Source organism: Massiliimalia massiliensis (assembly GCF_900155615.1).
GTDB classification, from domain to species: domain Bacteria; phylum Bacillota; class Clostridia; order Oscillospirales; family Ruminococcaceae; genus Massiliimalia; species Massiliimalia massiliensis.
This window is the reverse complement of the sequence record NZ_FUHT01000004.1, coordinates 1037760-1084460: the sequence shown is the minus strand read 5'-3', so window position 1 is coordinate 1084460 and position 46701 is coordinate 1037760. Positions and strand designations below refer to the sequence as shown.

Below are 46701 nucleotides of genomic sequence, written 5' to 3'. Positions count from 1 at the left end.
AAGTGTAAGCATGGTGACATGTTCAGCTAGCGAGTACTAATCGGTCGAGGGCTTGACCTCAAAGAATGTTTGAGTCTCGAGCTTTACTATGTTTCTCCTTCATAATTATTCGGTTTTGAGGATACCAAGAGAAATGACATTTTGATGTTTGCTCTTTGCCTCAAATAGTACCTGCCATGGTAGGCAGCCTGTGCACCACTAGCTCAATTGGTTAGAGCAACTGACTCTTAATCAGTAGGTTCAGGGTTCGATTCCCTGGTGGTGTACCATACATAGACAGTGTTGATGGCGGTGAGGATCCACCTGTTCCCATACCGAACACAGAAGTTAAGCTCACTTGCGTCGAAAATACTTGGCTGGCGACGGCCTGGGAAGATAGATAGACGCTGTCATGAATACCCATCAAAAAACTAGCATTTTGCTAGTTTTTTGCAATGGGCCTTTAGCTCAGTTGGTCAGAGCAACCGGCTCATAACCGGTCGGTCCCGGGTTCGAATCCCTGAAGGCCCACCAAATTTGAAGCGGCGGTTCGTTATAGGGGTATAGCTCAGTTGGTAGAGCAGCGGTCTCCAAAACCGCGTGCCGAGGGTTCGAATCCTTCTGCCCCTGCCATTTGGCCCGTTAGCTCAGCTGGTTAGAGCGCTAGCCTGTCACGCTAGAGGTCGTCGGTTCGATCCCGATACGGGTCGCCAAATTTGTTATAGAATCTATTGTTCTGTAACAAATTTTGCTGCTATGGCTCAGTAGGCAGAGCACGTCCTTGGTAAGGACGAGGTCACCAGTTCGAATCTGGTTAGCAGCTCCAAGAAAAGCGCCTTAAATCCCGATATAATGGGATTTAAGGCGCTTTTTTATTTCCTAGTACTTTTTGTTATTCCAGTTTATTTTGATTATTAATGCCCTTTTTGTTGTCGAAATTCGTGTTCTTTCTCATTGCTTCCAGATTATACTGACATGCTTGTAACTATGAACATCCCCGCAGACTCAAAATCAGAGCGTGAAAAGCTGGATTTTATCCAATCTGTCCTATTAAACGGCGGAAATTTGTCAAATATCCAGGCTTGAGTTTCAATCCTGGATCGGGTATACTGAAATTATAAATATTTGACAGAAGGGGATAGCTGGCTATGAAAAGAATGATATCCTGTTTAAGCGCTGTTTTGATTTCTATGATGTTTTTAATAAGCTGTGGAGAGCCAAAAGTAACGGTTGAATCGGTGATTGAACAGTTAAAGGAATCTGGGCTTCCAATCGAATACAGTATTGTTTATACCTCTGAAAATGATCCTAATGGAAGCGGAAAAAAGGCGTATCTTCAAAAGGGGAATTTTGCAGATTCTACCATCGAGTCGGAGTATTCAAAAGATCAGCCCTTAAGTGGGAGCGTGGAAGTTTTTCCATCCAATAAGGAAGCTATTGAGAGAGCAGATTATATTGCGGGCTTCGGCGGACTGAGTGATTTCGGATACCAAATTATTGCGGATACGGTTTTGTTAAGGTTGAATACTGGTTTTGACCGCTCGGCAGTGGAAAAATATGCACAAGCAATCGGCGGGGAAATCTACAGTGAGACGGAAAGCAATAGCGAAAATGAAAAGAGTGATTCAGATGATTATTTTTTAGATATAGAAAATCCAGAAATATATGAAGCTTTTCTTAACCCGGATAAATATACCGGCAGAATAATTGTGTTTGAAGCTAAGGTGATATCTGATGTAATTAGAAAAGATAAATTTTATATGTTCCAGATGACACCAACTGATCCATCCTTGGATATTTTCACGGTCATAGTTGGATGTTTAGAAGATCGTGGGTGGAGCAATGGCGAAATTCATGGAGTGACTGGAGAGATTATGGGAAGTTTGGACGGTGATAAATTAACAATGGTAATCAGACAGCCATCTGAATCGGATACAAAAGGAGATTAATAGCTAAAACTAAATACCCAAACCACTATTGATTTCATTCAGTAGTGGTTTTCTTTTGGGAAAATTTGAAAAACCTCTTGACAACATGCCAAAAACATGTAATGAGGCGTTTTGCCAAAGACAGGATATGTTGATGGCACTGATTGTAGCAGTACAGGATAAGCTGCTTTCGGTTTCGTCCAAAAATAAAATGTTCAAAATAGTAGAAGTGAGGTGGCTTAATATGAATGAATTAATTAAAGTAAATTATGATAATGATAACCCGACCATAAGCGCAAGAGAGCTTTATGAATTTATTGAAGTGACTGAAAGGTTTTCAAGCTGGTTTGAACGGATGTCACAATATGGATTTGAAGAATCAGTTGACTATTTAGGGTGTAAATTTTTTAACACCCAAGCAAGTCAGGAGTTACAAGACTATCAGTTTCAACTAATTTATCAAGATTCGGTATAAAGAGATTTGTATAGTCCTTATTAAAGGCGTAGATCGGGTAACCGGAGTGGGAGTTCGAGTCTCTCTTTTTATCAAATTAAAAGCTATATTTTGAGCATTCGAGATGCAGCATTTTTCATTTAGCAAAAGGGATCTGACGGTTAGAATTTTTGGGGTAGAAAAATTTGTCAAGATGTAATACAATGAGCTTAATGATCAATTTTTCAATGCTTGTGATGGAGGTATCGTGATGAAGAACGATTTTGAAGAACTATATAATAGGGCAAGCTCGGTATTAAATTACAGACAGCTTTCCGACTGTGCCGATGCAGGAGATGTTGGGGCTGCGATCTTAACAGAAAATGGAAACATTTATGTTGGAACCTGTATTGATGCTACTTGCGGCTTGGGGTTTTGTGCTGAGCAAGCGGCAGCGGCAGCTATGATAACTGCAGGTGAAAATACGATTCAAAAAATAATTGCTGTAGACAAAGACGGAAAGATACTGCCTCCATGTGGCAGATGTAGAGAATTTTTAAGTCAAATTGGTGACAATAATCTTCAGGCGGAGGTTATGGTGGGGGAAGATACTATCGTAAAGCTGATCGATCTTCTTCCATACGATTGGAGAAAAATTTAAACTATTACAAATCCTGCACTTTGTCAGGAGATAGGCTGTACGAAACGATTGCACTAATCAATAGATCAAGAAGAATGGCCTGCTATTCACATAGTGGATAGCAGGCCATAGCAGCTTTTTAAATTCGTTTGCTATATGGCAGTCCTAATAGCCTGACATTAGGAAGTTAATTTAGGAATCGTTGAGATTGTCTGTTCTCCGACTAGATAGAACAAAATTTCTATTATCCAATACATTTTTTGCATGGAGTTAAGCCTCTTGCTTTCGCATCGCTTAAAGTGGATTCATAATATGTGCCACCGTTACAATGATTATCATAGTGATATCTTTTTCCAGATTTAGTCACATATACTGTTCGAGATTTTGGCTTACTATTATCTTTACTGCTATTATCGCTACTAACCGAATTGTTACTGCCTGAAGAAGACTTGGAACTTGTCTTTTTGGTCTCTTCGTTTTGTTTTAAAGTCTGGTATGTAGATTCAGCATTGGTTAAATCCTCATAATTATCCACAAATTCTTTGATCTCATCTGGAGCAGAATCATATTTTGAACGTGCAGCGACGATAGCATCTTTACTATTTAAACTTACGGATCCAATGTCTGTAATTAATTCCTCGATTTCTTTGGCTTTTGATTTATTGTATTCTACGGTTAATTCATCATATTTTTTTTCCGCGCTAATTAATAAATCGACATTAGTAACAAAATGCTGCACTCGTTCGGAAGAATTGTCATATTGATTTTTAGCTATCTCTATTGCCTCTTTGCTATCTAGTGAAACTGTCCCAATACTATTTATTAGATCGATTATTTCTTCAGCTTCTCTTATATTTTCCTTATCACCTAGTGGAATAATAACGATATGAATTTTATTACTTTGAACTTTGCCGTCTGTATCAGAAACATAAATATCTGTTTCACCCTCGGAAATTCCCATTACAATGCCACTGACATAGCTGGCAACTGAGTCATTATCCGAGATGTACTTTACCAGATGGCTTTCCGCGTCTTTTGGTAAAATAGAAGGTTTGAGATTTTGTGTTTCACTTACTTCCAAAACAATCGGATCATCCGCAGTAAGCGTTAAGTCGGTTATCTGCGTGGGTTGTGGAAGTAAAAATGATATCCATCCGATAGCCATAATAGCAGAGACAACAGTAAGAACAATTTTAGTATTCTTTTTCCACCTTCCTTGTTCTTTCCATAATAAAAATATTCCAATGGGAGGTATAATAAAAAGGAATAATATAATCATAGGGGGCGTTGATACCATTTAGAAGTTATTGAAGATAGATTTCCTATGTTAAACTTGTCCATAAAATTCACCTATTTCTGTTAAAATAAAAATGTTTATTTATATCTTTGTTTTTCAAAATAGAATTATTCTTTCAAATTAACCACCTCATTTTATCTAGTTAAAAACATGTTGCAGATATTTTGTTTTTTTCTGCCTCCTTTCTGCTGGACTGTTTTCGGCTGTTCTCTTTTCTAAAGAAAAACATAAATATGTCCTGTTCCTATTGCTGGCATAACCAGTCGTAATAGTGTATCCCTTTTAATTAATTATAGCATAATAAAATAATATTTCCAATAATTTTACCCTCCGCCAATTGGCAGAGGGCAGTTTGCTATGTATTGACCGGAGTCAGAACAGTATTCGGGTAATAGTGCGTCAGGATTTCCCTGTAGGTTTTCCCCTGGCGGGCCATATAGTCCGCACCGTATTGGCTTAATCCGACGCCGTGACCATAACCTTTTGTGGTAAAGGTGAATTTTTCATCCTGATACTCAATGCTGACATCGCTGCTTTTCAGTCCGAACAGACTGCGCAGCTCCTGTCCTGTAAGCGTTTGGCCGAGTACCTTAACCTCTGAAACATAACCGCTTGGGGTGGTTTGTATAATTTCGAACCATTTGGCGGGATCGTCTGTGAAGGTAATATCCTGGTATTTTTCTTCCAGAATTTTTTTCACCTCTGCGGTGGTCAGCGTCAGGCTGTTTTCAAAAGAAGGGGAGAGGGTATCTCCCTCGCTTTCACATTTGACCAGATACGGTACCTCCTGGCCCCAGACGTTTTTAGCGTCCTCAGTGTTCCCGGATGACATTGCGTGGAACGCCGCAATGATGGGCTCGTCATTATAGGTCAGGATTTCTCCTAACACACTTTCTATACAGTTTTGTATTTTTTTCGAATAGTCTTCATATTTACCCCCATACTGTTCTTTCGCTTCTTCATCGGAAAGATAAGCCTGATGGCGGGATGGGTCGGTGGAGATGACGGCGCCCTTTAAATCGTCGCTGGGGGAAGCAGTTTCATTTGCGATCACTCGCAGCGCGTAGGTATGTGCAATGACTGCCTGCGCTTTTAAGGCTTCCTCTTCAAAGGAAGCGGGCATTTCCGCCATAACGACTCCGCGAATATAATCGGCCATCGGGAGAGTCTGGGTTTCTTTTTTATCCGCAAGAAAGATGGTGATTTCCTCTTTTCCAGCCGCCGCCTGTACAGGTTGGGATGCGGCTTGGCTTTGCGTTTGACTAGGGATCAGATTTGTGTGAACAGTTTCCTGACCGCCTGTCCGGAATAATGCTGTGAAAGGGATGGCAACCACAGCGGCCAAAAAGAATAAAAATGAACGAATATGATTTCTCATGACTATCACCATTCAGTTTTCTTGCTGAAATCAAGAAAACTTGATCCTTTCTTTTGTGATTTTGAATTTTATTAATAAAAATCCTGCAAAAAGAATTGACGAATACAGATTCCTGTGATAAGATATTACTATTACAGCATAAATGCGCGAAATTGGAAAAGCGGCCTTGTCCCGCGGAGAGGAGCCATGGAATGGACGAAAGAGAGATTACAACTTCTGTGGATATGAAATCCATTAAAAGTCTATGTGAAGAGTACAAGAAATATAACTATATCCCACCGGAACTCTATGAGCGTTTTGATATCAAGCGTGGATTAAGAAATCAGGATGGAACGGGAGTTATTGCCGGGCTGACCCATATCTGTAATGTTCATGGCTATGTATTAAATGAAGGGGAAAAAGATCCGATCGACGGGCAGCTGATTTACCGCGGTATCAATATCAATGATATTGTTGAGAATTGTGTGGCAGAACAGCGCTTCGGGTTTGAAGAAGTGGTTTATCTTTTGATTTTTGGAACCCTTCCCAACCAAAAACAGTTGGAACGTTTTTCGGAGCTGATGAGCGAGTCCCGGGAACTGCCGCAGTATTTCTTTGACGATATGGTGCTGAAAGCACCCTCCAAAAATGTTATGAATAAGCTGGCGCGCTCTGTACTGGCGCTTTATTCCTATGACGATGAGGCGGAAAACGCTTCCCTGGAACATGAGATGCGCAAATCCCTGCAGTTGATTGCACGACTGCCGAATATCATGGTCAAAGCATACCAGGTTAAGGTCAGCCACTATGACGGCGGCTCAATGATTCTGCATCCTCTTCTGCCGGGGCAGAGCACAGCAGAAACGATTCTTTCCCTGCTTCGCCCGGACCGGCAGTTTACCAGGGAGGAGGCGCTGCTGTTGGATATCTGTATGATGCTGCAGGCAGAGCATGGCGGCGGAAACAACTCGACCTTTGCCTGCCGGGTGCTGACTTCCTCGGGAACGGACGCCTATTCGGCTTATGCAGGTGCAATTGGTTCCCTGAAGGGGCATCGTCACGGCGGGGCGAATATCAATGCTTCCAAGATGCTGGGTTACATGAAAGCCGGCATCCATAACTGGGAGGACGAGGATGAGGTTGCGCGCTTCCTGAAACGGATCATGCTCAAAAAGGAAGGCGATGGCACCGGGCTGATCTATGGGATGGGGCACGCGGTCTATACGAAATCCGACCCCAGGGCATTGATTCTGCGTCAGAATGCGATGAAGCTGGCTCAGGGAACAGAGTTTGAAGCGGAATTTAAGCTCTTAAACCTGGTAGAAAAGCTGACGCCGCTGGTCTTTGCCGAGCTCAAGGGCGATACAAAAACCATGTGCGCAAATGTCGATCTCTATTCCGGCCTGGTTTACCGGATGCTCGGAATACCGGAGGACTTGTTCACGCCGCTTTTCGCCTGCTCCAGGATGGCGGGCTGGAGCGCCCATCGGATCGAGGAGATGTACAATAATAACCGGATTATCCGTCCGGCCTACAAGGCGATTGCCAAGCACAGGAAGTACATACCAATCAGCGAACGGTAAAAAGTGCAGTACAGCATATGCTGTACTGCACTTTTTGTGCCGCAGAAAGTTTCATAAAAAATCTATACAAAATGGGTCAGGGTATGCTATAATTAATTCTATATGAGCTGAACAAATAGAAGCAGGGAGGGATCTGGTTGAAACGGTTAATCGCGGTGTCGTTATGCGTTATGCTATGCTTTTTCACGGGTTGTGATCTGACCCTGTCGACCATTGATAACCTGATCAAGCCTCCAAAGCTTTCAGAAGAACAAAACCGGATTGATACCGCCCTAAAGGCGAGCGTCGGGGATAATATCAGCCTGGTCTATCCCAAAACCGGGGATTATAAGTCTGCGTTTATTGTTGAGAATATCGATGAGGAAGAAACCAGCGAGGCAATTGTCTTTTATAAGGAGAACAGCGGTTCTGGAACTGTGCGGATGAATATCCTGGATCAGCAGGATGAAAAGTGGGTTTCAGTCTGGGACAATACGACGGTGAACGGCAGTGAAATTGAAAAAATTTCCTTTATTAAAAAGGATGGACGGGTCTATATCGTGATGGGGGTCAATGTTACCAGTGCGAATGAAAAGACTTTGATCATCTATGAATATACCGAACGGGTGTTAAAGCAGGTGTTTACTGCTACCTGTATGAATTTTGAGGTTTATGATCTGAATGATGACGGAGATGAGGAGATCATCACCATTTCGCACACGATTATTTCTGAAACAAAGAAAGAAAATGCCGCGTATATGTATTCGCTCAAAAACGGTGAGTGTACTCTGTTAAGTCAGACGGCTATGGACAGCGAAGCCGCTTCCTATGCCGGAATTTATAAGGGCAGACTCGCCGAGGATGTCCCGGCGCTTTATTTTGATACCCAGCGCGGCACAGACCAGTATGGAACAGAGATCTTGATTTCAGTGGACAACCAGCTTGAAAATCCGATCCAGGAAAACAAGCTGGGGCGCAAGACGCTGCGTTATTCCGGACTTTCCTGTATGGAGGATGAGGATGGCGTCTATTCGATTCCTCAGACCGTTATCTTGCCGGGATATTCGGATCAGGCGGTATCCGAGCAGCCATACCTGATCGCCTGGTACCAGTATGATATGGAGAAGAGAGAACTGGTGGAGCAGGCGACTACCTACACAAATTATTCCCTGGGATACAGCATCAGGATTCCTGAGGAATGGCTGAGCGGGGACGCGGGACAGATTACAGCCAAACGGGATACCACCAACAATGAGCTGGTCTTTTATGTCTATCACGGAGACCTGAAAAACGAATCGGAAACGCTGCTGAAAATCCGTGTCTTTCCGCGTTCCAGCCTGGCACAGGGGACAGACCTGCCCTATGGCTATACCCTGCTGGGTACAAATGGACAGATGGTATATGCCTATAATCTTAAACGGACGCACACTGATTTTGACTTGACCCATCAAGAGGTCACTCAGCTATTTACTATTATGCAGTAACCGGCTTTCCAACCGCAGGGAAGCAGTGCCTTTTTATAGAAACGATAAAATTTCTCTCTGGGAAGAAAGGAATGGTCAAAAAGATGAAAAAGATTCTGGTTTGCGAGGATGAAGACGTAATCCGCGACTTTGTGGTGATTAACCTGCAGCGATCAGGCTATATCGTGACTGACGTTAATTGCGGCGAGGATGCGCTCAAGGTGTTTGAGGAACAGAACGGTGATTTTGATATTGCGCTTCTGGATATTATGATGCCCGGCATCGACGGGTTTACCGTTTGCAAAAAGCTGCGGGAAAAGAGCGCTACGATGGGGATTATTATGCTCAGTGCGAAAACGCAGGAAATGGATAAGGTGGGCGCCCTGATGATCGGCGCGGATGACTATGTCACCAAGCCATTCAGCCCATCCGAGCTGGTGGCGCGGGTGGACGCGATCTATCGGCGCGTCACGATGGTCAACAGCCGGAAAAAGGAGATTTCGCCGGTAAAGTCCGGGCCGTTTGTCCTGTCTCCCAAAAGCCGCACCCTAACAAAAAACGGGCTGCTGGTTGACCTGACGCAGGTGGAATATCAGATCATGGATCTGTTCCTGAAAAATAAAAATGTCGCCCTGGAGCGCAGCAGGATTCTGGAAGAAATCTGGGGAGACAATTATTATGGGGACATTAAAATTGTGGATGTCAATATTCGGCGTCTTCGGATGAAGATTGAGGATGAACCCTCCAACCCGAAATATATCCAGACGATCTGGGGCTTTGGGTACAAATGGCAGGAGACGGAGTAAGAAACGATAAAACGTGAAGGAAAGGGGCAGATATGCGGTGGCATACCGGAGTATTACAAAGCGCTGGATGGTCAACAGCCTGGGTGTCATTTTGTTTGTACTGGTTGTTGTAACCCTGACTGCTGCCCTGATGGTTCATAACTACTATTATACCAGCGTGGAACGTGAATTGAAGCTTCGGGCGGATTATGGGGATAACCTTTTGCAGGATATCGCCTCTACCGGGAAGTCAAACCTCAACGCGGAAATTCGGAATATGGTGGAAACCTTTGAGGACAAGGACAAGATGGAGATGATGGCGGTTGACCATAACGGCAGCATTTTGATCACCTCCAGTGGGTTTTCCTATTTTTCGGCCTATGATATGCCGGATTATGCGGCGGCCAAAAGTGATGCCGCAGGCCGGGGTACCGAAGTTTACAAGCTGGAGAGCACCCACGAAAAGGTGATGGCGATGACAGTTTTGTCGCCGGTGCTCAGCGGGGATATTTCCGCGGTGCGGTATGTCATTTCCCTGGAAATGGTAGACCGGACGATTCTGACTCTGGTGCTGGTACTCTGCGGAGTGATGGTCGTGATCCTTGCCCTGATTCTGGTGACGAGCGCTTACTTTATCCGTTCGATTGTTGTCCCGGTGCAGGAGGTTGGTACGGTTGCACGCGCCTTTGCTACGGGGGATATGAGCGCCCGTATTCTGAAACGCTCGGATGATGAAATCGGGGAGCTCTGTGATATCATCAACTATATGGCAGATGAAATCCAGACCTCGGAAAAGATGAAAAATGAGTTTATTTCATCTGTATCTCATGAGCTGCGAACCCCGTTGACCGCGATCAAGGGCTGGGGGGAGACGCTTTTAACCATGGGCCCGGAGGACAGGCAGATGATGGCCAAGGGGATGCATGTGATCCTCAATGAAACCGAACGCCTTTCCAATATGGTGGAGGAGCTGCTGGATTTTTCGCGGATTCAGAACGGCCGATTTACCTTGGTAAAAACCAAAATGGATATCCTTGCCGAGCTGGGCGACGCGGTGCTGATGTACACAGAACGGGCCAGGAGGGACGATATTTCTATTGTCTATAATGAGCCGGAAAATGTTTCGTATGTATTTGGTGATAAGAACCGGTTAAAACAGGTGTTTATCAATATTATTGACAACGCGCTGAAATATTCTGACCGCGGAGATACCGTTACGGTAGATGTTTCGGAGGTGGATGGCTTTGTGCAGATCAAGGTTTCTGATACCGGGATTGGAATTGCGGAAAAGGATCTGCCAAGAGTGACAGAAAAATTTTACAAAGCAAATACTGCCAGACGGGGCTCTGGGATTGGATTGGCTGTTGCCCATGAGATTGTGCAGCTCCATGACGGAACCCTGACGGTGGACAGCGAGTTGGACGTTGGGACGACGGTAACGATCCGGATTCCTGTCATGCAGAAGGATGAGCGGCCAACAGAAATTACAACCGGCGAATAAATTACTGCCGGAAAGAAAGGGGTACGAATGGTGCCGGAACAGGAACAGGCTTGCCCAAGAGCACGCCATAAATCAAAGATTGGCGGCCAGGCTCTGATCGAGGGCGTAATGATGCGGGGCGTGCATAAAACAGCGATGGCTGTCAGAAAGCCCGATCAGCAGATCGAGGTGGAGGTATGGGAGAATCACACTCCCAAAAGCTCGGCGGGAAGGGTGAAGCGATGGCCCTTTGTCCGCGGCGTCTTTAATATGATCGAAAGTTTAACGGTAGGATACCGATGTCTGATGAAATCTGCTGAGATTTCAGGGGCTGATCTGGAAGAGGAGCCGACCAAGTTTGACCTTTGGCTGGAAAAGCATTTTGGGGATAAGCTGATGAAATATGTCGGCTGGATCAGCGGGGTGCTTGGCGTGCTGCTCGCAATTGTGCTGTTTATGCTGGTTCCCTCGCTGATTGTCTGGGGGCTGGGCTTTTTGTTTGACGTTGGTATTTGGAGAGGTTTGATTGAAGGCGTGATCAAGATTGGGATTTTTGTCGGCTATATGGCGCTGGTGGGCAAGATACCCGATATGCGCCGGCTGTACCAGTATCACGGCGCGGAACATAAAACGATTGCCTGCTTTGAGGCGGGGGAAGAACTGAAGGTGGAAAACATCAGGAAATATCCGAGGTTTCACCCGCGCTGCGGTACGAGCTTTATCTTTCTCGTGCTGTTCTTAGGAATCCTGATCTTCTCTGTGGTGACCTGGAGCAATCCGGTGATCCGGACGCTGTTAAAGCTTGCGCTGCTTCCGGTTGTGGTGGGCATCGCATATGAGCTGATTAAGCTGGCGGGACGTTATGACAATTTGTTTACCAAAATCATCTCCTGGCCGGGTCTGAAGCTGCAGCATTTGACCACCAAGGAACCGGACGGAGAACAGATTGAGGTCGCGATTGAATCGGTCAAACCGGTGCTGCCTGACAATCTGGAAGAGGATCGCTGGTGAGCCTGCATGAAATTAAAGGAACATTACCTGTTGATGAAAGCTTCTCTCCTCAAAGCCGGGATAGAGGAAGCCGGATTTGAAGCGAAGCAGCTTATTAAAAGGGTGCTTGGAATTGACGACGCTGAGCTTCTCTTAAATCGTCTGGAGCTGTCCGGAGAGCAACAGGAAACGCTCAGTGAGCTTTGCCGGAAACGATGCGGCGGCTATCCGCTGCAATATCTGCTGGGAGAATGGGAGTTTTATGGACTGCCATTCCTGGTAGGTGAAGGAGTTCTGATTCCGCGGCAGGATACCGAGACGCTCTGTGAATGGGTCGTCAGCCGTTTTTCCGACCGGCAGGGGGTGAAAATACTGGATCTCTGTTCGGGGAGCGGCTGCATTGCCGTCACGCTGGAACATTATCTCCCCGGCAGTACTGTCTGGGCGCTGGAAAAATCAAAAACAGCAGCGCGGTACTGTGAAAAAAATATCGCTTTAAACCAGAGCAGTGTGAGGCTGGTGTTGGATGACGCACTGGATCCGGCCTTTGCGGAGACAGGCTTTGACCTGATTGTTTCCAATCCGCCCTATTTATCGGAAGAGGATATGGGAAGGCTGCAAAAGGAGGTTTCCTTTGAACCGAGGGAAGCATTGGAGGCTGGCAAAGACGGCCTTGCTTTTTACCGGGAGCTGACCAGAATCTGGACGCCGAGACTCAAGGCCGGCGGCATACTGGCGTATGAAGTGGGAATCCACCAGAAGGAAGATGTCTGTAGCCTGTTGGAGGCCGGCGGACTGGATGGAATAGGAACCCGCCGAGACCTTTGCGGGGTAGAGCGGGTAGTATATGGGATGAAACCGTGTGAAGAAAACAAGGAGGAAATAAAATGGCAGTAAAACCAAAATCAAAGCCGGAAGTGGAAGTTGTAACCGGCGCGGATAGAAAAAAAGCCCTTGATACCGCAATCAGTCAGATCGAAAAGCAGTTCGGGAAGGGCGCGGTCATGAAGCTGGGCGAGGCAAAGACCATGAATGTCGATCATATTTCCACCGGCTCCCTTGGGCTTGATATGGCGCTCGGGATCGGCGGTGTACCGCGTGGAAGGATCATTGAGGTATATGGGCCGGAATCCTCCGGGAAAACCACCGTTGCGCTCCAGATCGCCGCACAGGCGCAGAAAGAAGGCGGAGAGGCCGCGTTTATCGACGTTGAGCATGCGCTCGACCCTGTTTATGCAAAGGCGCTGGGCGTTGATATCGATTCCCTGCTGGTATCCCAGCCGGACACCGGGGAGCAGGCGCTGGAAATTATGGAAGCGCTGATCCGGTCGGGCGCGATCGACGTTATTGTTCTCGACTCGGTTGCCGCAATGGTAACCCGCGCGGAAATTGACGGAGAGATGGGCTCCAGCCATGTTGGACTGCAGGCAAGATTGATGTCTCAGGCGCTGAGAAAGCTGACCAGCGTCGTGTCGAAATCCAACTGTGTTGCAATTTTTATCAACCAGGTGCGTGAAAAGATCGGCGTGATGTACGGCAATCCGGAAACTACTCCGGGCGGACGCGCGCTGAAGTTCTATGCTTCCGTCAGGATTGAAGTCCGCAAAGGAGAAGCGATCAAGAACGGCTCTGAGATTGTCGGAAACAAAACCAAGTGTAAAATTGTGAAAAACAAGGTTGCACCGCCCTTTAAAGAAGTTGTCTTTGATATCATGTACGGCGAAGGGGTTTCCCAGGTTGGGGAAATCGTTGATTTTGCAACGGATTTGGATATTATCCATAAAAGCGGCGCTTGGTTCAGTTATAATGGCGAGCGTCTCGGCCAGGGCCGCGACAAGGTAAAAGCACTGCTCAAGGAAAACGACGCTCTCCGGGAAGAAATTGTACAAAAAATCCAGGAGCATCAGAAGGAAGCGCTGGAGGAAGCTGCCAAGACGGCTAAGGGAATCAGTACGCCGGCACCGGATGCCGCTTCAGCAGCAAAGACAGAAGCTTCGGCTGAAAAGCCGAAAGGCAGCGGTCTGTTTATGGATATTGACCCGGACGACGAGGATTTTGAATAATTTCGATGAAAATTACAGGAATTGAGAAAAAGAGCGGTACGCGGTATACGGTCTATGTGGATGAGGAGTACTTTTACATTTTTGACGCCGAAATCCTGACGGAATTCCATGTAAAAACCGGGATGGAAGTGGACGAAGCGTTTCTCGAAAAGCTGAAGCGGCAGTCAGACGTCCGCCGCGCGAGGGAACGGGCGTTTTACCTGCTCTCCTACCGCGACCACTCGGAAAAGGAACTATACGACAAGCTCCGGCGGAACGTGCCGGACGAGATTGCAGCGCAGACCGTCGCAAAGATGGTCGATTTAGGGCTGCTGGACGATGGGAGCTATGCCCGGAAGCTGGCGGAATATTATCTTACACAGAAGCGGTGGAGCTTCCGGAAAAGCCTTTTTGAACTGAAACGAAAAGGGATTGACGAGGAAGCCGCGGCGCAGGCGCTGTCTGACTGCGGGATTTCCGCGAAGGAGCAGATCCGCGAGCTGATCGAGCAGAAATATTACCGTTATCTGGGCGATCAGAAGGGCAGCCAAAAGGTATTAAACGCGTTGGCTCGGCTGGGCTTTTCTTACAGCGACAGCAGAGCGGCAATGAGCGAATATCTTGAAGAATTGGAATTGGGAGAAGAAGACGAATGGCAATACGAGTAGGGATGGTATCATTAGGATGTCCGAAAAACCAGGTGGACGCGGAGATGATGCTGGAAAGGCTGAAGCATAAAGGCTATAAGCTGGTTGCGGACACAGGAAACTGCGATGTTGTGGTGATCAACACCTGCGGCTTTATCCAGTCTGCAAAGGAAGAAGCAATTGAAAATATTATTGAATTTATCAACCTGAAAAACGAGGGAAAGATCAAGGCGATTATCGTCACCGGCTGCCTTGCGGAACGCTACCGGGAGGAAATCCTCACGGAAATGCCGGAGGTAGACGCTGTGGTCGGACTCGGTTCGAATGAAAAAATCTGCGATGTGATCCAGTCTGCGCTTGCCGGGAAAAAGGTTCAGCGCTACGGAGAAAAGGAGGCGCTTCCGCTCTGCGGCGGACGGGTGATCTCTACGCTGCCGTATTACGCTTATCTGAAAATCGCGGAAGGCTGTGACAACTGCTGCACCTACTGCGCGATTCCGTCGATTCGCGGGAGGTTCCGCTCCAAGCCGATGGAAGAGGTGCTTAAGGAAGCCCAGTGGCTGGCGGACGAGGGCGTAAAGGAGCTGATCCTGGTGGCACAGGACACTACCCGCTATGGGGAAGACCTCTACGGGAAATATTCCCTGGCAAAATTGTTGCGGGAGCTCTGTAAAATCGACGGATTCCGTTGGATTCGCATCTTATACTGTTATCCGGATAAGATTACCGATGAGCTGATCGACGTGATAGCAGAGGAGGAAAAGGTGGCGAAGTATATCGATCTGCCTCTTCAGCACTGCAACGACGATATTTTGCAGAAGATGAACCGGCCGATGGATAAAAAGGCGACGGTAGCCTTGATTCAAAAGCTGCGGGAGCGTATCCCCGGCCTAACCTTGCGTACCACCCTGATCGCGGGCTTCCCGACGGAAACGCAGGAACAGTTTGTGGAGCTGGTTGAGTTTGTCAAGGAGATGAAATTTGACAGGCTGGGCTGTTTTGCGTACTCTGAGGAGGAAGGCACTGCCGCGGCGGAAATGTCGCCGCAGGTGGATGAAAAAATTCGGGAACGCCGTGCAGAGATCATCATGGAAGAGCAGATGACCATTATGGAACGCGCAAATGAAAAAATGATCGGCAGGGTAGTGACAGTTGTACTTGAAGGCGCAGATAAGCTGGCGGACTGCTACTTTGGCAGAAGCGAGGCTGACGCACCGGATATTGACGGGAAAATTTTCTTTACATCCGGACAGAAACATACGATGGGTGATTTTATCCGGGTACGTATTGACGAAGTATGCGATTATGATTTAGTTGGTGAAGAAGTGTAAGAGACGGCAGCTTGAGAAATGCCGGTGTGTAGGAGGAACAGCATGAATCTACCGAATAAATTAACAGTACTGCGGGTGATCCTAGTTCCGTTTTTTGTGGCTTTCCTGTTGATCAGTGCAATCCCGTTTCATTATCTGCTGGCGCTGCTTGTATTTGCCGCCGCGTCGATTACAGATGCGCTGGACGGAAATATCGCAAGAAAGCAGAACCTGGTCACTACTTTTGGGAAATTTTTAGACCCGCTTGCCGACAAGGTTCTGGTATTGTCCGCATTGATTTGCTTTATTTCGCTTGGGGTGTGCAGCCCGGTTGTGGTGATTATTGTGGTAACCCGCGAGTTTTTGGTGACCTCGCTGCGGCTGGTTGCTGCTGCGGAAGGAACGGTTATTGCGGCGAGCATATATGGGAAGGTAAAAACAGTGGTGCAGATGGTATCGATTGTCGTGATCCTGCTGATGTTTGCCGTGGATCAGTTGATTGCCTATGATATGGAATCCGTGATCCTGTTAACCGGGAATACTCTGATGTGGTTAACTGCTGCGGTTACGGTGGTTTCCGGAATTGACTATCTGGTAAAAAACCGTGCGTGCATTAATGTTACAAAATAAGCTTGAAAAATTTGGCACATTGTGTTAGAGTAGAAACATATCATAAAAGAGTAAATATAAAATGCATGGAAGGGAAAGAGTAGTATTTCTCGACCCAAAAGAGAGCGGGTTTCACCGGCTGAAAGAACCCGCAGGCGAGTGGGAAATATGAAGTGCATCCCGGAGCAGGCAGAGGAACAGGAGAGACTCTCCCTAGTATTGCTGCACGCCCAGCCAGCGTTATCGGGCTGAAAAGTGACAAACAGAAGTGGAACCGCGGAATTTTTACCGCCTTCAAAAAGGGAGATTTTCTCTTTTTGAAGGTGTTTTTGTTTTTTAGGGGGGAACAATAGAGTGTTTAAAAACATTCGTTATGATTTAAAATCAATTAAAAGCCGTGACCCGGCCGCCAGAAATTCGCTGGAGATATTCCTGCTGTATTCAGGCTTTCACGCGCTGCTCTGGTACCGCCTGTCCCATTGGCTGTACCGCCATCACTTGTTTTTTCTTGCCCGTTTTATTTCCCAGACAGGGCGCTTTTGGACTGGCATTGAAATCCATCCCGGCGCTCAGATTGGCAGAGGGTTGTTAATCGACCATGGCGGCGGCGTGGTTATTGGAGAAACGGCAGTTGTCGGTGATGACTGTACGATCTACCAGGGGGTGACTCTGGGCGGAACGGGGAAGGAAACAGGAAAGCGCCATCCGACGCTGGGCAACCATGTGATGGTTGGAAGCGGTGCAAAGGTGCTGGGGCCGTTTAAGGTGGGGGACAACTCCAAAATTGCCTCCAATGCAGTGGTACTGTCCGAGATTCCGCCGGACTCAACGGCGGTTGGTGTTCCGGCAAGGGTTGTCCGCCGGAATGGGCAAAAAGTAGAGGCCGAGCTTGACCAGATCCATATCCCGGATCCGGTATCCCAGGAGCTGTGCAGGCTGCTGGTGAAAATTGAGAAGCTGGAAAAAAAGGTAGCCAAATTAGAAGGAGAGCAAACGGAAAAATAGGGGGATCAGTTTGAAGGCGGCTTTAGGTTATCTGCCATCTGGCCCAAAGCATAGCCTTCAAAAGTAAAATCTCTATTTTAGGATGGCGCAATTCCCAGAAAGGAAAGAGTAGGATGAAAGTTTATAACACATTAACCAGGGAAAAAGAGGAATTTAAAACCATTACACCGGGAAAGGTGAAAATGTATGCCTGCGGGCCGACCGTTTACAATTATATCCATATCGGGAATGCCCGGCCGATGATCGTGTTTGACGTGCTGAGGAACTATCTGGAATACCGGGGCTACGATGTTACCTTTGTACAGAATTTTACTGACGTAGATGATAAGATCATCAATAAGGCAAATGAAGAAGGCGTTTCCGCACATGAGATTTCAGAACGGTTCATTGCCGAATATGAGAAGGACGCGAGAGGCTTAAATGTGCGGCCGGCAACAGTTCATCCAAAGGTGACGGAAAATATGGACAGCATCCTGGATATTATCAAGACGCTGGTAGAAAAAGGATATGCCTACGCGGTAAACGGGGATGTATATTTTCGTACCCATGAGTTCGGCGATTACGGAAAGCTTTCCCATATGCCGCTGGAGGATTTGGAAGCCGGCGCGCGAATCGCGGTAGGGGAGCAGAAGGAAGACCCGATGGACTTTGCGCTCTGGAAGGCGGCAAAGCCCGGCGAGCCAAGCTGGGATTCTCCCTGGGGAAAAGGCCGTCCGGGCTGGCATATTGAATGCTCTGCGATGTCCAGAACCTTTTTGGGTTCTACCATCGACCTGCACTGCGGAGGACAGGATTTAATCTTCCCGCATCATGAAAACGAGATTGCACAGAGCGAATGCGCGTCCGGCCAGATTTTTGCGAACTACTGGATGCACAACGGATATCTTAACGTCGATAACCGGAAGATGTCAAAATCGCTTGGAAACTTTGTTACGACAAGGGAAGTGGCGGAAAAATCCGGCTATGAGCCGATCCGTTTCATGATGCTGCAGGCGCATTACCGCAGTCCGATCAACTATTCCCTGGAGATTATCGAGCAGTGCAAATCCGCCCTGGAACGGCTTTATAACTGCAAGGAGCTGCTCCAGCGCGCAAAGAATACGGCACCGGAAGGGGACGTCACTGAGGACGAAAAGGCGTCGCTCCTGCGCTATAAGGATCAGTTTATCGCCTCAATGGACGATGACCTTAATACGGCAGACGCGATTTCCGCAATTTTTGAATTGGTGCGGGAGGTCAACTCCCATGTATCTGCTGCGGCACCTGCTAAGAAAGGCTATGTAGAATTTTCGGAAAAGCTGTTCCTCGAACTGACCGGTGTGCTGGGGCTGCTTTATCAGGAAAGGGAAGAGAAAATCCCGCAGGAGGTTTTAGATCTGGTAGAACGCCGCGCTAAGGCGAGAAAAGACAAGGACTTTGCGGCCGCGGACGCATTGCGCGATGAAATTTCTGCATTGGGTTATGAGGTGAAAGAAACACGCCAGGGTGTTCAAATCACAAAAAAGGAAGCATAATTTACAAAATATTTATAGTTCTGATTTGGATTATCATTGTTTTGCCGATATAATAAAAACTGCCGCAGGTCTGTCCTGGGTGAAAATGTATTTTTGGTGAGAGGAACCAAGAATGTTTGGAGTCAAGCTTGAAAGAAAACTCTTTCACACGGTGTTTTGCTGCTGTCGTTGCTGGAAGAGCGGAGACTTTGCTGGCAAATAAGCTCCAATTCCAGGAGAAAGGAGCGCTTTCATAAGCGGAAGCCATAGGGAATAACAATGATAATCTGGGCAAAAGCAGTAGCCTGCCTGTCTATGAGCCTTGTTTTGCTGACAGGCTGTGGAGTTACTGATCAAGGAAGAAGGGTAGAAGCCGCATCCCGCTCAGGTGGTGAAACACTGGAATTAGTCCAGATGCACGCCCCTGCTGACGGGCAGGATATGGCCGTCGTTAAGACGTCCTTGGGCAACATCCGGATTGTATTATATGAACAGTTTGCGCCGCAGACAGTAAAACAGTTTAAGAGGCTGGTGGAGGAAAAATTTTATGATGGAAAAAGGATTTTTTCTGTAGATCCTGATTCTAAGCTGATGTTTGCCGGTGCGGAGGATGATGAGGGAACAAAGGGCAGAATCGCAACTGACGACGGTAAGGCGGTGGAGCCGGAGGTGACCCCGCGCGTATGGCACTTCAGTGGAGCTGTATCGGCCTTTGGTACGCAAACGGGAATTTTTAACCGCCGCTATGTGTCAGACAGCCGGTTTTTTATCGTAGGCGATCAGCCTGCACAGCTTGACCTGCTGGATCAGATGGAGGAAAACGACTTCCCGAACGAAGTGATCCAGGCATATAAAAAGTTGGGCGGATGTCCGCAGTATACGGGGTTTTATACTGTATTCGGCCAGGTGATCGACGGAATGGAAATTGTAAATGAAATCGTTGCGGGTGGTGTGAATGAGGAAACCGGAGCACCATTGGCAGAAACGGTGATCGAGTCGGTCTCGCTCACGACCTACAGCAGTGAGGAAGAGGATGTTTCGGCTGTAAGCCAGCTTCAAAAAGTTTCCTGAATTATAAATTATAAGCCACAAGCCATCAAAAAAGAGTCCTGCGGCAATTGCCGCAGGACTCTTTAACTCAATCCTCATTAGGTCATCCCTAAGTATTCTTCGAGACAGATATCCTTGTCCATAATTTCCGTAGCGGCTTCTACGCCGACATAACGGTAATGCCAGGGCTCATGGATAATTCCGGTAATATCGCTTTTATCGCTCGGATATCGGACAATAAACCCATATTTCTGGCAATTGGCATACAGCCATTTGATTTCCGGACGGGACATCATACCGTCATCCAGATTCTGATAGCTGGAGCAGACAATATCGACCGCCAGTCCGGTGTGATGCTCGCTGGCGCCTGGCAGCGCGACAGAGGTTTTCCCTTTTTCATATGCTTCCTCCTGGGTATAGCCGACATCACGATAGCGCTGCACCCGGTTGTTAAACAGCTCGACCTGTTTGTCATAGCTTCGGTAGCCCGAACAGACAATCAAATGATAGCCCTGTTTTTCTGCATCATCCAGCATCTTATTAAGCGGCTCATAAATCCGTTCATCAACTGAAAGCCCATTAGGAAGCTTCTTGGTCTGAATGCTGTCGATAAACTCCGCCTCCAGCGGATGCTTATCGTTGGCAAGGATCAGGTTCCAATCGCTGATATTTGGGCTATCGCCTGTTTGGGAGGCGCCGGAGGAATCTATTTCAGAGGTACTGCTGTCCTGCGGCGAAACGGAGGTTGTCCCCGAGGTGCTGTCAGAAGAAACGGACGCAGAATTATTCATTGGCAATTTGTCAATAGGTTCGTCGGTCAGCGTGTGCCCGATAGAAGGATTTAGAACTACTGCCGACAACATCACAAAAAAGACTACCATGATTAATTCACACAGCATAAACTGCACTTTATTTTTCATTGGTAAAACCTTTCGAATTTTAATCAATAACAATACTTAATTTTATTATATCTGTCTGACTGGGAAAAATCAAATATAAATTGTAAATTCCAGCTTTATATTAGGCGGGAAGATGACAAAATATGCAGAATATGATAGAATAAGCAAAAAGATTTCTGAAAGGTGGGAACGGGCGAGATGAGCAGTACGCCGATTTATGATTTTGTCAAGCAAATTTCTGACAGTACCATTTCCCGTTTCTTTATGCCCGGACATAAGGGAAGGCATCCGTTCGATCCGTTTTTTCAAGATGTAAGCCGCTATGACATCACCGAAATCGAGGGCGCCGATGTATTAGCTCAGGCTGAAGGGATCATCGGAGAATCGGAGGAGCTGGCTGCAACACTGTTTGGAAGCAGGGCGACCCTGTACAGCACGCAAGGCTCAACGCTGGGAATCCAGGCTATGGTATCGCTCATTTCGGGACGGGGAGATACAGTAATCGCCGGCAGAAACGCTCATATGGCTTTTTACAACGCCTGTCTGCTGCTGAGGATAAACGTCCGGTGGGTATTGCCCTCTCATACTGATCCGTATGGGATCTGCGGTGCGGTTACGCCGGATCAGGTTGAGCGGGCCCTGTGTGATTGTCCGAAGGCGGCTGCGGTCTATCTTACCTCGCCCGATTACCTGGGCAATACAGCAGATATTAACGCGATTGCAGGGGTATGTAAAAAGCACGGCGTTCCGCTTTGCTGTGACAATGCTCATGGCGCTTATTTGACGCTGGGAGAAACTCATCCGATTAAGCAGGGCGCTGCTGTATGCTGCGACAGCGCACATAAAACGCTGCCTGTGCTGACAGGCGGAGCATATCTCCATTTGGGGGAAAACTGCCCGTGGACAAAGCAGGATGCCAAGGAACGGATGGCGCTGTTTTCCTCCTCCAGTCCCTCTTATTTGATTCTTGCCTCCCTGGACCTGGCCAACCGCTATCTGGCGGAAGAAGCGCCGCGCGGCTATGAGAGGCTGCGCGGTGAGATGATGGAAATGCGCCGGCTGATGAAGCAGAAGGGGATCGCCTGCCTTGACAATCAAGCGGATTATGCGAAGCTGACTATCGACGCGGGGCGGACAGGCTGGGACGGGCTGGAGCTTGCCGCCAAGCTCCGGCAATCCGGAATAGAGCCGGAATATGCAAATCCGTATTATGTGGTTTTGATGGCGACGCCGTTTTTGACCCAGCGTGACTGGAACCGGCTGTCTGAAGCGCTGAAGAAGATTACGCCCGGCAGGCCGATCACATGGGAGGATACACCTTACTGCCTGCCTGAGGCAGTGATGCCTGCTTTTCAGGCAGCACGACTGCCCTGGGAGTCTGTGCCGGCTGACCTGGCTGTGGGAAGGGTCAGCGCGCAGACAGTTGCCGCCTGTCCGCCTGGTGTACCGGTCGTGACAGCCGGGGAGCGGATTCATGAACAAATAAAAAATATTTGTAAAAAGAGTGGAAATTTCACGCTAAAAGTGTTAAAATGATAATAGAAATTGAATCCATAGGGGGTAACGGTTATGAAATTAATTTATGCGATTGTTAGCGACGACGACAGTACAGTTGTTTCCAAACAACTGACCAAGAGCGGCTTTTTTGCCACCAAGCTGGCAAGTACAGGCGGTTTCCTCATGTCCGGGAACACGACCTTTATGATCTGTACCGATGACGACAAGGTGGAAGAAGCGATCGACGTTATCAAGGCGAACAGCAAAAAGAGAAAACAGATGGTACCGTCCTCAGCGACTTATGGGTTGGGCTCCTATACTCCGTTCCCGGTAGAAGTGACCGTTGGCGGCGCGACCATTTTTGTCACTAATGTCGAGAGATTTGAAAAAATCTAGATGAGCAGTTTATTTGCCGGCAATGAATCCGCTATGACGGTGCTGAAGCACGCGGTGAAAGGGGCTAATCATCATGCTTATCTCATTTACGGGGAAGAGGGCTTGGGAAAGCGGACTTTTGCCATGCTGTTTGCAAAAGCCTTCCTCTGCACAGCCCGGAGTGGACGGCCATGCGGCGTTTGCCGGTCTTGTAAAAAGGTAGAGAATCAGGTGCATCCTGATTTGAAAATCCTGATTGGGGAAAAGCGCGGCTCCATCCATGTGGAATCCATTCGGGAAATCCGGAAGGATTGTGTGGTTAAGCCCAATGACGGAGAGCTGAAAATCTATCTGATTGCAAATATTCAGCATATGACTGAGGAGGCCTTTAATGCGTTTCTCAAAACGCTGGAGGAGCCGTCCCTTCATACTATTTTTATATTGACAGCAGAGCATCTTGACCAATTGCCGGAAACGGTGGTGTCGAGGGTGTCTCCGGTAGAGCTGTATCCGGTACCGGAGGAATCTGCAGCTCTTTGGCTCAGGAAACGGTTTCCGGAAACGCCGTTGGAGGAGTGCCTGCGCGCTGCCCAAGCGAGCGGTGGAAATCTTGGCAAAGCGGAAAAACGGCTTTCGTTACCGGAGCTTTCTGAAATATCAGGGACGCTGGAGCTGCTTTGTTCTGCAGTTTCGGCAAAACGGGAATACGACCTGTTAAAGGCGCTGGCCGTTTATGAAAAGGATAAAGCAAAGCAGGTACAGCTTCTGGGAGAATTTCTCCAGGTGCTTCGGCAGGCTTTGCTGGGACGAAGCGGGAAGCAGGCCCGGGCTATTCAGGCCTGTCTGCAAAAACGACAGCTAATCGCCTTGATTGGCCTGACGGAGGAAATCCGGGAAAAGCTGTCGACCAATGCAAATGGAAGCTTGGTCAGCGCATATTGTTGTTCAGAGATGCGGAAAATTATAGCATAATACATGGAAACTGGGCGGCATAGGAAAATTCTGTGCCGCACTATTTTTGGAGGATAGAATGACCGAAGTTATTGGTGTAAGGTTTAAAAGCGTAGGAAAGGTATACTATTTTGCCCCGAACGGCAAAAAGGCACAGGTTGGGGAGCATGTTATTGTAGAAACCGCGCGTGGGTTGGAATGCGGAGAAGTGGCCATTGCTAACCGTATGGTGGAGGATAAAGAGATTATCTCCCCGCTCAAAGCAGTGGTTCGGCTTGCAACCAAGGAAGACCTCAAAACGGTAGAAAATAATAAAATTAAAGAGAAAAAAGCCTTCGATATCTGCGTCAGCAAGATTGAAAAGCACAAATTGAATATGAAGCTGGTTGAGGTAGAATATACCTTTGATAATAATAAAATCCTGTTTTACTTTACCGCCGACGGAAGGGTGGATTTCCGGGATTTGGTAAAGGATTTGGCCGGTGTATTCAAGACAAGAATTGAACTGCGCCAGATCGGTGTGCGGGATGAGTCTAAAATGCTTGGCGGACTCGGAATCTGCGGGCGGCCGTTCTGCTGTTCCTCCTTCCTGGGGGAATTTCAGCCGGTATCAATTAAAATGGCCAAGGAGCAGAGCCTGTCCCTGAGCCCGACGAAAATTTCCGGTACCTGCGGGAGATTGATGTGCTGCCTGAAATACGAGCAGAATGTTTACGACGAGCTGCTTTCTATTACGCCGAAGGCAGGCGCTGTGGTCAAAACGCCGGACGGCCGGGGACGCGTGATAGAGGTCAATGTATTAACCGGAGCGCTGAAGGTGCGGCTGGATGACAAACCGGACGCGGCGCCGAGATCGTTTCATCGGGATGACGTAGTTCTGGTGCGGGACGCCCACATCCGTGTGAACCGGGATGAAATTGCTGCGTTAAAAGAATTAGAAGATAAATAGAACTTTTCTGGGACAATTTGTTAAAATGGATAATTTCCATCATTTTAGTATTGAAAGATGGGAATGTTTGTGATACAATATGAGGTAGAAAATTAAGGAGGTGTATTGACCAATGGCATATGTTATTTCTGATGAATGCATCAGCTGTGGAGCTTGTGAAGCTGCATGTCCTGTAAGCGCAATTTCTGCTGGTGACGACAAATATGTTATTGATGCTGACACTTGTATCGAATGTGGAGCTTGCGAAGGCGAATGTCCGGTAGGTGCACCGCACGCAGAATAATTCCATATGTGGAAGATTAAGCATTAACATAACGTGGAAAGACACTCCGGTGTGAACCGGGGTGTCTTTTTTACTCCGGTGTGAACCGATAGAACCTTTTTTATCGAATGACCTTGAATTTCCGGATAGAAGCAGATATAATAGAAAAAAATGGCTCGATGATCAAGAACGGAGAACAGATATGAGTAGGACACGGATTGAAAGCCCTGTGTATCAGCAGATTGCCGTTGATCTGGCGGCAAAGATTGCTTCCGGAAAATACCAGGAAAAGGAACGGATCAGGGGACGCTCCACCTTGGCCAGCTACTATAATGTTTCACCTGAAACGATCCGCAAGGCGGTCTATATCCTCGAGGATGTCGGGATTGTAACGATCCACCAGGGAATTGGGATTGAGGTGGCTTCTGCAGAGAAGGCAAGGGGGTTCCAGGAGAAATACAGCAATATCTATAATTTGAATAGCTTGAAAAAGGAGCTGCTCGATCTGCTTCATCAGCATCAGGAGCAGGAAAGGCTGCTGAAGGAAAAGGTCAATGACCTGATTGACAGCACTGAACGTTTCCGGAATGTGAATCCATTCATCCCTTTTGAACTGGTGATTACCAGGGATATGAAATATCTGGGGAAAACAGCCAGTGAAATCAATTTTTGGCAGAATACTATGGCGACGATTATCGCAATCAAACGAAATGACCGATTGATCCTATCCCCTGGATCGTATGCAACGCTGAAGGAAGGAGATATCTGGTACCTGATTGCGACAGAGGAATCCTTTAACCGCGTAAAAAGCTTTCTTCACAAATAATTTTCAGAAAAGTGGTTTACATTCACGCTTTAATATGTTAAACTATATGATATAAAATTTCGTTACAGATAGGTGGATTGAGCACATTGAATCCTAAATTAAAAGAAATGAATGTGGAATTTTTATTCCAGGCGGTTTTAGCCTTGGAAACGATGGATGATTGCTATAAATTCTTTGAAGATTTATGTACCGTACCGGAACTCAAAGCAATGGCGCAGCGGATTCAGGTTGCAAAGATGCTAAGCGAGAATCGCGTGTACAGCGATATTGTATCAGAAACCGGTGCCAGCACAGCGACGATCAGCCGGGTGAACCGTTCGCTAAATTATGGTTCTGACGGATACAGCATTGTGTTTGACAGGATGAAAAAAGATGAGTGAGTTCGGCTATGGCCAGTTTGCGTATAGCTATGATTCTTTAACGCAGAATATCGATTATCAGAAACGTGGGGCCTATTTCCATGAGATCATGCTCCAGCAGGGGAAAACAAAGGGAATATTAGTTGATTTGGCGTGTGGGACAGGCTCTTTGAGCGAGTATTTCGCACGCCTTGACTATGAGGTAATCGGGGTAGACGCCTCCGAGGAAATGCTGCAGATGGCGCAGGAAAAAAAGCTGGAAAACGGCAGTGATGTGCTGTATCTCTGTCAGCCCATGCAGGAGCTGGATCTCTATGGGACAGTGGATATTGTATTATGCGCGTTGGACAGCCTGAACCATGTAACGGAGAGGGAAACTGTCCAGCAGATTTTTCAGCGCGTCTCCCTGTTTTTAAATGAGGACGGCTTATTTGTTTTTGACGTCAATACTGTTTATAAGCATCAACATGTATTGGCAAACCAGACCTTTGTTTATGATCTGGATGATATTTACTGTGTATGGCAAAACCAACTGGAGCAGGATAATCTGGTTCACATTACGCTGGATTTATTTGAATATGACCCGGATGGTGACTGCTATGACCGGTATCAGGAGGAGTTTAAGGAGCGGGCGTATTCCCATGAACAGCTCAAAGGGATGCTGGACGCCGCGGACATGGATATCGTCGCTGTTTACGGTGACGATACCTTTGAACTGCCGGCAGAAACAACCCAACGGGCAATTTATGTCTGTAAAAACCGGTTCTGTAAAAATCGGAAGGCTGAGTGAAAGGAAGAAACAAAAGGATGGCAAAAATCGTAAGAACGCTTTCGTCAGACGGTTCGGTGATGGCCTGTGCAGTTGACTCGACTGATATGATTGCGGAGATGGAGCAGATTCATAATACCTCTGCAGTGGTGACGGCTGCGCTTGGGAGGCTGACGACAGCCGCTTCCATGATGGGAGCGATGCTGAAAAACAGTACGGATTCCCTGACGCTGAGGATGGATGGGCACGGCGCGACCGGTGTGCTGATTGCTGTGGCAGACAGTAAGGGAAATGTGAAATCCTATGTGTCGAACCCCGTTGTAGAGATTCCACTGAACCAATATGGAAAACTTGACGTGAAGGGTGCTGTCGGAACAGACGGAACCCTGAGCGTAATCAAGGATATTGGATTAAAAGAACCGTATTCCGGGCAGATTCCAATTGTATCGGGCGAGATTGCGGAAGATATTACACAGTATTATGCAGTCAGCGAACAGACGCCGACCGTGTGCGGCCTGGGCGTTTTAGTAAATCCTGACCTGACAGTCAAGGCTGCGGGCGGTTATTTGGTACAGCTTCTGCCGTTTGCAGACGAAGCCTGTATTGATGTGATTGAAGCAAATCTCAAGACATTGCCGCCGGTTTCTTCCATGTATGCAGACGGAATCACACCGGAGGAAGTATGTGAGAAGCTGCTGCATGGACTTCAGCCGGAAGTTCTGGATCGCTTTGATGCTGCATATAAATGTGATTGTAGCCGCGAAAGGGTAGAAAGGGCGCTGTTAAGCCTGGGAGCTGCTGAGCTGGAGCAAATGGAAGCGGAGCAGGAGCGGGTGGAGGTTAGCTGCCATTTCTGCAATAAGAACTACTACTTCACCAGGCAGGATTTGAAAAAAATGATCCGGAACGCAAAGAAAAAATAAAAATTCTATTGACAAAGCTGTTGGTTTATAGTATAATATAAACCGTCGCTGAAAGAAATGAAAGCTTCGATTCGGCGGGCAGCTTTGATTACGCAGGTTTAGCTCATCTGGTAGAGCGCCACCTTGCCAAGGTGGAGGTAGCGAGTTCGAGCCTCGTAACCTGCTCCAATTTCATATGGCGCCATAGCCAAGTGGTAAGGCAGAGGACTGCAACTCCTTCACCCCCAGTTCAAATCTGGGTGGCGCCTCCAAAAAGAAGTCTTTAAATCCATTAAAGGGATTTAAAGACTTCTTTTTTCTGTAAAAGTATGAATTAAATAATCAGCCGGAGTCCCGCAGGATTAAGGAACAGGGGAGCAGGCGCTTTTTGTTTACGGGAAGCACTCCGGAGGATATCTGCAGCAATGTTTCAAACGCCGTATTGCCCAGTTCTTCGAATGGAGGAGCAATGGTAGTGATTGCGGGTGTAGTATAGGCTGAGAAAATATTGTCAATTCCGACCACTGAAAGCTGATCAGGAACCTTGATTCCTGCTTCCGTCGCCGCCCGTATTGCCCCTAAAGCAAGGTGGTCGTTATGCGCAAAAATTGCATCGGGAATCTTTCCGGAGCCAATAAGCTCCTTCATCGCCCGGTATCCGTCATCGATTCCCCAATCCTTGATACAGATCATGGTGGGATCTAATGTCAAACCATGGTCAATAATTGCTCGCTGATAACCGATGTACCGGTTGCTGGTCGGGATATTGTTAATTGGGCCACAGATCATAGCGGGAGACTGACAGCCTTTTTCCAGCAGATGCGAGGTGGCGAGATATGCGCCCTGCTCGTCGTCAATATTGACGGAGATACTGGCGTCATCAGGACAGCAATAGGCGTACACGACTGGATAGGGGAGCTTGGGAAGGATGCCGGAGACATCCCGCGTATATTGGGAAACATAGAGCATTCCCAGAGCTGAATTGTCAACATTTTTCAGAAAATTGCGGATATAATCTGACAGCCATTCCTCCGGAGGTGAGATACCGTATCCGTAGTCGACAATGCTCATGTCGTAGATTTGCAGAGTGATCTGATGTTCTCTGGCCGCCCGGCACATTCCGGTAAGAATGCGGTGACAGAAATCAACGCTGAGCTGCTCGACCACAATATTGACGGTACGCTTTCCCGTATTAGTCGGTTTGCTTTTTCGGACATATCCGCCCGCTTCTGCAATTTGAATAATCCTGTTTCGAAGCTCCTCACTCATCCGACCTTTACCGGAGAGCGCGTTGGAAACAGTAGCTGTAGAAATATTTAATTGCCTAGCAATATCGATATGCTTCATGATGAAAATCACTTCTTTTCTTATGACTTTATCAAGGCTATCATACCACAACGTTTTAAAAAAGTAAAGATAATCAAAAATAATCTTGATTAATTTTGGTTATCAAATCTTTTTTGTAAAAATCTATTGACAGGTAAAGAATATATTACTATAATAAACACAAAATAATCGATTTTTAAAAATAATTAATCAAAATTAATCAAATGGCGCTGTATAGAAAGGAGCCGGTTTGAGATGAAAAATCAAAGAACAGTAGCATTAAACCAGGTATCGGTCAAAGACGGATTTTGGTCTCCTCTGCAGAAATTAGTTGTTGAGACAGTATTGCCCTATCAGGCCGACGCGTTGGAGGATCGGGTAGAGGGCGCTGAAAAAAGCCATGCCATTGAAAATTTCCGAATTGCCGCCGGAGATTCAAAGGAAGATTTTTATGGGATGGTCTTTCAGGACAGTGATCTGGCAAAATGGCTGGAGGCTGTGGCGTATTCCCTGATCATCAAGCCCAACACAGCTTTAGAACAGAAAGCAGATGAAGTGATTGCGCTAATCGGACGCGCTCAGGAAAGCGACGGATATCTGAATACTTATTTTATCCTCAAGGAACCGGAGCATAAATGGCAGAATTTGCAGGAATGCCATGAATTATACTGTGCCGGACATATGATTGAGGCGGCGGTAGCATATAAAGAGGCAACTGGCAAGGACAGCTTCCTGAATATCATGTGCAAAACTGCTGATTTGATTTGCAGCCGCTTTGGAAAGGGCAAGGTACGGGGATACCCCGGACATCAGGAGATAGAGCTGGCCTTACTGCGTCTCTACCGGATGACCGGAAAACAAGAGTATCTGGACACCGCCCGGTATTTTTTGGATGAGCGTGGAACGGAACCGGAATATTTTCAGGAAGAAGTGAAACAGAGAGAGTGGGCTCATTTTCATCTCGATCCCGAAGATAGGAAATATGCGCAGGTTCATGCGCCGGTACGGCAGCAGGAAAAAGCGGTAGGTCATGCTGTCCGTGCGACGTATATGTATACAGCCATGGCCGACCTTGCTGCGGAAACAGAGGATCAGGAGCTGCGGGAGGCGTGCCGGCGGTTATGGAATAATATTGTAAACCGGCAGATGTACATTACAGGCGGAATTGGTGCAACCGTACACGGAGAAGCATTTTCCATTGACTATGAATTGCCGAATGACCTGATATATGCTGAAACCTGCGCTTCTGTGGCTATGGTATTCTTTGCCAGACGGATGCTGGAGATGGAAGTAAAAGGGGAATATGCGGACATTTTGGAAAAGGAGCTGTATAACGGTATTTTGAGCGGAATGCAGCTAAATGGAAGGCAGTTCTTTTATGTGAATCCATTGGAAGTCGTACCGGGCGTGTCAGGCGTCCTTCCGGAATATAAGCATGTACTTCCGGAACGTCCCAAATGGTATGGATGTGCTTGCTGCCCGCCGAACGTCTCCCGGCTGCTCACCTCCCTGGGAGAATATGCGTGGGGAGAAAACCGGGATGGGGTTTTTGCACACACCTTCCTGGGCGGAACGGCAAGCTTCCAATGCGGCGGCGGAGTACAGATCGATTGTAAGTCCGCCTATCCCTGGAATGGGGCAATCCAGTATACGATTCATCCGTCTGGCGGCCAGTCCGACTTTTTCTTTGCGGTACATATTCCCGGCTGGTGCAAAAATATATCAGTTTCTGTTAACGGGGAAGCAGTCCAGCCAAATAAAAAGGACGGCTACGCTTATTTGGAACGCCAATGGCATGAGGGAGATACTGTAGACCTGAAGCTGGAGATGGAAGTACAGAGAATGTATGCAAACCCGAAAGTCAGAGCGGATGCCGGATGCGTCGCGCTGATGCGCGGGCCGGTTGTGTACTGCTTTGAGGAAACGGATAACGGCGGAGACCTGGCAGCACTGCGGATTCCGCGGGAGACAAAAATTACGGTACGGGAAGAAGAGCTTTCTAATATCGGGAAAGTGCCTGTCCTGACAATGGAGGGGCTGCGCCTGAAAGGAGGCGATGCGCTTTATTGCGACAAGCCGTTTGAAAGCAAGCCGGTTACCTTGCGGGCGGTACCCTATTATGCGTGGGGCAACCGTAAGCCGGGAGGAATGCGCGTCTGGATGGTGGAGTAATCTGAAAGTTGTGCAATAGGGATAAAAGGGAAGCTATGATTGTTATTGACAACATATTTCCATACTCAAAAAGAGAGAGTACTTTTTGTACTCTCTCTTTTTATTTTACAGGGGTCTGTCCCGCATATTATTGATATTGCTGGTCATAGCCGCAATGGCCTGCGCTTCATCATGAATCACAAAGGCGTTTACAATCGCTTTATGGTGGGATAAGGCTTTTTCGATGCTTCCAACACCGCAGGAAGTATTGCGGATGATGGTTAAAAAGCCTTCTAAATCATTCAGGTATTTCACGAGAAATTGATTCTGGGTATATAAAGCAATTGTATGGTGAAATTCTCCATCCAATTCATGAATATTGGTATAGTTTTTTGTAATTACACATTCCTGATACCGTTCTGTCAGCTCAATGAGGGCATTGAGCTGTTCCCGGGTGAGTCCGATTTGAAAGCAGGTTTTGATCGCCAAGACTTCGAGAGAAAGACGGATGTCAATAATCTGATTCTTCTGTGTCTGGTTGATAAAGATGCAGTAGCATCCTTTGCGGGGAACCATTCTCACCAGCCCTTCACTTACGAGTTGGTTAATCGCTTCCCGGATTGGGGTTCGGCTGATATTTAACTGTTCTGCAAGATCCTGTTCGACGATTCGCTGATTTGGTTGAATTTCCAGATTCAGAATCTGTTTGCGTATCTGATGATAGGCTTGTTCTTTTAACACCTTACTGCTCACGAGGTTTCCTCCAAATCCCTAATACAATATATATACAAATTTGCACACTATATTGTATACAAATTAGTACACAATATAGCATACATTGTTTTGGGCATTTCGTTTTTCTTTATCATATCAGCTTCTGCAAAAGAAAATCGGATAGTGAGTACAAAATAATTTTAGTATTGAATCTTTCCTTTTATAGCGATGCAGGTATGTGATGTTATAAAAGAAAAGACCATATATCAATAAAAAAGAAAGGTGAAAAACATGAAAAATCCAAGTTTAAAAAAGGCGATTGCCGTGATGGTTATAGCTATGCAGGTTATGACTATGTCCGCATGCGGCGAGGCGGCGAATTCCTCTTCGGGTTCAACGGCCGATTCAGGAAAAAGCGGGACTGCGGGAGAAATTGAGATCTATATCTGTAATGACGATGATCTGCCGCAGCTTGCAATTGACAAGATTAAAACAGATAATCCCGGATTGGAAGTAGTTTACGACCAGGCCTCTGCTGATAAGTATGAAACTCTGCTGAAAACGAGATTATCGGCCGGTGACGCTCCGGATATTATGACTGTATGGCCAGGCTCCAGAACCTCAGATTATGCGCAGAAGGGATACCTGGAACCCCTGAATGATTGTACGTTTGTCGACCGGATTCCCGAAACAATCAACAGTGAATTCTCCTGGGATGGAGATCTCTATGCACTATGTAATGGGATTAGTGCTGAAGGACTTTTTGTAAATAAGGGAATTTTAGCCGATAATGGGCTGGAAGTGCCAACAGATTACGAACAGTTCAAAAACGTATGCAAAACCCTGCAGGATAATGGAGTTCAGCCCTTAGCCTCCGGTTATAAAGAGGACTGGGTAATTATGAGATATACCAACTCTGCTTTTCCGTCACTCGGATATGCGGTGAATCCGAATTTTGATGCGGATTTGGATTCTGGAAAAGTCGACTTTTCATTTGAAGGCTGGAGAGAAACCTTTGACCGCTTCGGTGAATTATTAGACGCCGGATATTTTGGCGAGAACCTTCTCTCTACCGACAGTTCCCAGGCAATTGCCCAGTTTGCTACCGGTCAGACCGCGATGCTGATCCACACTATCGACAATGTCAAGCAGGTTCGGGAAACTTCTCCTGACATGAATCTTATCTTTACAGCACTTCCGGTCAACGATCCTGGTGAGGAACGTTTTGCTTGCAGCAAGAGCAGCACAGGCTATAGCGTAAGCAGTAAATCCGATAATAAAGAGGCGGCGATTGCTTTCCTGGAAGCATGGTGCGACAATGAGATTAACCAGAAAATTTATACAGAAAAGGGAATGGCCTCTCCGCTAACAGATGTTGCCGTATCTACAGTCGACCAGACAATTATTGATTTCCAGGATGAATTTGTTAAAACCGGCAAGTTTGCATTGGGAGCGCATGACCGGTGGCCTGCCGGGATGTCCAACAACTGGAAAAAGAAACTGCAGGAATTTGTCGGGCGGGAAATCACTACCGACGAAATGATCGAATGGCTGAATAACGAATATGCTTCTTTATCTGGGAAATAGGTTCGTATTTTACCTAAACAAGCGGCCAAATATTGGCCGCTTGTTCAAAGTGGGGAGTTAATGCAAAAGTATGATCCATTAGGATACAAAAACAGATTTGAGAATTGTTCAACAGGGAGTTGAAGTAGATGATTGGTAAAAAGAGAACGTTCCTATATTCCTTATTATTTATGGCGCCGGCAATCATTTTGGTTCTGCTGATCAATATTATCCCGATTATACAAAATTTTTATTTTTCGTTTTTCTCCTGGGATATCCTTGACCCAAACATGACCTTTGTCGGCTTTGATAATTATGCTAATTTCTTTCAGACCGAGGGTGCGGCAGTCGCCTTGAAAAATACCATCATATATGCGATACTGGCTGCTATCTTCAAAAATGCAGCCGGATTGTTGTTTGCACTTTTGCTGAATATGGGACTGAAAACACAAAATGTGCTGAGAACCTGTATTCTAAGTACCACAATGATCAGCCTTGTTATAAGCGGCTTTACCTGGTCTTATTTGTATCATCCGCAATATGGAATCGGGTACTTTGCTGAAAAATATCTGGGTCTTTCCTTTTTGAACCAGGATTGGCTCGGAAATCCTAAATTGGCGTTATATGCTATTTTGGTTGTATCTATCTGGCAGATAGCCGGAAAATATATGGTGATTTATCTTGCCGGCCTGCAGTCTGTGCCAAAGGATTTATACGAAGCAAGTGATATAGACGGTGCAGGGGGCTGGACTAAGTTCAAGTCAATCACTGTTCCGCTGATTATACCTTCCATTACAGTAGGAGTTTTAAACGCTCTGATTCAGGGCTTTAAGGTGTTTGATGAGATTTATTCCATGACAAAAGGCGGGCCGGGCTTCGCAACGGAAACATTGACCACCTTAATGTATTCCCAAACCTTTACCTATAGCGGAAAAGCGGGCTATGGCTCTTCTATTTCCGGAATTTTATTCGTGATTGTGTTAGTATCATCGCTGATTGTTTCGGGATTCCTCCGGAAAAGCGAAGACGCAGTATATGGTTAATGGAGGGGTTAACGTGTCTAAAAGGTCATATATCAAATCCAAAAAGAGAGTTCGGATTTTGATTGAAATTATTATGATTATTATTACAGCCGTACATTTATTTCCGGTTTTTAATCTGGTATGCTCCTCCTTAAAAACCTCAGGGGATTTGATGTACCATCCTGTGGGTCTTCCGCATGAAATTGATTTATCAAACTACCAGGTTGCCTGGGAAACGCTGGATTATCTCAGGACGCTGTTTAATACAACATTTATTTGCGTGGTTTCCATTTTATTGATTGTGCTTGTAGGGGCATTTGCGGCATATCCAATCGCGCGGTATAACCTGAAGTTCAACAAGGTTATGTACTATGTTTTCCTGGCGCTGATTATGATTCCCGGCCAGGCAATCCTGATTCCCCTGGTGCGGATGTACTATCGCCTTGGACTGGTCAATACCTATCATGGGATGGTAATTGTATATATCGTCAGCGCCGCGCCCTTCGCAATCTTTTTGTATACCGGGTTCATCAAAACAATTCCCAAATCCCTGGAAGAATCTGCCATTATCGATGGATGCGGGCCGTTTGGCGCATTTATTCGAATTGTATTTCCCTTGCTGAAATCCGTTACTACAACCGTGATTATTCTGAATATTATGTCGATCTGGAATGATTTCCTCATGCCTATGCTGATTCTTCAAAAGAAGGAGATGCGAACACTGACTCCTTCGATTTTTAATTTCTTTGAAGAGTTCAGCACGAGCTGGAACTATGCCTTTGCGGCCTCTGTGCTCGTTATGCTGCCGGGTATCCTGATATTCTTATTGCTGCAAAAGCACTTTGTGGAGGGCATGGTCGCCGGGAGTGTAAAATCCTGAGTCACAGTTAGCTTTATACCAAAACATAGACAGATTATAAAAAGGAGTATATACTATGAATAACGAACGAATTATCCCCCAAATTCCGCCAAAGGGCGAGCTTATCCATTTGATTATTGACTCTGATGTAGCAAATGAAATTGACGATTTATATGCGTTGACGATTGCGTTTTATCATCCGGAGCGCTTCCATATTGAAGGAATTGTGGCAACGCATTTTGCGACTGGCGGGGCAGGCGGCAAGCAACTGTCGTATGACGTGCTGCAGACCCTAATGGAAAAGGCTGGGAAACAGGGAATCTGTCCTACCTTTATTGGTTCGGATCCAATGCAGTATATAGATACATACAATGACAGCGAGGGTGTTGACTTCATCATTGAAACTGCCAGAAAGTATAGCGAGGACAACCCGCTATGGGTAGTTGCGATTGGAGCAGCAACGAATTTAGCCTGTGCGGTAATGAAGGCTCCTGATATTATTCCAAAAGTGCGTTTTGTTTTTCATTCTCGTTGTCCTCAGTTTTGGCCTGAGAGAAGTGATCAGTATAATGTATACGGCGATATTATTGCTGCCCAGACCCTGCTGCAGAAAAATGTGCCGCTGATCTGGTTTGACACCGGAGCAGATATCTGTGCTGATTATGCAGTTACCAAGGAGCTATTAGAACCGCTTGGCGAGATCGGAAAATGGCTGCATCAATACCGCGATAACAGAGATGATTTTATGCGCGCTGATAAAGGCTTTTTTGACATGGGAGACTTTGCATATCTGTATGATCCCTCCTGCGCGAGGAGCGAGGTTGTGGATGCTCCGGAGATGACCAGAAATATGTATTTTAACCATAACCATAATCTTGGAAAAATGGTTCGCGTGTATGATATTGATGCTGATGCAGTATGGAAATTATTCTACGATGGAATCAAGAACAATATATAAAATGATGCAGTACTGATTTTAAAACGTAATACGAAAGTAGATGATTTAATGAATAGATCACCAATCATTATTGGATGCGACCATGGCGGTTACCTGATGAAGCAGGAAATACTCAAGCATCTGGAAAAGCTGGGGATTGAGTATACTGATATCGGCTGTAATTCCGAACAGATTGTCCGGTATCCGATTTATGCCAGCAACGTCGCAAGGCGGGTCTCCTCCGGAGAGTTTCAGCGGGGAATTCTAATTTGCTCCACCGGGATCGGGATGTCAATTGTGGCGAACCGCTTTCCGGGAGTCCGGGCCAGTGTAGTAGCGGATCATTATACCGCGGAGATGACCCGGCAGCATAATGATTCCAATATCCTGTGCCTGGGCGGGAAAGTGCTCGGCTGTTTTGCGGCCATCGATATCCTTGACGGCTGGCTGGAGAGTGAATATATCGGTGGACGGCATGATATCAGCCTGGCGATGATCAGTCAACTGGACAGGGACTTGGAAACGCATCTGACGGAGGTAGTAGGATGAAATTGTGTTACCAGGTGGCGACCCCGGATGTCGCAATCGCGCCGTCTGTCACAGCTTATCAGGGGGATTTAGAGCAGAACCTGAAAAAGCTGTCTGATTTTGGCTATGATGGCGTAGAATTTATGACAATCAATCCTAGTCAGCTCAATTGGAATGAGGTCAAAGCCTTGCTGAAGGAATATAATCTGGAAGCGGTTTTGGTCTGCACTGGGGAAATTTTCGGGCAGCTCCATTATTCGTTTACCGATATAGATCCCGGCATCCGCAACGCCGCTGTGGAGAAGGTATTCGAAATGATTGACTTTGCGTCCTGTTTGGGAGCGAATGTCAATATTGGCCGGGTTAGGGGCTGCTGCTGTGACAGTGTGTCAAAAGAGCAGACTGAGGATTGGGCAATCGAGGGCTTTCAGAGGATCAGCGATTATGCGGCTCCAAAAAAGGTTTGTCTGGCATTAGAATCTGTTACCATCATGCAGACAGACTTTATTAATACTATCCAGCAGTCCGCCAATATGGTAGACCGGGTCAAAAGGGAAAACTTTAAATTGATGATGGACGTTTTCCACATGAATATTGAGGAAAAGAATATCTACAATACCATTTCAAAGTACCGTTCCTATAACATCCATGTACATTTGGCGGACAATAACCGAAGATATCCGGGAAACTGCGGAATGAATTTTGACCAGTTGATCAAATGCTTTTATGACAATGGATACGACGGAGCCTTTTGTACGGAGATTATGCAGCTTCCGGACCAGGAAACCGCCGCAAAGAAATCAATCGAGTTTTTATCCCCGATTTTTGAAAAATACTACGGGAGAAAGGCACGAAACATTGCCGGGCAGAGGAGTTGATGCATATGGCCGACAAAAAAATAGATATCCAAAAGCTGGCCGCATTGTGCGGGAGGATGCGGATTGAACTGATCGATCTGCTTTTCCATGCGCAGACAGGCCATCCCGGAGGATCATTGTCCTGCTGTGAGATTTTAACACTCCTTTATCAGGACGTGATGCACATTGATCCGGCGAATCCCCAAATGCCGGGGCGTGACCGGTTAATTCTATCAAAGGGGCACGCCGCTCCCATGCTTTATTTAAACCTGGTTCACAAAGGCTTTATTCCTGCAGAAGAGCTGAAAAATTTCCGCCAGATAGACAGTATGCTGCAGGGACATCCATGTCAGCATAAAACGCCGGGTGTGGACGCCTCCGCCGGCCCATTGGGACTGGGCCTTTCAGTAGGCTGCGGAATGGCCTCTGCTGCAAAAATGCGCAATCAGGACTATTTTGTCTATGTGCTCTTAGGAGACGGCGAAATTCAGGAAGGCTCTGTTTGGGAAGCAGCGATGTCCGCCTCCAAGCTGAAGCTGGATCACCTGATTGCCATTCTGGATCATAATCACGTCCAATTGGATGGAACAAACGACGAAATTATGCCAATGGGAGATATCGGTGCTAAGTTCCGGGCATTTGGCTGGAGAGTGCTGCATTGCGATGGGCATAATCTCCAGGAGCTGTCGGAATCAATCCGCCAGGCACAGGCCGGAGGAGGAAGCCCTACTGTGATCATTGCAGAAACGGTAAAAGGGAAGGGCGTCAGCTTTATGGAAGGAAAGAATATTTGGCACGGAAGCCCGATTGATCCTTCCCACTATCAGCAGGCAATGGCAGAGCTAGGAGGGAACGGAAATGGGTGATAAAATTGCAATCCGCGATGCCTATGGAGAAGCGCTGGAAAGATTGGGAGACAGGAATAAAGACATTGTAGTATTAGAGGCGGATGTCGGAAGTTCCAGCAAGAGCATCTTGTTCGGAAGGTCATATCCCGAACGATATTATAATGTTGGAATCGCGGAGCTCAATATGGTTGGGATGGCTGCGGGATTTGCTTATGAGGGCTTGATTCCCTTTGTGAATACCTTTGCCACCTTTTTGGTAGGACGTGCGGCAGACCCGATAAACAGTCTGATTGCTTATGACCGGTTGAATGTAAAGCTGTGCGGCACCTATTGCGGGCTGTCCGACAGCTATGATGGAGCGAGCCATCATTCTGCTCATGACATTGCGTATTTCCGCGCAATTCCAAATATGACGGTGCTTTCGGTATGTGACGCTGTGGAAACCAGAAAAGCAGTAGAAGCCGCCGCTGGTTTTGACGGCCCGGTTTATCTGAGACTGAGCAGAGCGCCGGCTGAGACGATATTTGACGAGGCCTATGATTTTCAGATTGGCAAGGGCGTGGTGCTCAGGGAAGGCCGGGACGTTACACTGATAGGAACCGGCTGTATGGTGCAGAAATGCCTGGAAGCCGCCGAACTGTTAAAGGCCGAGAAAATCGAGGCAAGGGTGGTTGATGTCCATACGATCAAGCCCATTGACGAGGCGCTGCTGACGGCCTGCGCAGAAGAAACCGGAGCGGTCGTCACAGCAGAGGAGCACAGTATCTACGGAGGCTTGGGCAGCGCGGTGGCAGAGGTTTTATCCAGACATTGCCCGGTACCAATTGGATATGTTGGACTAACAGATTTTGCTGAATCCGGTGATTATGATCAGCTATTAAGCAAATATTATTTGGATTCTGCCGCTATAGTAAAAATAGCAAAAGAACAGATCGCGAAAAAGGAGAAATGAAAAATGAAAGACAGTATCCACAAATATTTCCAGGTTGGGACAATCCAGTGGATGAGCTATCCGAATGACGGCGTCCTGGAATCGATTCGGAGAATCGCTTGTGATGACTTTTTTGACGCGCTGGAGGTCTGCAAATTTGCTGATGACGAAACGCATACAGCTGCGAAAGGAATGCTGGAGCAATCCCATCTGAGGGTATGCTATGGCGCTCAGCCGCGCTTGCTGGGACCGAAGCTGAATCCCAATGATTTGAATGAGGAAGGCCGCAGACAGGCGGAGGCCACTTTGTTGGAGGCAGTGGATGAAGCAGAATTTTTGGGCGCCAAGGGAATTGCCTTTCTTGCCGGGAAATGGGAGGAAAGCAGCCGGGATGAAGCGTTTGCACAGCTTTTGAAAACGACTGGAGCTGTATGTGAATATGCTGCTTCTAAAGGAATGCTTGTCGAGCTGGAAGTGTTTGATTATGACATGGATAAAGCGGCGCTGATTGGGCCTGCGCCGCTTGCGGCTGAATTTGCGGCAAAAATGCGGATGAAGCACAACAATTTTGGACTCCTGGTGGATTTAAGCCATTTTCCGACAACCTATGAAACATCCCGCTTTGTTATCCAGACACTGCGCCCCTATATCACGCACCTTCATATTGGGAATGCAGTTGTAAAGCCGGGCTGTGAAGCATTCGGAGACCAGCATCCAAGATTTGGGTTCCCGGAAAGCGCGAACGACACGGCAGAGCTGACAGACTTTTTCCAGGTGCTGAAGGAGGAAGGATTTTTCCGCCCGCAGGAACCGATGGTGCTCTCCTTTGAGGTGAAGCCGTGGAAAAATGAAGATCCAGAGATTATTCTGGCTAATACAAAACGGGTAATTAACCGTGCCTGGGCACTGGTGGAAGACTAGAAAGGCGGATACTGTGATGCAAATTGTTGTTTTAGACGGCTATACGGAAAATCCAGGCGACCTGTCCTGGGATGGGCTGGAAGAGCTTGGCGATTTGACCGTATATGACCGCACTCCGACGGAGTTCATTGAAGATCGGATTGGCAATGCAGAGATGGTGATTACGAATAAAACGCCAATCAGCAGGGAAACGATGAAACGCTGCCCGGATATGAAATATATCGGGGTTCTCGCCACCGGATATAATGTGATAGATGTTAAGGCGGCTGAGGAGCAGGGGATTATTGTTACTAATATTCCCACCTATGGTACGGCGGCAGTGGGGCAATATACCATCGCGCTGCTGTTAGAATTATGCCACCATATTGGACATCACAGCCAGGCAGTGCATGATGGGCGGTGGGAAAACAATATTGACTGGTGCTTCTGGGATTATCCGCTGATTGAGCTGGCGGGCAAGACGATGGGGATTATCGGCTTTGGCAGAATTGGAGAAACAACCGGAAAAATTGCGGCGGCGCTCGGTATGCAGATTTTGGCCTATGACACCATCAAAAAAGAGACGGATGTGGCGGAATATGTGGAGCTGGAGGAGCTGTTTCAAAGATCTGACGTGATCGTACTGCACTGTCCTCTGTTTGAGAATAACAAAGAAATGATTAACCGGGAGAGCATTTCAAAAATGAAGGACGGCGTTATCATCATCAATGATTCGCGCGGAGGACTGATCCGGGAGCAGGATTTGGCAGACGCTCTCAACAGCGGAAAGGTTTTTGGCGCCGCGGTAGACGTAGTATCAACAGAACCAATCCGAGGGGATAACCCGCTTTTGACAGCGAAAAACTGTTTGATTACACCGCATATTGCCTGGGCCTCTAAGGAATCCCGAGAAAGATTGATGAGCATTGCGGTAGAAAATGCACAGGCATATATAAATGGGCAGCCGATTCATACAGTCCATGCCTAGAAACAGAACCATCTTTCGATAAAAAGCCAAAAGCATGGAGCTGGATATGTCCAGCTCCATGCTTTTGGCTTCTGTTATAAATATTATTTTATCTGAGAATTGCCTTTTAGCTACAATTATGGTATAATATTCGAAGATAAAACAATTTGCTCATTTTCCATTCAAAACCGGTTATGCTAAGCATGGAAATGGTTTTGAATGGAATGAGAGGTAATCATGAAAAAATGTTTGATCGAAAAGGTAATAGGACGGGAAATTATTGATTCCAGAGGGAATCCAACTGTTGAAGCAGAGGTGCGTTTGTCTGACGGAAGCATGGGCAGGGGAACTGCGCCGAGCGGCGCCTCTACCGGAGAGTTTGAGGCATTGGAGCTGCGGGACCGCGATAAAAGCCGTTTCGGCGGAAAAGGAGTCTCCAGGGCTGTGGAAAATATCAGCATTGTCCTTCAGGAGGCACTGACGGGAATAGACGCCTCTGATATCTACGAGGTAGACCGGATGATGCTTGCGGCAGATGGGACAAAGGACAAATCTAAGCTGGGTGCAAATGCAATCCTGGCTGTTTCCATCGCGTGCGCGCGGGCCGCCGCCAATTCACTTGCGCTTCCGCTTTACCGATTTTTGGGCGGCGCGAATGCAAACCGGCTGCCTGTTCCGATGATGAATATCCTGAACGGAGGCGCACATGCGGCTAATACTGTAGATGTGCAGGAATTTATGATTATGCCGGTAGGAGCGGCAAGCTTTCATGAAGGTCTGCGCTGGTGTACAGAGGTGTTCCACACACTGGCGGCTTTGCTCAAATCGAAGGGACTGGCTACCTCTGTAGGAGATGAAGGCGGATTCGCGCCGGATTTGGCAAGTGATGAAGAAGCGATCCAGTATATTTTACAGGCAGTGAAAGCCGCCGGCTATGAACCGGGAAAAGATTTTGTCCTTGCGATGGATGCCGCCGCCAGCGAATGGAAGAGTGGAAGAATGGGAGAATATTTCCTTCCCAAAAGCGGTAAACGGTTTACCTCTGCAGAGCTGGTTTTCCACTGGAAAAGCCTTTGCGGGCAATATCCAATCTGTTCGATTGAGGATGGCCTGGACGAAGAGGACTGGGAAGGCTGGCAAAGGATGACTGAAGAGCTGGGAAACAGCGTGCAGTTAGTAGGGGACGATCTGTTTGTTACTAATACAGAGCGTCTGCAAAAGGGAATCGACCTGCGCTGCGGAAATTCGATCCTGATCAAGCTCAATCAAATTGGATCGGTATCCGAAACATTAGAAGCGATCAAACGAGCTCATGAAGCAAATTATACAGCGATTGTATCTCACCGATCCGGTGAGACTGAAGATACCACGATTGCGGATTTGGCGGTCGCGCTGAATACCTGCCAGATCAAAACCGGCGCGCCGAGCCGGAGCGAACGGGTGGCGAAATACAATCAGTTGCTGCGGATTGAGGAAGAGCTGGGAAGCAGCGCGGTATATCCCGGTTTTGAAGCATTGAAATTGGATAGGTAAGGAGAGGATGATATTGCAACCGATTTTATGGGCATCTTTGGGTACCGGATTTACATTTCTTATGACAACGCTGGGGTCTGCGCTGGTATTCTTCTTTCGTAAGACGGTAAATGCTGCAATTCAGAGAATCTTTCTCGGTTTTGCAGCAGGCGTTATGATTGCAGCGTCTGTATGGAGTCTTTTGATTCCCGCAATAGAGGAAGCGAGCGCAAACGGGGGAATCGGTTGGATTCCGGCAGTGGGAGGATTCGCATTAGGGATCGTTTTTCTGCTTTTGCTGGACGGGCTGCTCCCGCACCTGCATTTGGAGGCGAAAAATCCGGAGGGGTTAGAATCTTCATGGAAACGAACCACATTGCTTGTTTTAGCAGTGACACTGCATAATATCCCGGAAGGAATGGCGGTAGGCCTGTCCTTTGCCTTGGCGGCACAGCATAGCGGGGAAGCGGCGTCTCTGTCTGCGGCGATGGCGCTTGCGCTTGGCATCGGCATTCAGAATTTCCCGGAAGGCGCCGCTATCTCCCTGCCGCTTAGACAGGAGGGAATATCCAGAACAAGATCGTTCCTGTATGGCAGTATGTCTGGTATTGTGGAACCGATTTTTGGTATTTTGGTCGTCCTGGCAGCTGGTTCTATCCAGCCCTTGATGCCATGGCTGCTGTCTTTTGCGGCTGGCGCGATGATGTATGTTGTGGTGGAAGAATTGATTCCGGAGGCTCATTTGGGAGAGCATTCCAACACAGGAACCCTGGGCGTTATGGCGGGGTTTATGATTATGATGGTTTTAGATGTCGCTTTGGGGTAACATGAGATTCGGACGGCGGATACATACTTAAAACCATAAAGAAGAAAGCCACTGAACGCGGTAATGTTCAGTGGCTTTCTTTATATCACGGGTGCTTTCCGGCAAATAAGGTGCCAGCCTTCCCGCCATTGACCAGTTCATAGAGCGCGGAGGGATCTTTTCCATTGGTTATGTTCGTGTCGATTCCCTGCGCGGTTGCCAGCTTTGCTGCCTGAAGCTTTGTTTTCATCCCGCCCGTTCCGCGGCGGGAACCGGCGCCTCCCGCGAGAGACAGCGTATACTCGTCGATGGTATCCACCCGCTCTATCAGCTTCGCATCGGGATGGAGGCGCGGGTCGCTGTCATAAAAGCCGTCGATATCGGACAGAATAACCAGCCTGCGCGCTCTGCACAAAACAGCGACTACGGCAGAGAGCATATCGTTATCTCCGAACAGACGGTCTTCTGATTCGATTTCTGTATAGCTGACGGAATCATTTTCGTTGACGATAGGAATGACCCCAAGCTCCAGCAGAGCATCGAAGGTATTGGTCAGGTTTTCCTTTTTTTCCTCCGTTTCAATATCCTCCGCGTTGAGCAGGATTTGCGCTATTTTTTTGTCGTAATCATGAAAAAATTTTCCATATAGATTCATAATACTGCATTGCCCGACCGCTGCCGCCGCCTGCTTTAAACGCATGGAATTAGGCCGCGTTTTCATCTGCAGCTTATTGGCGCCGACGGCAATCGCTCCGGAGGAGACAAGGATGATTTCATATCCCATATTCTGAAGATCGGACAGTACGCAGGCCAGCCTGTCAAAAGCACGCAGGTCATTTTGTCCCATATCGTTGGTCAGCGTAGATGTTCCGACCTTTACTACAATGCGGTTCTGATATAATCCCATTTAATCACCAAAGCTTTCTTTTAGGTAAACGTATTCCTTTCTGATAAACCTGGATTGTTTGTTATACTTCAATTATAACAGGTTGATGTCCGGTAGAAGGCAAAAACTCATAGATCACTTGTGCGGTTTTCAGCTTCATATACCCGGTGGTTGTCCCATCGCTGCATCCGTACCATTCTTCCTTTAAAACATCTCTGTCAAAAACGATCTGCACTTCATCGCATGTTTCAAGCAACGCGCTGAAAACAGTAGCCGCGCCGATTTTTGTTCCAAGCATTTTGTTCATATCATCCACCGGCGCAAAGGATACGCGAGGCGTCCCGAGAGCACTGCTGAAGCTTTTAGACTGAAACGGTTTATCGCCTGCAGTAATAAATAGGTAGAAGGAGGTCTTTTGGCGATTACATAGAAACAGGGTTTTGACCATCTTCATTTTGAGCTTTTGATCAATTTGGGCACAGTCCTCCATCGTAATTGCTTCATCTGTGTCTACCCGTTCAAAGGGAATTTGCAGTTTTTGCAAAGCCTGATATGTTTTTTCCTGCAATGGAGTGAGAAATGCTTTTGGCGGTGTGGCTTGAATGTCGCTGATAAAAAGCATTGCAATTCCTTCCTTCTTGTTGAAAACTTGATAAATATAGTGTATCATAAAATTATAAATTACAAAAGCAAATCTTTATCATGAAAAACATGATAAATTCAGATGGAACGAGGCGATATAATAAGATGGATGCTAATATACAGAAATATATGGCTTTTATTACGACAGTGGAATATGGGAGCTTTACCAAGGCGGCCGAGGTTCTGCATTATTCTCAATCTGGAATCAGCAGAATGATCCATGATCTGGAAGAGGAGTGGAGGGTTTCTCTTTTAGAACGCGGACGGGCCGGCGTGAGGCTGACCTCAGATGGACTGCAGCTTCTGTCATATGTGCAAAATGTATGTGCTGAATATCAAAAGCTGCAGGAGCAGGTGGATGCGATCAATGGGCTGGAAACCGGATTGATCCGGATTGGGACCTTTTCCAGTGTGGCAACGCATTGGCTGCCAAATATTATCCGTGAATTCCAAAAGGATTATCCGCAAATTGACTATGAATTGCTATTGGGGGATTATACCGAAATTGAACATTGGATTCTGGAGGGAAGGGTAGATTGCGGCTTTCTTCGGCTGCCCACACAGCCAGAGCTGGACACCATCTTTTTAGAACAGGATAAGCTGCTGGTGGTTTTACCGGAGGAACATCCGCTGACGGAATATGACCGGATTCCGATTGCTGCGCTGTGCAATGATCCGTTCCTGCTTCTGGAAAAGGGTGCAAAGGCAGAGGTGTCAGAAATTTTTGAACGGTGTAGCCTTTCGCCGAATACTCGTTTTACCACCTGGGATGATTATGCCGTTATGTCGATGGTGGAGAGCGGTTTAGGAATCAGTATTTTGCCGCAGTTGATTTTGAGACGAATTCCATACCGAATTGTGATAAAAGAGCTGGAGGTGCCTGCTTTCCGGAAAATTGGGCTTGCGGTCAAGGATAAAAAACGTGCGCCGTTAGCAGTAAAGCGTTTTTTGGATTATCTGGGATACAGAGAGAATGAAGAAAGTATAATATCGGAAGTGTAAAGACAATTACCATTATTTACCGTAAGCAGTTCAGAATAAACGCTCTTTATCCGGAAAAGATAGGATTGTAATGAGTGATACAGGTTGATAAGAGCTATGATATCCGTATCAAGGTTCTTGCTTTGTATGTCTTGTTACAAAAAACGGAGGATTCCATTGGGAATCCTCCGTTTTTATTCGTAAATAATTTATAAATCCTTATTCTGCCAAAACGTCATAGGTGATCTCGCTGTTTTGGAGTACCAGCAACACCTTATCGTGGTTTTGGTCATTCAGGATATTAATAATGATATTGATATCAGATGGCCCCATCTGCTGGGCTAATTCGAGGAAAGAGTCGGACATTTCGATCATGTTGTCTTTCATATATTTCCAGTCCTCGTCATTCT

At 46.9% G+C, this 46701-nt stretch carries 47 protein-coding genes, 7 tRNA genes and 1 rRNA gene (1 of these 55 cut by a window edge); 47 read left to right on the top strand and 8 right to left on the bottom strand.

The window, feature by feature from the left end:
* Nucleotides 1-192: 192 nt before the first annotated feature.
* From CZ360_RS13855 to CZ360_RS13815, 9 genes are all read left to right on the top strand, one after another.
* Nucleotides 193-269, top strand: a tRNA-Lys gene (locus CZ360_RS13855).
* A gap of 6 nt (nucleotides 270-275) precedes the next feature.
* Nucleotides 276-392: ribosomal RNA gene (gene rrf / locus CZ360_RS13850) — 5S ribosomal RNA — on the top strand.
* 44 nt (nucleotides 393-436) lie between these two features.
* Nucleotides 437-513 (top strand) — tRNA-Ile (locus CZ360_RS13845).
* 23 nt (nucleotides 514-536) lie between these two features.
* A tRNA-Trp gene (locus tag CZ360_RS13840) sits at nucleotides 537-612 on the top strand.
* A 3-nt stretch (nucleotides 613-615) separates the two neighbouring features.
* Nucleotides 616-692: transfer RNA gene (locus tag CZ360_RS13835), tRNA-Asp, on the top strand.
* 37 nt (nucleotides 693-729) lie between these two features.
* Nucleotides 730-805, top strand: a tRNA-Thr gene (locus CZ360_RS13830).
* 322 nt (nucleotides 806-1127) lie between these two features.
* A complete protein-coding gene (locus tag CZ360_RS13825; RefSeq protein WP_077534786.1) occupies nucleotides 1128-1928 on the top strand; it encodes a hypothetical protein in 801 nt (266 codons plus the stop codon).
* 133 nt (nucleotides 1929-2061) lie between these two features.
* Nucleotides 2062-2382: an antA/AntB antirepressor family protein gene (locus CZ360_RS13820; RefSeq protein WP_205411129.1), complete on the top strand. Its 321-nt coding sequence runs from the start codon at nucleotides 2062-2064 to the stop codon at nucleotides 2380-2382.
* Nucleotides 2383-2611: 229 nt separating this feature from the next.
* Nucleotides 2612-3001, top strand: coding sequence for a cytidine deaminase family protein (locus CZ360_RS13815; RefSeq protein WP_077534785.1), 390 nt, complete (start codon nucleotides 2612-2614; stop codon nucleotides 2999-3001).
* Between the two features lie 223 nt (nucleotides 3002-3224).
* On the opposite strand, the gene CZ360_RS13810 is transcribed toward CZ360_RS13815, so the two are convergent.
* Complete coding sequence (locus CZ360_RS13810; RefSeq protein ID WP_077534784.1) at nucleotides 3225-4259, bottom strand: Ig-like domain-containing protein; 1035 nt, start codon at nucleotides 4257-4259, stop codon at nucleotides 3225-3227.
* 373 nt (nucleotides 4260-4632) lie between these two features.
* The gene (gene spoIID / locus CZ360_RS13805) at nucleotides 4633-5655 is read right to left on the bottom strand and encodes a stage II sporulation protein D (RefSeq protein WP_159438314.1); all 1023 of its coding nucleotides are present in this window, start codon (nucleotides 5653-5655) and stop codon (nucleotides 4633-4635) included.
* A gap of 191 nt (nucleotides 5656-5846) precedes the next feature.
* On the opposite strand from spoIID, the gene CZ360_RS13800 reads away from it, so the two are divergent.
* From CZ360_RS13800 to CZ360_RS13730, 13 genes are all read left to right on the top strand, one after another.
* The gene (locus CZ360_RS13800) at nucleotides 5847-7217 is read left to right on the top strand and encodes a citrate synthase (RefSeq protein WP_077534782.1); all 1371 of its coding nucleotides are present in this window, start codon (nucleotides 5847-5849) and stop codon (nucleotides 7215-7217) included.
* A 137-nt stretch (nucleotides 7218-7354) separates the two neighbouring features.
* Nucleotides 7355-8680 carry a hypothetical protein gene (locus CZ360_RS13795; protein WP_077534781.1) on the top strand — a complete coding sequence of 442 codons (1326 nt, stop codon included), beginning with the start codon at nucleotides 7355-7357 and terminating at the stop codon, nucleotides 8678-8680.
* A gap of 83 nt (nucleotides 8681-8763) precedes the next feature.
* The gene (locus CZ360_RS13790) at nucleotides 8764-9465 is read left to right on the top strand and encodes a response regulator transcription factor (RefSeq protein WP_077534865.1); all 702 of its coding nucleotides are present in this window, start codon (nucleotides 8764-8766) and stop codon (nucleotides 9463-9465) included.
* Nucleotides 9466-9502: 37 nt separating this feature from the next.
* Nucleotides 9503-10945, top strand: a complete 1443-nt coding sequence (locus CZ360_RS13785; RefSeq protein WP_143530267.1) for a sensor histidine kinase — start codon at nucleotides 9503-9505, stop codon at nucleotides 10943-10945.
* A gap of 27 nt (nucleotides 10946-10972) precedes the next feature.
* Nucleotides 10973-11935, top strand: a complete 963-nt coding sequence (locus CZ360_RS13780; protein WP_077534780.1) for a DUF1385 domain-containing protein — start codon at nucleotides 10973-10975, stop codon at nucleotides 11933-11935.
* A gap of 33 nt (nucleotides 11936-11968) precedes the next feature.
* Entirely contained in the window at nucleotides 11969-12811 is an 843-nt protein-coding gene (gene prmC / locus CZ360_RS13775) for a peptide chain release factor N(5)-glutamine methyltransferase (protein ID WP_229408066.1), read from the top strand.
* A complete protein-coding gene (recA, locus tag CZ360_RS13770) occupies nucleotides 12802-13977 on the top strand; it encodes a recombinase RecA (protein WP_077534778.1) in 1176 nt (391 codons plus the stop codon). Before prmC ends, recA begins: the two co-directional genes overlap by 10 nt.
* 5 nt (nucleotides 13978-13982) lie before the next feature.
* A complete protein-coding gene (locus CZ360_RS13765) occupies nucleotides 13983-14624 on the top strand; it encodes a regulatory protein RecX (RefSeq protein WP_077534777.1) in 642 nt (213 codons plus the stop codon).
* Complete coding sequence (gene rimO / locus CZ360_RS13760) at nucleotides 14609-15934, top strand: 30S ribosomal protein S12 methylthiotransferase RimO (RefSeq protein ID WP_077534776.1); 1326 nt, start codon at nucleotides 14609-14611, stop codon at nucleotides 15932-15934. The genes CZ360_RS13765 and rimO overlap by 16 nt, the downstream gene beginning before the upstream one ends.
* A 42-nt stretch (nucleotides 15935-15976) precedes the next feature.
* Nucleotides 15977-16543 (top strand): CDP-diacylglycerol--glycerol-3-phosphate 3-phosphatidyltransferase, encoded by a 567-nt coding sequence (pgsA, locus tag CZ360_RS13755; RefSeq protein ID WP_077534775.1) that lies wholly within the window; start codon nucleotides 15977-15979, stop codon nucleotides 16541-16543.
* Nucleotides 16544-16876: 333 nt separating this feature from the next.
* Nucleotides 16877-17527, top strand: coding sequence for a serine O-acetyltransferase EpsC (epsC, locus tag CZ360_RS13745; RefSeq protein WP_077534773.1), 651 nt, complete (start codon nucleotides 16877-16879; stop codon nucleotides 17525-17527).
* Between the two features lie 113 nt (nucleotides 17528-17640).
* A complete protein-coding gene (gene cysS, locus CZ360_RS13740; protein WP_077534772.1) occupies nucleotides 17641-19041 on the top strand; it encodes a cysteine--tRNA ligase in 1401 nt (466 codons plus the stop codon).
* A 258-nt stretch (nucleotides 19042-19299) separates the two neighbouring features.
* The gene (locus CZ360_RS13730) at nucleotides 19300-20091 is read left to right on the top strand and encodes a peptidylprolyl isomerase (protein WP_077534770.1); all 792 of its coding nucleotides are present in this window, start codon (nucleotides 19300-19302) and stop codon (nucleotides 20089-20091) included.
* Nucleotides 20092-20168: 77 nt separating this feature from the next.
* On the opposite strand, the gene CZ360_RS13725 is transcribed toward CZ360_RS13730, so the two are convergent.
* Nucleotides 20169-20990 (bottom strand): M15 family metallopeptidase, encoded by an 822-nt coding sequence (locus CZ360_RS13725; protein WP_077534769.1) that lies wholly within the window; start codon nucleotides 20988-20990, stop codon nucleotides 20169-20171.
* A gap of 177 nt (nucleotides 20991-21167) precedes the next feature.
* Here CZ360_RS13725 and CZ360_RS13720 point away from each other — a divergent pair, with 177 nt between their 5' ends.
* From CZ360_RS13720 to CZ360_RS13670, 11 genes are all read left to right on the top strand, one after another.
* A complete protein-coding gene (locus tag CZ360_RS13720) occupies nucleotides 21168-22505 on the top strand; it encodes an aminotransferase class I/II-fold pyridoxal phosphate-dependent enzyme (RefSeq protein ID WP_077534768.1) in 1338 nt (445 codons plus the stop codon).
* Nucleotides 22506-22538: 33 nt separating this feature from the next.
* Nucleotides 22539-22862, top strand: a complete 324-nt coding sequence (locus CZ360_RS13715) for a cyclic-di-AMP receptor (protein WP_077534767.1) — start codon at nucleotides 22539-22541, stop codon at nucleotides 22860-22862.
* Nucleotides 22863-23813: a DNA polymerase III subunit gene (locus CZ360_RS13710; RefSeq protein ID WP_077534766.1), complete on the top strand. Its 951-nt coding sequence runs from the start codon at nucleotides 22863-22865 to the stop codon at nucleotides 23811-23813.
* Nucleotides 23814-23871: 58 nt separating this feature from the next.
* Nucleotides 23872-24741 carry a PSP1 domain-containing protein gene (locus CZ360_RS13705; protein ID WP_077534765.1) on the top strand — a complete coding sequence of 290 codons (870 nt, stop codon included), beginning with the start codon at nucleotides 23872-23874 and terminating at the stop codon, nucleotides 24739-24741.
* Nucleotides 24742-24853: 112 nt separating this feature from the next.
* A complete protein-coding gene (locus tag CZ360_RS13700; RefSeq protein WP_077534764.1) occupies nucleotides 24854-25024 on the top strand; it encodes a DUF362 domain-containing protein in 171 nt (56 codons plus the stop codon).
* Between the two features lie 181 nt (nucleotides 25025-25205).
* Nucleotides 25206-25829 (top strand): GntR family transcriptional regulator, encoded by a 624-nt coding sequence (locus CZ360_RS13695; RefSeq protein ID WP_077534763.1) that lies wholly within the window; start codon nucleotides 25206-25208, stop codon nucleotides 25827-25829.
* A gap of 86 nt (nucleotides 25830-25915) precedes the next feature.
* Nucleotides 25916-26209: a YerC/YecD family TrpR-related protein gene (locus tag CZ360_RS13690; protein WP_077534762.1), complete on the top strand. Its 294-nt coding sequence runs from the start codon at nucleotides 25916-25918 to the stop codon at nucleotides 26207-26209.
* A complete protein-coding gene (locus CZ360_RS13685) occupies nucleotides 26202-26978 on the top strand; it encodes a class I SAM-dependent DNA methyltransferase (protein WP_077534761.1) in 777 nt (258 codons plus the stop codon). The genes CZ360_RS13690 and CZ360_RS13685 overlap by 8 nt, the downstream gene beginning before the upstream one ends.
* Before the next feature lie 17 nt (nucleotides 26979-26995).
* A complete protein-coding gene (hslO, locus tag CZ360_RS13680) occupies nucleotides 26996-27880 on the top strand; it encodes an Hsp33 family molecular chaperone HslO (RefSeq protein ID WP_077534760.1) in 885 nt (294 codons plus the stop codon).
* 92 nt (nucleotides 27881-27972) lie between these two features.
* Nucleotides 27973-28048 (top strand) — tRNA-Gly (locus CZ360_RS13675).
* 9 nt (nucleotides 28049-28057) lie between these two features.
* A tRNA-Cys gene (locus CZ360_RS13670) sits at nucleotides 28058-28131 on the top strand.
* 70 nt (nucleotides 28132-28201) lie between these two features.
* Here the strand turns inward: CZ360_RS13670 and CZ360_RS13665 are convergent.
* Nucleotides 28202-29206, bottom strand: coding sequence for a LacI family DNA-binding transcriptional regulator (locus tag CZ360_RS13665; RefSeq protein ID WP_077534759.1), 1005 nt, complete (start codon nucleotides 29204-29206; stop codon nucleotides 28202-28204).
* Between the two features lie 234 nt (nucleotides 29207-29440).
* On the opposite strand from CZ360_RS13665, the gene CZ360_RS13660 reads away from it, so the two are divergent.
* Entirely contained in the window at nucleotides 29441-31357 is a 1917-nt protein-coding gene (locus tag CZ360_RS13660) for a glycoside hydrolase family 127 protein (RefSeq protein WP_077534758.1), read from the top strand.
* A 105-nt stretch (nucleotides 31358-31462) separates the two neighbouring features.
* Here the strand turns inward: CZ360_RS13660 and CZ360_RS13655 are convergent, their stop codons facing one another.
* Complete coding sequence (locus CZ360_RS13655; RefSeq protein WP_077534757.1) at nucleotides 31463-32089, bottom strand: GntR family transcriptional regulator; 627 nt, start codon at nucleotides 32087-32089, stop codon at nucleotides 31463-31465.
* A 252-nt stretch (nucleotides 32090-32341) separates the two neighbouring features.
* Between CZ360_RS13655 and CZ360_RS13650 the strand changes: the two genes are divergently transcribed.
* The 12 genes from CZ360_RS13650 to CZ360_RS13595 all read left to right on the top strand — a co-directional run bounded on the left by CZ360_RS13650 (nucleotide 32342) and on the right by CZ360_RS13595 (nucleotide 43803).
* Complete coding sequence (locus tag CZ360_RS13650) at nucleotides 32342-33637, top strand: ABC transporter substrate-binding protein (protein ID WP_077534756.1); 1296 nt, start codon at nucleotides 32342-32344, stop codon at nucleotides 33635-33637.
* A 128-nt stretch (nucleotides 33638-33765) separates the two neighbouring features.
* Entirely contained in the window at nucleotides 33766-34659 is an 894-nt protein-coding gene (locus tag CZ360_RS13645) for a carbohydrate ABC transporter permease (RefSeq protein WP_077534755.1), read from the top strand.
* 13 nt (nucleotides 34660-34672) lie between these two features.
* Nucleotides 34673-35518 carry a carbohydrate ABC transporter permease gene (locus CZ360_RS13640; protein ID WP_159438313.1) on the top strand — a complete coding sequence of 282 codons (846 nt, stop codon included), beginning with the start codon at nucleotides 34673-34675 and terminating at the stop codon, nucleotides 35516-35518.
* Nucleotides 35519-35573: 55 nt separating this feature from the next.
* Nucleotides 35574-36455: a nucleoside hydrolase gene (locus CZ360_RS13635; RefSeq protein WP_077534753.1), complete on the top strand. Its 882-nt coding sequence runs from the start codon at nucleotides 35574-35576 to the stop codon at nucleotides 36453-36455.
* A gap of 48 nt (nucleotides 36456-36503) precedes the next feature.
* Nucleotides 36504-36983 (top strand): ribose 5-phosphate isomerase B, encoded by a 480-nt coding sequence (gene rpiB, locus CZ360_RS13630; protein WP_077534752.1) that lies wholly within the window; start codon nucleotides 36504-36506, stop codon nucleotides 36981-36983.
* Complete coding sequence (locus CZ360_RS13625) at nucleotides 36980-37840, top strand: sugar phosphate isomerase/epimerase family protein (protein WP_077534751.1); 861 nt, start codon at nucleotides 36980-36982, stop codon at nucleotides 37838-37840. The genes rpiB and CZ360_RS13625 overlap by 4 nt, the downstream gene beginning before the upstream one ends.
* A 5-nt stretch (nucleotides 37841-37845) precedes the next feature.
* A complete protein-coding gene (locus CZ360_RS13620) occupies nucleotides 37846-38685 on the top strand; it encodes a transketolase (RefSeq protein WP_077534863.1) in 840 nt (279 codons plus the stop codon).
* Nucleotides 38678-39619 carry a transketolase family protein gene (locus tag CZ360_RS13615; protein WP_077534750.1) on the top strand — a complete coding sequence of 314 codons (942 nt, stop codon included), beginning with the start codon at nucleotides 38678-38680 and terminating at the stop codon, nucleotides 39617-39619. Before CZ360_RS13620 ends, CZ360_RS13615 begins: the two co-directional genes overlap by 8 nt.
* 3 nt (nucleotides 39620-39622) lie before the next feature.
* Nucleotides 39623-40519 carry a sugar phosphate isomerase/epimerase family protein gene (locus CZ360_RS13610; RefSeq protein ID WP_077534749.1) on the top strand — a complete coding sequence of 299 codons (897 nt, stop codon included), beginning with the start codon at nucleotides 39623-39625 and terminating at the stop codon, nucleotides 40517-40519.
* Between the two features lie 16 nt (nucleotides 40520-40535).
* On the top strand, nucleotides 40536-41486 hold the full coding sequence (locus CZ360_RS13605; protein ID WP_077534748.1) for a D-2-hydroxyacid dehydrogenase: 951 nt from the start codon (nucleotides 40536-40538) through the stop codon (nucleotides 41484-41486).
* Between the two features lie 216 nt (nucleotides 41487-41702).
* Nucleotides 41703-42998 carry a phosphopyruvate hydratase gene (gene eno, locus CZ360_RS13600; protein WP_077534747.1) on the top strand — a complete coding sequence of 432 codons (1296 nt, stop codon included), beginning with the start codon at nucleotides 41703-41705 and terminating at the stop codon, nucleotides 42996-42998.
* Nucleotides 42999-43005: 7 nt separating this feature from the next.
* Nucleotides 43006-43803 carry a ZIP family metal transporter gene (locus tag CZ360_RS13595; RefSeq protein WP_207650326.1) on the top strand — a complete coding sequence of 266 codons (798 nt, stop codon included), beginning with the start codon at nucleotides 43006-43008 and terminating at the stop codon, nucleotides 43801-43803.
* An 85-nt stretch (nucleotides 43804-43888) separates the two neighbouring features.
* Here the strand turns inward: CZ360_RS13595 and proB are convergent, their stop codons facing one another.
* Nucleotides 43889-44689, bottom strand: a complete 801-nt coding sequence (gene proB / locus CZ360_RS13590; RefSeq protein ID WP_077534745.1) for a glutamate 5-kinase — start codon at nucleotides 44687-44689, stop codon at nucleotides 43889-43891.
* A 61-nt stretch (nucleotides 44690-44750) separates the two neighbouring features.
* Nucleotides 44751-45290, bottom strand: a complete 540-nt coding sequence (locus CZ360_RS13585) for a prolyl-tRNA synthetase associated domain-containing protein (protein WP_077534744.1) — start codon at nucleotides 45288-45290, stop codon at nucleotides 44751-44753.
* 125 nt (nucleotides 45291-45415) lie between these two features.
* On the opposite strand from CZ360_RS13585, the gene CZ360_RS13580 reads away from it, so the two are divergent.
* The gene (locus tag CZ360_RS13580) at nucleotides 45416-46312 is read left to right on the top strand and encodes a LysR family transcriptional regulator (RefSeq protein WP_077534743.1); all 897 of its coding nucleotides are present in this window, start codon (nucleotides 45416-45418) and stop codon (nucleotides 46310-46312) included.
* 198 nt (nucleotides 46313-46510) lie between these two features.
* Here the strand turns inward: CZ360_RS13580 and CZ360_RS13575 are convergent, their stop codons facing one another.
* A protein-coding gene (locus CZ360_RS13575) for a hypothetical protein (RefSeq protein ID WP_143530265.1) crosses the window boundary here: on the bottom strand, nucleotides 46511-46701 show its final stretch. The gene runs 880 nt beyond the window's last position; only the last 191 of its 1071 coding nucleotides appear in the window; its start codon lies off the right edge, out of view — the gene reads right to left on this strand; its stop codon occupies nucleotides 46511-46513.

What these genes read in the sequence shown, in the direction of transcription:
- CZ360_RS13685 (WP_077534761.1), top strand. Translation starts at nt 26,202, where the DNA reads ATGAGTGAGTTCGGCTATGGCCAGTTTGCGTATAGCTATGATTCTTTA.
- CZ360_RS13645 (WP_077534755.1), top strand. Translation starts at nt 33,766, where the DNA reads ATGATTGGTAAAAAGAGAACGTTCCTATATTCCTTATTATTTATGGCG.
- CZ360_RS13800 (WP_077534782.1), top strand. Translation starts at nt 5,847, where the DNA reads ATGGACGAAAGAGAGATTACAACTTCTGTGGATATGAAATCCATTAAA.
- recA (WP_077534778.1), top strand. Translation starts at nt 12,802, where the DNA reads ATGGCAGTAAAACCAAAATCAAAGCCGGAAGTGGAAGTTGTAACCGGC.
- CZ360_RS13765 (WP_077534777.1), top strand. Translation starts at nt 13,983, where the DNA reads ATGAAAATTACAGGAATTGAGAAAAAGAGCGGTACGCGGTATACGGTC.
- CZ360_RS13650 (WP_077534756.1), top strand. Translation starts at nt 32,342, where the DNA reads ATGAAAAATCCAAGTTTAAAAAAGGCGATTGCCGTGATGGTTATAGCT.
- CZ360_RS13700 (WP_077534764.1), top strand. Translation starts at nt 24,854, where the DNA reads ATGGCATATGTTATTTCTGATGAATGCATCAGCTGTGGAGCTTGTGAA.
- CZ360_RS13710 (WP_077534766.1), top strand. Translation starts at nt 22,863, where the DNA reads ATGAGCAGTTTATTTGCCGGCAATGAATCCGCTATGACGGTGCTGAAG.
- CZ360_RS13615 (WP_077534750.1), top strand. Translation starts at nt 38,678, where the DNA reads ATGGGTGATAAAATTGCAATCCGCGATGCCTATGGAGAAGCGCTGGAA.
- CZ360_RS13725 (WP_077534769.1), bottom strand. Translation starts at nt 20,990, where the DNA reads ATGAAAAATAAAGTGCAGTTTATGCTGTGTGAATTAATCATGGTAGTC.
- CZ360_RS13720 (WP_077534768.1), top strand. Translation starts at nt 21,168, where the DNA reads ATGAGCAGTACGCCGATTTATGATTTTGTCAAGCAAATTTCTGACAGT.
- CZ360_RS13730 (WP_077534770.1), top strand. Translation starts at nt 19,300, where the DNA reads ATGATAATCTGGGCAAAAGCAGTAGCCTGCCTGTCTATGAGCCTTGTT.
- CZ360_RS13595 (WP_207650326.1), top strand. Translation starts at nt 43,006, where the DNA reads ATGATATTGCAACCGATTTTATGGGCATCTTTGGGTACCGGATTTACA.
- pgsA (WP_077534775.1), top strand. Translation starts at nt 15,977, where the DNA reads ATGAATCTACCGAATAAATTAACAGTACTGCGGGTGATCCTAGTTCCG.
- CZ360_RS13635 (WP_077534753.1), top strand. Translation starts at nt 35,574, where the DNA reads ATGAATAACGAACGAATTATCCCCCAAATTCCGCCAAAGGGCGAGCTT.
- proB (WP_077534745.1), bottom strand. Translation starts at nt 44,689, where the DNA reads ATGGGATTATATCAGAACCGCATTGTAGTAAAGGTCGGAACATCTACG.
- CZ360_RS13605 (WP_077534748.1), top strand. Translation starts at nt 40,536, where the DNA reads ATGCAAATTGTTGTTTTAGACGGCTATACGGAAAATCCAGGCGACCTG.
- eno (WP_077534747.1), top strand. Translation starts at nt 41,703, where the DNA reads ATGAAAAAATGTTTGATCGAAAAGGTAATAGGACGGGAAATTATTGAT.
- CZ360_RS13695 (WP_077534763.1), top strand. Translation starts at nt 25,206, where the DNA reads ATGAGTAGGACACGGATTGAAAGCCCTGTGTATCAGCAGATTGCCGTT.
- CZ360_RS13660 (WP_077534758.1), top strand. Translation starts at nt 29,441, where the DNA reads ATGAAAAATCAAAGAACAGTAGCATTAAACCAGGTATCGGTCAAAGAC.
- CZ360_RS13625 (WP_077534751.1), top strand. Translation starts at nt 36,980, where the DNA reads ATGAAATTGTGTTACCAGGTGGCGACCCCGGATGTCGCAATCGCGCCG.
- CZ360_RS13790 (WP_077534865.1), top strand. Translation starts at nt 8,764, where the DNA reads ATGAAAAAGATTCTGGTTTGCGAGGATGAAGACGTAATCCGCGACTTT.
- CZ360_RS13585 (WP_077534744.1), bottom strand. Translation starts at nt 45,290, where the DNA reads ATGCTTTTTATCAGCGACATTCAAGCCACACCGCCAAAAGCATTTCTC.
- rpiB (WP_077534752.1), top strand. Translation starts at nt 36,504, where the DNA reads ATGAATAGATCACCAATCATTATTGGATGCGACCATGGCGGTTACCTG.
- CZ360_RS13825 (WP_077534786.1), top strand. Translation starts at nt 1,128, where the DNA reads ATGAAAAGAATGATATCCTGTTTAAGCGCTGTTTTGATTTCTATGATG.
- CZ360_RS13580 (WP_077534743.1), top strand. Translation starts at nt 45,416, where the DNA reads ATGGATGCTAATATACAGAAATATATGGCTTTTATTACGACAGTGGAA.
- prmC (WP_229408066.1), top strand. Translation starts at nt 11,969, where the DNA reads ATGAAAGCTTCTCTCCTCAAAGCCGGGATAGAGGAAGCCGGATTTGAA.
- spoIID (WP_159438314.1), bottom strand. Translation starts at nt 5,655, where the DNA reads ATGAGAAATCATATTCGTTCATTTTTATTCTTTTTGGCCGCTGTGGTT.
- CZ360_RS13820 (WP_205411129.1), top strand. Translation starts at nt 2,062, where the DNA reads ATGGCACTGATTGTAGCAGTACAGGATAAGCTGCTTTCGGTTTCGTCC.
- CZ360_RS13815 (WP_077534785.1), top strand. Translation starts at nt 2,612, where the DNA reads ATGAAGAACGATTTTGAAGAACTATATAATAGGGCAAGCTCGGTATTA.
- CZ360_RS13810 (WP_077534784.1), bottom strand. Translation starts at nt 4,259, where the DNA reads ATGATTATATTATTCCTTTTTATTATACCTCCCATTGGAATATTTTTA.
- cysS (WP_077534772.1), top strand. Translation starts at nt 17,641, where the DNA reads ATGAAAGTTTATAACACATTAACCAGGGAAAAAGAGGAATTTAAAACC.
- CZ360_RS13705 (WP_077534765.1), top strand. Translation starts at nt 23,872, where the DNA reads ATGACCGAAGTTATTGGTGTAAGGTTTAAAAGCGTAGGAAAGGTATAC.
- CZ360_RS13610 (WP_077534749.1), top strand. Translation starts at nt 39,623, where the DNA reads ATGAAAGACAGTATCCACAAATATTTCCAGGTTGGGACAATCCAGTGG.
- hslO (WP_077534760.1), top strand. Translation starts at nt 26,996, where the DNA reads ATGGCAAAAATCGTAAGAACGCTTTCGTCAGACGGTTCGGTGATGGCC.
- CZ360_RS13715 (WP_077534767.1), top strand. Translation starts at nt 22,539, where the DNA reads ATGAAATTAATTTATGCGATTGTTAGCGACGACGACAGTACAGTTGTT.
- CZ360_RS13665 (WP_077534759.1), bottom strand. Translation starts at nt 29,206, where the DNA reads ATGAAGCATATCGATATTGCTAGGCAATTAAATATTTCTACAGCTACT.
- rimO (WP_077534776.1), top strand. Translation starts at nt 14,609, where the DNA reads ATGGCAATACGAGTAGGGATGGTATCATTAGGATGTCCGAAAAACCAG.
- CZ360_RS13620 (WP_077534863.1), top strand. Translation starts at nt 37,846, where the DNA reads ATGGCCGACAAAAAAATAGATATCCAAAAGCTGGCCGCATTGTGCGGG.
- CZ360_RS13780 (WP_077534780.1), top strand. Translation starts at nt 10,973, where the DNA reads ATGGTGCCGGAACAGGAACAGGCTTGCCCAAGAGCACGCCATAAATCA.